Source organism: Bradyrhizobium sp. WSM1743 (assembly GCF_000473065.1).
Classification (GTDB): Bacteria; Pseudomonadota; Alphaproteobacteria; order Rhizobiales; family Xanthobacteraceae; genus Bradyrhizobium.
In genome coordinates this window covers 53,662-111,332 of sequence record NZ_AXAZ01000009.1, presented here as the reverse complement: position 1 = coordinate 111,332, position 57,671 = coordinate 53,662, and the positions used below count along the sequence as shown (strand labels likewise).

The following is a 57,671-nucleotide window of genomic DNA, read 5'->3' as shown; positions in this document are numbered from 1 at the left end:
CCGATCTCGTTGAGGTTCTGGCCGTCGAGTCCGGTCATGCTCAAACTGTCGAGCCAATCGAGTCCCTGGAGGATGCCGCTCTGCGCGGTCGCCTGCGGTGTGGCCTGTGATACCTCCGGGCTCGCAGGCGCGGTCGCGAATGGCGGCGGCGGGACACCGTTACGCGGGAATGTCGGCGGCAGGCCCGCGTCCTTCTTGGACGCGACGCCGGTCGCCAGCGGCTTTGCGGTATCGCCGGCGGACACAGTGACGGTGCCGTCAGGCGCAATGCGGATTGCGAGCTCGGCATCGACGAGATTGAGGCTCTCGGCACGGAGGTGCCCCATCAAGAGGGCCGCGCCTGACAGCTTCACCTCGGCCTTCGGCGCGCTGGCGACGATGGCGTGATCGCGATCGCGAACGATGATGTCCCGGATGCGGACGGCGATGCGGACCCGCCCGGCGCGCTCGATCTGGGTGCCGCCGATCTCAACCGTGTTGCCGTGGCCGATATTGTCCTCGATCGCGGCGGCCAGCCACGGCGTTGCGATGTCCAGATTGATGGGACCGGCGCCGAGCCGCCACCACAGTGCACCAAAGCAGCCGACAAAAATGACGATCAGGGTGCCGACGACCACGCCCATGCGCTTCAGCCAGCGACCGCCACCCACCCAGCGGCGCAACGCGCCGAATCCGTCACCGAACCGATGGAAGCCCGAACCGGAACGCGCCAGCAGCCGGCGTGCGCGATAGCCCGCCGCCGCTTCCTGATCCGGATCCCAGTCGGCGTCGTCCCATTCCTGCGGCTCATATTGGCCGCCGCGCCGATCGAAATCCCGGTTGTAGTCCTGGGGCGACGTATTCCTTGCCATTGCCTCTCGATACAGGCGCCCATCATAGGATTGAGCGCCGCCGGGACCGCAGCCGTTCGCGGGAGGTGAAGCTCCCTGCGCCGGCACTGCCGCCATACCTCGAATATTCCTGCTGTTCGTCATTTCGCCCCGGGAGCGCGTTCAACGAGCAGTGGGGTGGTGCGTGGAATTCCTTGTAACCATACTCCGGCGTCGCCAGACTTGCCCAGCCGAGGGCGCGATTCCGGCACGCCGGACGAGAGCTGCAATACCGCTTCGGTTGACCCGCCGAAAGCGTCGAAAGGAAGGCGTATGTCCAAGAAATCCCGAAAGAAATCGTCCAAAACGTCCTCCGGCAGTCCGACCGCCAAAACGAAGACCGCAAAAACGCGGGCATCAACTCAAGCAAGGTCCGCGAAAACACAGCGGACACCGGCAAGCAAATCAACCGGGACCATAGCAAAAGCAGGATCACATGAGGCCGCATCGAAACAGTTAAAGTCATCCAAATCGGCCTCCCCACCCGCTGCGGCGAAGTCGGGCTTGGCCGAGGGCCAAAAGGCCCCCGCGTTCCGCCTGCCCCGCGACGGCGGCGACGTGGTCACATTGGCGGACTATGCCGGCCGAAAGCTCGTCCTGTTCTTCTACCCCCGGGCCGACACCCCCGGCTGCACAAGGGAGGCGATCGATTTCACCCGCCTGGCCGGCGACTTCGCTGCCGCCGGCACCGCCGTGCTCGGCATCTCCGCCGATCCGTTAAAGGCCCAGGAGAAATTCCGCGACAAGCACAAGCTTGGCGTGCCCCTCATCTCGGATGAGAAACATGAGATGCTGCAGGCCTATGGCGCCTGGGGCCAAAAATCCATGTATGGCAAGAACTTCCTGGGGATTCTTCGTACCACGGTGTTAGTCGAGGCCGACGGCAAAGTGGCCCGGGTCTGGCGCAATGTCCGGGTCGACGGCCATGCCTATGAGGTGCTGGAAGCGGCAAGAAGTCTTTAACCAGTCCTTTAAATTCGAATGCTCCCGTTTCCGGAAAATTAACCATGACCGGCCCAGATTGCTGCGGCAATTAGGCCGCAAGGAACCCATCCGACCGGCGCGGGAGTGCCGATGTCGAAAAGTTCTGCCCAATATTCGCAGTACCCCAAACATCATCCACACGACCACGGACGGGCCTTCCAGCGCCGACCGGCCGCCGCGGCGGCCGCAACCGCGATTCCCCTTCCCGCGACCGACGATGCCTACACCATCGTCCATGCCGGCAAGCAGGTCCGCTTTGGCCCCGTGGTGTTCTGGATCGTGGTCGGCACGATCGTGCTGCTCGGGCTGTGGTCGGCCGCGACGGCCACCTATTTTGCGTTCCGTGATGACGTCCTCACCCGGCTGATCGCCCGCCAGGCCGAGATGCAATACGCCTATGAGGATCGCATCGCCGAGCTGCGCGCCAAGGTCGACCGCACCACCAGCCGCCAGCTGCTCGACCAGGAGCAGTTCGACCAGAAGCTCGACCAGATCATGAAGCGCCAGACGGCGCTGGAGTCCCGGGCGACGGCGCTCGGGGCCATGCCTGACGTGACCGGCTCGATTCCCCGCTCCGCCCCGCAGCGCGGCGATTCGAGCCAGACCACGCCAAAGCCGTCGCCGATCAGCGACACCGTCATCTTCGTGGCGCCGCCGGATCGCGAAGCACGCCTCGAATCGCGCGCGCCGACCGTCGTGGCGGCGCCGACCAGCCAATTCGCCAAGAACCAGGGTTTCGACAACGTCCTGGTCCGGCTCACGACGTCGCTTGATCAGGTCGAGCGGCGCCAGATGGCGGCGCTCAACGCCGTTGAGGAAAGCATGGATTCACGCATGCGCCGGATGCGCGGCGTGGTCAGCGATCTCGGCTTGAACCTTGCCCATCTCGAAGACGCCGTGCCGCGCACCGCGATGGGCGGGCCGTTCGTCCCCGTCAAGCTGACGGCCAATGCCGGCCCGTTCGAGAAGCAGCTCTATCGCATCAACACCACGCGCGCCGAGATGGACCGTCTCAACCGCACGCTGGCGCTGGTGCCCTATCGCAAGCCCGTCATCGGCGAGGTCGAGTTCACCTCCGGCTTCGGCGTGCGCAGCGATCCGTTCCTGGGCCGGCCCGCGATGCACACCGGCCTCGATTTCCGCGCCGCCACGGGTGACCCCGTCCGCGCCACCGCCTACGGCAAGGTGGTTTCCGCCGGCTGGTCCGGCGGCTACGGCCGCATGGTCGAGGTCGACCACGGCAACGGGCTTTCGACCCGCTACGGACATCTCTCCGAGATCAATGTCAGAGTCGGCGAGATCGTGAAGATCGGCCAGGTCGTCGGGCTCGTCGGTTCGACCGGCCGTTCCACCGGTCCGCATCTGCACTATGAGACGCGCATTGAAGGCGAAGCCGTGGACCCGCAGAAATTTCTGCGCGCCGGCGTGCGGCTCAGCGCGGGCTAAGGCTTGCGCTTCTCTCTTTCGGAGCGGGAGAGCCAGACGCAAACCGGCGGCCGGGAGCTCACGCGCCACGGCGCAGCAAGCCGAGTGCACGCCCGTCAATCACCAGCAGCGCGCTGCCAATGACGATCGCGCCCGCGATCTCACGCGTGGATATCGGCTCACCCAGCACCAGCCACCCCAGCAGGATGGCGGTGACGGGAATGAGCAGCGTCACCAGCATGACATTGGTCGCGCCGGAGCGTCGCAGGATCTCGAAGAAGACGATGTAGGCCAGCGCCGTCGACAGCGCGGCGAGGCCAAGCACGGCGAGCCAGGTCGTAAGGCTCGGTACCGATAGCTGCCATGGCCGTTCTATAACGCCGGCGACGGCCGCCATCATCACGGCCGACGCCATCAGTTGAAATGTCGCCGTCCCCAGCGGCGCTGCGTCCTTCAGCAATCGCCGTGCCGCCAGTGCCGCAAAGCCATAGCTCAATGCGCCGCCGAGGCAGAGCAGGATGCCGAGCCCCTGCCCCGGCCTCGTCTCGAAGCCCCATCCGCGCAGAAGGATCACGCCGGCAAGGCCCAACGCTACGCCGGCCACGCGGCGGATCTGCAAGGCCTCCTCGCCCGCTGCAATCATCACCACCACCGTGAACATCGGCGTGGTCGCGTTCAGGATCGACGCCAGCCCGCTCGGAATGAACGTCTGGCCGATCACGATGAGCGAGAACGGGATGACGTTGTTGAGCAGCCCGATCGCGACGAACGGCGTCCAGCCAGTCAGGTCCTTGGGAAAGCCGATCCCCTGCATGCGGAGCAACGGCACGAGGATGGCCGCGCCCAGCGCGACACGCAGGAACACCAGCGTCAGCGGCGGCAATTCCCGCAAGGCCGCGCCGTTGAAGAAGAACGAGCCACCCCAGAGGATGGAGAGCACCGCGAGCAGCGACCAGTCGCGCGCATCGATCCGGTTGTCGTTCACTGTCATGTGCGGCGCATCGAGAAGCTGTGGCAATCAGGACTATACGGCCCCAATCGACCGGCGAGCGAGGTCTATGGCAGCCCACCTCGGGCGCGGTTAGACCCCGTCCCGCGCGGTGAGGATTTCACCGACAGCTGTTTCGGCTTGCTGCCAGTCGGTAGCCGGAACAACCTTCAAGGCAGCATCGAACGATCGTGTGCGTTGTTCGTGCTCCCTTATCAATCCCGGCAAATCGATTTCTATCTCGGACGAAAGACAGCCTGACACGACCTGATCGACCCGGGCCGCCATCTGCTCCATGAGCCGGTCGTGAAACGACTTCATCCCGTCGATGAATTCGGCTCGCGACATTTGATGCGAGCCGAGAATCGCTGACCACGCCGGTTTCCCCTGGAATTGTCGGTCGCGGTTATCCCATTCGATGTGCACACGCTCTTCATCGGACCAAATTGCGATATCGGCAGGCGGAGCTAGGTAGGAACTATCAAGATGACGCTTTCCGCTCCACGCGACCGCCGCGTCAGCGAATTCATAGAGGCGATCGGCATCAGGGGCGCCGTCGTGTCTCTCACACCACACGTCACAAGCATTTCGCAAGATTCTCGCCCGTTCGCCGGAGACGTAGGGTACGAGCGGAGCAGGAACTGTCTCGAGGATGTAGGGGAGCATGTCCATCAAGTCTTCGTAGAGACGAACGACTTGATAGCTACAATAGCGCTCTGCAGCGACGCCCCGCGCGTGATCGCTGTACTCGAACAGCGAGGCTTCGCCGGCTTGTATCCAATATTCGCCGTAGGTTAAGCCGAACCAATGGAGGCGATAGCTACCCGGCTCTCCCCAAGGGACAATCTCTTCGACGGGCGCGAGCGTGAAGTTAATCAGCACGAGGAAGCCTAGCTGTGCGGACGGGGACACATAGACCTATTCTACGGCGATGAGATTTCCCACCCGATTTCCGGCAATAGATCCGCGATCAGTTTATTTCGGCCGCGACACCAACTCGATCATCCGCCCCTCATCATCATTTGGCATCGCCGCCCTCGCCTGCGCGTAGGCCTCGACCGCGGCGCGTGCGACCAGCGGCTTGTCGGCCAAGAGGCTCTCGGCAAGCTTCACCGCATAGGCGGCATCCTTGTGCCGCAGCGCTGCCGTGAAGGTCGCGCCGCTGAAATCGCGGGCGACCATGCGCTTGGAGTGGCGCTGCACCTGGGGGCTTGCGGCCACGCCTGCCTGGATCGACTCCAGCACCAGGTTCATGTCGAGCCCAGCCTGCTCGGCGATCGCGAGCCCCTCGGCGAGACCGGCGATCTGGATCGCGCCCAAGAGATTGTTGACGAGCTTGTAGACCGTGCCGGCGCCGACCGGGCCGAAATGGCGGATGGTCGAGCCGATCGGTTCGAGATAGGGCCGCGCACGCTCGAGATCGGCCGCATCGGCGCCGGCCAGCAGCGTCAGCTTCCCGGCGGCCGCCGCGTCCGGTAATCCCGTCACGGGGCAATCGATATAGATCAGCCCGCGCGCGTTCAGCTCGCGGCCCATCTCGCGGGCGTGGTCATAGGAGACGGTGGAGCACTCGATCGCGATGGTGCCGGCCTTCGCGGTCTTGGCCGCGCCGTTCGGCCCCAGCCAGACCGCGCGCGAGGCCTCGTCGTCGGCGACCATGGTCACGATCGCGTCGGCATCGATCGCAGCGTCCTCAGGCGAGGTCGCCCAGAGCGCACCGCGCGCGATCAGGTCTTCCGCTTTTGTCTTGCTGCGATTCCACAGCATCACCGTGTAGCCGGCATCGAGATAGCGGCCGGCCATGCCATGGCCCATCCGCCCCAATCCGATGAAGGCGACGCGGGCCATGATCAGTCCACGTCCTCGACGTCGCCGGCAGTTGTGCCGAACGCGCGCTGCGCCAGCGTCGCCGCCATGAAGTCGTCGAGCTCGCCATTGAGCACACCCGAGGTGTCGGAGGTCTGCACGCCCGTGCGCAGATCCTTCACCATCTGATAGGGCTGCAGCACGTAGGAGCGGATCTGGTGGCCCCAGCCGATGTCGGTCTTGGCAGCCTGATCGGCAGCGGCCTTCTCCTCGCGCTTCTTCAGCTCGATCTCGTAAAGCCGCGCGCGCAGCATGTCCCAGGCCTGCGCCCGGTTCTTGTGCTGGGAGCGCCCGGCCTGGCAGACCACGGCGACGCCGGTCGGAATGTGCGTCAGGCGCACGGCGGATTCGGTCTTGTTGACGTGCTGGCCGCCGGCGCCGCCCGAACGCATGGTGTCGGTGCGGACGTCGGATTCCTTGATGTCGATCTTGATGCTGTCGTCGATGACGGGGAAGACCTGCACGCTCGAGAACGAGGTGTGCCGCCGCGCGTTGGAATCGAACGGCGAAATGCGCACCAGGCGATGCACGCCCGCTTCGGTCTTCAGCCAACCATAGGCGTTGTGCCCGGAGACCTGGATCGTCGCCGACTTGATGCCGGCCTCTTCGCCCTCGGACTCTTCGAGATATTCGACCTTGAAGCCGTGGGTTTCGGCCCAGCGCGTGTACATGCGCAGCAGCATCTGCGCCCAGTCCTGGCTCTCGGTGCCGCCGGCGCCGGCATGGACTTCGAGATAGGAATCGAAGCGGTCGGCTTCGCCCGACAGCAGCGCCTCGAGCTCGCGCCGCGCCACTTCCTTCTTGAGGTTCTTCAGCGCAGCTTCGGCTTCGGCAACGACACCGTCATCGCCCTCGGCCTCGCCGAGCTCGATCATGCCGATGTCGTCTTCGAGCTCCTGCTCGACCTTGCCGATGCCCGACAGCGCGTCCTCCAGCGAGGTGCGCTCCTGCATCAGCTTCTGGGCTTTCTGGGGATCGTTCCAGAGGTTGGGATCTTCTGCGAGCTTGTTCAGCTCAGCGAGGCGCGCCGTCGATTTCTCGACGTCAAAGATGCCTCCTCAGCAGCCCGACTGACTGCTTGATCTCTTCTACCAACCGTTCGATTTCGGCGCGCATGTTGTTCTCTGGTCTCGCGGAATTAGCCCGCGTGCAATTCGAGATGGGATGTAGCGGCGGCAGCTGCAAAGCGCAACCGCCGCTGCGACAAACGTCTGTCTTGTCCTAGGCGTTAGTACAGCCCGCCGGTGCCCGGCCGCATGAAGAAGCCGGAATCCGGCTGCTGCTGCTGCGACGCCGGCATGCGCCCGTCGGCATCGGCAACGCCGATGACCGCGTAGTTGTCCGGTGGCGCCGTGCCCGGCTTGAAGGCTTCGAGGATGGTTCCGCCGGTCTCGCCGGGGCCGGCGCGCATGCCGGTCTTGGCGACGACGCGCACGAGCTTGATACCGGCCGGCACCTTGAACGGCACGGCGGGCTTGTCGGCAAGCGCCAGCTTGAGGAAATCACGCACGATTGGCGCGGCGAGATGGCCGCCAGTCGCCGCATTGCCTCTGCCGAGCGGACGCGGCTTGTCATAACCCATATAGACCGCGACCGCGATGTCCGGCGAATAGCCGACGAACCAGGCGTCCTTGGCCTCGTTGGTGGTGCCGGTCTTGCCCGCGATGGGCTTGCCCACGTCCTTGAGTACCGTTGCCGTGCCGGCCTGGACCACGCCTTCCAACAGCTCGGTGATCTGGTAGGCGGTCATGGAATCCAGCACCTGCTCGCGGCGGTCGATCAGCTGCGGCTCGGGCTGGTTCTTCCAGCCACCAGGCGCGTCGCAGCCGCGACATTCGCGCTGGTCGTGCTTGAAGATGGTGTGGCCGTAGCGGTCCTGGATGCGGTCGATCAGGGTCGGCTTCACCCGGCGGCCGCCATTGGCGAGCATCGAATAGGCTGTGACCATCCGCATCGCCGTGGTCTCGCCGGCGCCCAGGGAGTACGACAGGTAATTGGGCAACTCGTCATAGACACCGAAGCGCCTCGCATACTCGCCAATCAGCGGCATGCCGATATCCTGCGCGAGGCGCACCGTCACAGTGTTACGCGACAGCCGCAGCGCATTACGCAGCGTCATCGGTCCGTTATATTTGCCGGCATCGAAATTCTCCGGCCGCCACACGCCAGCGCCCTGGCCCTGGTCGATTTCGATCGGAGCATCGAGCACGACGGTCGACGGCGTGTAGCCGTTGTCCAGCGCGGCCGAATAGACGATCGGCTTGAACGACGATCCCGGCTGCCGGTAGGCCTGCGTGGCGCGGTTGAACTGGCTCTGGTCGAACGAGAAGCCGCCGACCATCGCGAGCACGCGGCCGGTCCAGGGATCCATCACCGCCATCGCGCCGGACACTTCGGGAATCTGGCGCAGCCGGTACTGACCTTCGACCGGCTGTCCCTCCTTGGTGTAGAGCGGATCGGCATAGATCACGTCGCCGGGCGCAAGCACCTGCGACACCGCCGTCGGCGTCTTGCCCTTTGCGCCGCCCTGCACCGCCCGCGCCCAGCGCACACCGTCGACCGTGACGATGCCGGTCTCGCGCTGCTTGCTCACCGCGCCGCCAAGCTCGCGGCTGGGCTGAAAGCCGATGCGCGCCGATTGATCGCTGGTCTCCAGCACGACCGCCATGCGCCATGGCGAGATGTCGGAGAGCGATTTGATTTCCGCGAGCTTCACGCCCCAGTCGCCCGAAATATCGAGCTTGCTGATGGCGCCGCGATAGCCCTGCTGCTCGTCATAGTTCACCAGGCCGGCGACCATGGCCTTGCGCGCCATGACCTGGATCTTCGGATCGAGCGTGGTGCGAACCGACAGGCCGCCCTCGTAGAGTTTCTTCTCGCCGTAACGCTCGAAGATGTCGCGGCGGACTTCCTCGGCGAAATATTCGCCAGCGAAAGTGTGGGCGCCGTTGGAACGGCTGGTGACCGCCAGCGGCTCCTTGCGCGCCTTGTCGGCATCGACCTGCTTGATCCAGCCGTTCTCGACGAGACGGTCGATGACGTAATTGCGGCGCTCGATGGCGCGGTCGCGGTTACGGACCGGATGCAACGTCGCCGGCATCTTCGGCAGCGCCGCCAGATAGGACGCTTCCGCCACCGTCAGCTCGTTCACCGACTTGTCGAAATAGACGAGCGAGGCAGCCGCGATGCCGTAGGCGCCGAGGCCGAGATAGATTTCGTTCAGGTATAGCTCGAGGATCTTGTCCTTCGAGTAGGTCTTCTCGATGCGCATCGCCAGCAAGGCTTCCTTGATCTTGCGGGCGAAGGAGACCTCGTTGGTGAGCAGGAAGTTCTTGGCGACCTGCTGGGTGATCGTGGAAGCGCCCTGCGGACGACGGTTGGAGCCGTAGTTCTGCAGGTAGAGCAATCCGGCGCGGGCCATGCCGGTGTAGTCGATGCCGCCATGCTCGTAGAAATTCTTGTCCTCGGCGGCCAGGAACGCGTTGATCACGAGCTTGGGCACCGCCTGGATCGGTAGATACAGCCGCCGCTCCTTGGCATATTCGCCGAGCAGCGAACCGTCGACCGCGTGCACACGCGTCATCACCGGCGGCTCGTAATCCTGGAGCTGAGAGTAGTCTGGCAAGTCCTTGGAGAAATGCCAGATCAGGCCTGCCACGGCCCCGACACCGACAAGGAACACCACCGTTCCCGCGGCGAACAGGAAGCCCATGAACCGCACCAGCAAGCGCATTATCTGTTTATCCGTTCAAACTCTGGATCAGCCCAGTATCAGCCTAGTATCGGTCCCTTGGCACCCCAAACTGGCGCCAACCTCACGTCGCGAACTCGCCGGCTTACGCAATCACATCAATGCCGGACTTAAGACGCTTGCCGAACAGGATTCTCGCCGATTCCGGAACCCCCTGCGGGGTTTTTATAAAGCGTCCGCTGTGGCCAAACTAGGGCCTTTGGGGCGGGAGGGACAAACCCATTCAGTTCGACGTCCCGGCTGTGGCCATCCGCTTGGTCAAAAATCCGTCGATCGCCTGTGCCATCGAGCCCACGGCGCGCGACCGCCACCCTTCGGAGACCAGGTGCTCGAGGTCTCCCTTGTTGGAGACATAGCCCATCTCGACCAGCACGGAGGGCACATCGGGCGCCTTCAGGACCCGGAAGCCGGCGGACTTCAGGGGATGCTTGTGCATCCGCACCGTCTGCTTCATTTCACCCATCAAGAGGCGAGCAAAACGGTTTGAAAAGGTGCGGGTTTCCCGCTGCGTGAGGTCGATCAGGATGTCGGCGACGTCGGTCGGCTCCTCCGCGAGGTTGAAGCCGGCGATCGCATCAGCCCGGTTCTCTGCATCGGCGAGCCGCTGGGCTTCGGCGTCGGACGCCTTGTCGGAGAGCGTGTAGATGGTCGCGCCTTGCGCATCGCCCTCGGCACGCGGCAGCGCATCGGCATGAATCGAGACGAACAAAGCCGCCTTGAGATTGCGAGCCATCTTGGTGCGGTCATTGAGGGGAATGAAGGTGTCGTCGTCCCGCGTCATGACCACGCGGTACTTGCCTGCCTTCTCCAGCTTGTCGCGTAGCGCCAGGCCAAAAGCCAGCACCAGGTTCTTCTCGCTCTCGCCGCCGGATTGCGTCCCGTTGTCGATGCCGCCATGGCCGGGATCGATCACGACCACCGGACGGCCATCGGCCTTCTGCTGCGCGGCTTCCGGAGCCGTCGGGCTGGGAACCGTCGCAGGCGGCGCTGCCGCGATCGCGGGCCGCAGTTCAGGACGGCTTTCGGGGGCAAGCGACGACACGAAGGCGGTGCGATCGACCTCCTCCAGCTCGAGCACGAGCCGAGCCGGTTGGCCGTTGGCCGCCTCCAGCACGTAGGAACTGGCGATCTTCGCCGGCCCGGTCAGATCGAACACGATTCGCGAGCCACCGGGCATGACGAGCCCGTAACGGAAGGCCTTGACCAGCCCCCGCCCCCCGCTTCCGGTACCGGCGGGCAGCTGAAAATTGACTTGCGGCACGTCCACCACCACACGGTAGGGGTCGGCCAGCGTGACGGCGCGGAAGGTGACGGTCTGGTCGAGGTCCAGGATGAAGCGGGTCTGCTTGCCATCGCCGGCCAGCCGGGCGGCCGAGGCGACTGGAAAATTCGCTGCCGCAACAGCGGGTTGCAGCTGGCTTTCCGCAGCAATGAGGCGCGAGGAATCAGCGCACGGCAATGCCGCGATGCACAGCAGCACACTTCCCAGCAAAACCTGTCGATTTGTGCGGCTCGCCACCGATTCCGTGCCTCCGAGCAGCCCTCTTAACGCAATAGAACCACAGGGTTAATCGCTCCTTAATGACGGAGTTGCGAAACTCGCCGACTGTGACCGCCGTGCGACGCTCCCTTGCACGGATGGCTCATTCCTCGTATGTACGGAATGCTGACGGCCGATATTTCCGGTTGTGTCGCATTCAGCCTCCCGGTGCAGCGCCGGAACTCCCAAGGTTTGGGAATTCCAGCGTTTTCCGCTTCCCTCTAAGACCAGCGCGGTGCGCGGCAGCGAGGTGAAGCGGGTCAAGCCCCGGCGGCGGACGGTCTCGGGTTACCACTCACGTTACCGGGACGGTTCTGACAGCGACGTAACCCATTACCCGGTCCCTTGATCCCAAGGGAGCGGTTCGTGATCCCCAAGGCGAGCGCGCTCGCGCCGTGCCTGGCCAGCAGCAACTGATTGAAGGGCGGCCTCGCCGCCCAATGTTTCATACGGGCCGACGCTTGATGCGCCAGACTGTGCCGACGAAATCTGAAAGATCATTCGCGACGCTGCGGAGTGACAATCCCGCGCGTCGCAATGGTCCTGAAGCTTCCGGTTCGGCAAGGCGCGAGAGACGGCGTTTCGGCCTTCCCCTCACCCCCGAATCAGGTGGACCGTCGCGTCACCCGGCGGCGCCATACGCGCCCACGGTTTATCGCGTCCGCCGCCGCCAAGAGTTAAGACATGCCCAACAAGATGTTGATCGATGCCACCCACCCGGAAGAGACCCGGGTCGTCGTGGTCCGCGGCAATCGCGTCGAAGAGTTTGATTTCGAGACCGCGCAACGCAAGCAACTGCGCGGGAATATCTACCTCGCCAAGGTCACAAGGGTCGAACCCTCGCTCCAGGCCGCCTTCGTCGAATATGGCGGCAACCGCCACGGCTTCCTCGCCTTCAGCGAAATCCATCCCGACTACTACCAGATCCCGGTCGCCGATCGGCAGGCGCTGATCGAGGCCGAAGAGCAGGCCCATCGCGAGGCCGAGGAAGAGAGCGAGAATCGCTCGCACGGCCGCCGCCGTTCGCGCCACCGCAACGCCCGCCGCCGCGGTCATGGCGAACGCGTGCGCAGCGATATCGTCGAAGGCCTCGACGCCGGCGCCGATCCCGTCGCCCAGCCGGTCGAGGGCGCGACGCTGCCGGAGCATGCCGAGGGTGCCCTGCACGAGGGCGAGCATCTGCACGCCGACGCGGAGCGTCACGGCGAGCACGAGGGCCACGATCACGATCATGGCGAACATGATCACGATGATCATCATCATGCCCATGATGATGAGCACCATCACGCTCACGATCATGACGCCGACGGCCATGAGGGTGAGCGCGATCATCACGACCATGAGCATGCCGATGAGACGCCCGCGCCTGTCGCTGCGGTCGGCGCCGAGCCCGTGGTCGCAACCGAGACCGAACCGCAGCAGGCCCCAACGTTCGAGACTCCCGCCTCCTTCGAAGCGCACGCAGAACCTCTGGCGGAAGCCGTGACATCCGCCATCGAGCGGGCCGATCCCGTTTACGCAGCCGGTGAGAGCACTGAAGCGCCGCATGCCGATGCCCTGGAAGCGGCCGGCGAGGATGATGAAGACGAGGACGGCGAGGATGCCGAAGAGGAAGTCGTCGAATCCGTCGGCGGCGACGACGTGCTGGAGGAAGTGCCGGAGCGCACCTTCCGCCCGCGCCGTCAGTACAAGATCCAGGAAGTTATCAAGCGCCGCCAGGTGATGCTGGTGCAGGTCGTCAAGGAAGAGCGTGGCAACAAGGGCGCGGCGCTGACGACCTACCTCTCGCTCGCTGGCCGCTATGCCGTCCTGATGCCGAATACGGCGCGCGGCGGCGGCATCAGCCGCAAGATCACCAGCGCGCAGGATCGTTCGCGCCTCAAGGAAGTGGTGCAGGATCTCGACGTGCCCGAGGGCATGGGCATCATCCTGCGCACCGCAGGCGCCTCCCGCACCAAGCCCGAGATCAAGCGCGACTTCGAGTATCTGATCCGGATGTGGGAAACGGTGCGCGACCTCACGCTGAAGTCGCAGGCCCCGACCCTCGTCTATGAGGAAGGCTCGCTGATCAAGCGCTCGCTGCGCGACCTCTACAACAAGGAGATCGACGAGATCCAGGTCGCCGGCGAAGGCGGCTACCGCGAAGCGCGCGACTTCATGAAGATGCTGATGCCCGCCAATGTCAGCGCGGTGAAGCAGTATCGCGACGGCCAGCCGCTGTTCTCGCGCATGGGCGTCGAGAGCCAGCTCGATGCGATGTTCTCGCCGACCGTGCAGCTGCGCTCCGGCGGCTATATCGTGATCAACCAGACCGAGGCGCTGGTCTCGATCGACGTCAACTCGGGACGATCGACCCGCGAGCACCATATCGAGGACACCGCGCTCAAGACCAATCTGGAGGCGGCCGAAGAGGTCGCCCGCCAGCTTCGCCTGCGCGACCTCGCCGGCCTGATCGTCATCGATTTCATCGACATGGACGAGAAGCGCAACAACCGTGCGGTCGAGCGCAAGCTATCCGATTGCCTCAGGCAGGACCGCGCGCGCATCCAGGTCGGCCGCATCTCGCATTTCGGCCTCTTGGAGATGTCGCGCCAGCGCATCCGCGCCAGCGTGCTCGAGAGCTCGACCGATCCGTGCCCGCATTGCGGCGGCACCGGCCATGTCCGTTCGGTCTCCTCCGTGGCGCTGCAGCTCTTGCGCGGCCTCGAAGAGATCCTGATGAAGGGCGCGACCCACAATCTCGTGGTCCGCACCCGCACCGACGTTGCGCTCTATGTGCTGAACCACAAGCGCGGCCATCTGCGCGACCTCGAGAATGGCTTCAAGGTCACCCTGTCGGTGATCGCCGACGCAAGCGTCAGCGGCCCGCAGGCCTATGTGATCGACCGCGGCGAGCAGGTGCATACACTCGAAGCCGCCAAGGCGCTGCTTGCTGCGCAAGCCGCTGCAAGCCCGCCGCCACTGGCCGAAGAAGCCTATGACGACGAGGATGGCTTCGACCTGGAGACTGAATCCGAGGTCGAGACCGACGAGACCGAAGGTCTTGCCGACGAGCAGGCCGCAGGCGAGGCAGCCTCCGAGCAGGACGGCCAGCGCCGCAAGCGCCGTCGCCGCCGGCGCGGCCGCGGTGGCCAGCGCGAGAGTGAGTTGCGCGAGGATGCCGCCCTCGCGCTGCCCGAAGCGGCCGTGGCAGCCGGTGAAGAAGACGAGACCGAGTCCGAGCAGGACGGCGAGGAAGGCGAGGAGCAAGCAGCCCGTGGCGAGCAGCAGGGCAGCGGCGAGCGCCGGCGCCGGCGTGGTCGCCGCGGTGGACGCCGCCGTCGCGGTGGCGGCGAGGAAGGTCTCGCCGGTTCCATCAACGACGAACTCGGCACCAATCCGCCGCCGGAAGCTGCCGACGCGGTTGCCGATTTCGACGGTTTCAGCAACGAGGCTGCGCCCTCGATCGCGCAGACCGAGCACACCACCGAGCCGCAGGTCGCGCAGCCTGAGCCGCACGCCGAGCTGCAGACTGAGGCGCCGGCCCAGCCGGAGCCGGCTCCCGCCACGACCGCGACGCCAGAAGAAGAGCCCGCCGGCGACAAGGCCGCGCGGCGCCGCTCCACCGTCCGGGAAAAGGTGAGCTTCCTGCTGAACAGCCAGCCGGAGCCCGCAACGCCGGTGGCGCAAGCGACCGAACCGGTTGCTGCGCCCGTGCCGGCACCCGAATCCGCGCCGGAGGCCGCAAGCGAAACCCCGGCCGCCCCCCGCCGTGCCGGCTGGTGGTCACGCCGCTTCGGCGGCGGCGAGTAAGGGGAACAATGGAGTTGAAACCGCCCGGCCAAGCCGGGCGGTTTGATTTGGTGAGGTCAGCTTCGATGCAAAGCGCGATCGTTCTCGGCGGCGGCATGGTGGGCGTGGGTGCCGCGCTGCATCTGCAGCAACGCGGCTGGTCGGTCACGCTGGTCGATCGCAGGGAGCCGGGCCGCGAGACCAGCTACGGCAATGCCGGGATGATCCAGGCGGAAGCGGTGCGGCCCTATCCGATGCCGCGCGATCTCGCTTCGCTCTTGAAGATCGCGACCGGGCGCACCAACGACGTGCGCTACAGCCTCTCCTCCCTCCATCTCCACATCGAGCCCCTGCTCCGCTACTGGTGGCATTCGGCGCCGAAGCGGCATCGCGAGGCGATCGAGGCGTGGGCACGGCTGATCGCCTACGCAACGGCCGAGCACGACATCCTGATCCGCGAGGCGCATGCCGACAATCTCGTCCGCCGCGCCGGCTACCGGGCGCTGTACCGCGACCGCGCCTCACTGGATCTCTCGATCAAGGCTGCGGAGGAAGATCAGCGCGAATTCGGCGTGAACTTTAGCGTGCTGTCGGGGAGCGAGCTTGCCAAGGCCGAGCCGATCCTGCGCGATGATCTCCCGGGAGCCATCCATTGGCTCGACACCTGGACCGTGTCCGATCCCGGCGCGCTGGTCACAGCCTATGCCGAGTTGTTCGAGCGTCTCGGCGGCAGGATCGTGCTCGGCGATGCGCAGTCGCTGCAACAGACCGCGACCGGCTGGTTGGTCGACACCGACCAGGGGCGCATCGATGCCCCCCACGCCGTCGTGACGCTCGGGCCGTGGTCGCCCGATCTGTTGTACAAGTTCGGCTATCGCATCCCGCTGGTGCGCAAGCGCGGCTATCACATGCATTATAGCGGCGGCGCGTCGCTCGACCTGCCGCTGGTCGACAAGGCCCGTGGCTACGCCATGGGCCCGATGGCCAAGGGAATCCGCATCACCACCGGCGCGGAATTGACTGGCGCGGACGCCCTCGCGACACCGGTGCAGCTCGCCAGCGCCGAAGCCTCGGCACGCGAGCTGATCGACCTCGGCAAAGGGGTCGAGCCAGATCCGTGGTTCGGCACGAGGCCCTGCACGCCCGACATGCTGCCTGTGCTCGGCCCCGCCCCGCGCCACCCCGGCCTCTGGATGAACTTCGGCCATGGTCACCAGGGCTTTACGCTGGGCCCCGCGACCGGACGCCTGCTCGCGGAGATGATGAGCGGCGAGACGCCGGCGGTCGATCCGACGCCATACCGGCCCGAGCGGTTCTAAAGCGCGATAGCTTTAGGTTGAATCGATTGCCGCGGCTCGTTCACCTCTCCCGCTTGCGAGAGAGGTCGGCGCGAAGCGCCGGGTGAGGGCTGTCTCCTCTAGGGGATTGTCCCATTGCGGAAACACCCTCTCCCGCAAGCGGGAGAGGGTGCGCACCTCCGTCGTTGCAGCGATCAAGCCTCATCGCGCATTAGCCTCAAAGAAAAAGGGCTGATCGAGGATCTCGACCAACCCTGTTGCTTCAAGATCTGACAGCGCGTTGCGCTGTCAGATCTTGATCAGTCCGTGGTGATCGCCGTCTCCATGTCGGTCGGATCGATCTGCTTGGTGAGGTTGGTGTTGAGCTTGTCGCGGTCGAGCTCGCCTTCCCACCAGGCGACGATCACGCAGGCGACGCCGTTGCCGCACAGATTGGTCAGCGCGCGGCACTCGCTCATGAACTTGTCGATGCCGAGCACGATCGCCATGCCCGGCACGAGGCGCGGGTCGACCACCGCGAGCGTCGCCGCGAGCGTGATGAAGCCCGCGCCGGTGATGCCGGAGGCGCCCTTCGAGGTCAGCATCGCCACCACCAGGATGGTCATCTGCTGGCCGAAGGAGAGATCGACGCCGAGCGCCTGCGCGATGAACAACGTCGCCAGCGTCATGTAGATGTTGGTGCCGTCGAGGTTGAACGAGTAGCCCGTGGGCACGACGAGGCCGACCACCGACTTGGAGCAGCCGAGCCGCTCCAGCTTCTCCATCAAGGACGGCAGCGCGCTTTCCGACGACGAGGTGCCGAGCACGATCAGCAGCTCGTCCTTGATATAGGCGAGGAACTTGAAGATCGAGAACCCCGCCATGCGCGCGATGAGGCCGAGCACGACGAACACGAACAGCGCAGCCGTGACGTAGAACGTCGCGATCAAGCCGAGCAGATTGAGGATCGCGCCGGTGCCGAACTTGCCGATCGTATAAGCCATCGCACCGAACGCGCCGATCGGCGCCGCGCGCATCACGATCGAGATGACGCCGAACACCGCGTGCGCGGCGTCGTCGATGAAGCTGCGGATGGTGTGGCCACGCTCACCGAGGCTCATCAAGGCAAAGCCGAACAGCACCGCGAACAGCAACACCTGAAGGATCTCACCTTGCGCGAAGGCGCCGACCACGGTGTCCGGAATGATGTGCAGCACGAAGTCGACGGACTTCTGCGCCTTGGCCTGGTCCGCAAACTTGGAAACCGCCTCCGCACTTGCCGCCGCATTGCCGAAGCCGGAGCCCGGCTTGACGAGATTGCCGACAATGAGGCCGATCACCAGCGCGAAGGTGGAGACGACCTCGAAATAGACCAGCGCCTTGACGCCGATGCGGCCGACCTTCTTGGCGTCCTGGATGTGCGCGATGCCGGAGACGACGGTGCAGAAGATGATCGGGGCGATCACCATCTTGATCAGCTTGATGAAGCCGTCGCCGAGCGCCTTGATCCACTCGTTGGTAGCGAGCGAGGGCCACAGCCAGCCGACGATGGCGCCGAGCACGATGGCGATCAGCACCTGGACGTAGAGGACTTTGTACCACGGCTTGGCGACAGGCGGCGCGACCGGCGCCCCCGCCATCGTTGTCGTCGTCATCGGTTTCACTCCCCCTCAAAACACTGGGCCAGCCAAGATCAACTTGGCCGGCCCTGTCAATTGGAACTGCGCGCGATGGCGCGTTTTACCCGCGACGCTCGACAATCCGGCGGGCCGCCGGCATCAGGGTCGCGCCGAGCGCATTCTTGACCAGTGAGGCCGCAATGAACGGAACGATGCCGACCTGCCAGGCCTTTGCGGCGCCGAGACCAAGGCCGAATGCCAGCCAGCCGAACCCGGTCGCGAGAATGACGATGTGGCCCACAGCCATCGCCGCAAACAGCAGCGTCACGTTGCGATCCCAGCCGCGCTCGGCGAGCCAGCCGGTCATCAATGCGGCCAGCACGAAGCCGAAGAGATAGCCCGCGGTCGGGCCGACCAGCGGTGCGATCCCACCCACGGGACCGGCGAACACCGGCAGCCCGATCGCGCCCTCCGCGAGGTAAGCGATCATGGTTGCGCTGCCAAGGCGCCAGCCATAGGCAGCGCCGATCATCAGCACCACCAGCGTCTGCAGCGTCATCGGCACATAAGGCAGCGGCAAGTTCACCTTGGCTGACAGCGCCATCAACGCTGTGCCGAGCGCGATCAGCACGAAGGCGCGAAAGCCGCCGACGGCTTCGCCCGGCCGGGTCGGCCACATCAACGCGGCGAGAGAAGAATGTGGGGCGGCGGCGGACGGTACGGAACGGTCTGACAAGTTGAACTCCGGAAGGCTATCGAAAACTGGCGGCTATTTAAGCCAGTGAGCGATCCGGTCAACTGCCTCCCGCATCTCATCGAGCGAGCGGGCATAGGAAAACCGTATGAATGAACGGCCATGGATCGGATCGAAATCGAGGCCTGGCGTTGCCGCAACATGCGCCTGCTCCAGCATCTGCTTGGCGAACTCGAAACTGTCGGAGGTGAAGTCCGAGACGTCGGCATAGAGATAAAATGCACCATCGGCCGGCAGAAACTTGGCAAGGCCCGCTTTCGGCAATCCCTCGATCAAGATGCGCCGGTTTTCCTGGTAGCCGTGCTTGATCTCCTCCATCTCGGCCGCGCCGTCGAAGGCAGCCTCTGCCGCGATCTGCGACAGCGACGGCACCGAGATCGAGAGGTTCTGCTGCAGCCGCTCGATCGGCCGCACCAGGATCTCGGGCACGACCATCCAGCCGACGCGCCAGCCCGTCATGCAAAAATACTTCGAGAACGAGTTGATCACGACTGCGTGCTCGGAGAGCGCGGCCGCGGTGACCGCCGGAAACGCATAATCGAGCCCGTGATAGATCTCGTCCGAGATGAAGCGGATGCCTGCGTCTTCCGCGGCTGCAATGAGGCCGGCGAGCGCTTCGCGGGACATCATCGTGCCCGTCGGATTGGCGGGGCTGCCGACCAGCACGCCCTTCAGCGGCCCCTTGCGATGGGCGGCGAGCAGCGCCTCGCCGGTCAGCGCATGGCGCGTGTCATTGGTGGTCTCGATCAGCACCGGCTCGCAACCGAGCGCGGTGAGGATGTGGCGATAAGGCGGATAGCCCGGCACCGTCACGGCGACGCGGTCGCCCGGCTCGAACATCGACAGGAAGGCCAGGATGAATCCGCCGGAGGAGCCGGTCGTCACCACGATCCGCTCAGGGCTGACGTCGCAACCATGGGCATCGCGATAATGGCGCGCGATGCGCGCGCGCAAACTGGGGATGCCAAGCGCGGAGGTATAATCGATACGCCCGGCCTCGAGCGCGGCATGGGCGGCCACAATCGCGGTCTTGGGCGCGCCGGCCGCGGGCTGGCCGACCTCCATGTGGATGACATGACCACCTGCGGCCTCGATTCGGGCCGCCGCGGCCATGACGTCCATCACCATGAACGGGGGAACATCGCTGCGGCGGGAGGGCTCAAGCCACTGCCCCAACCGGTTCCTCAATGTCGCATCGTGCATCGATTTCTGCTATTCGCTGGCGGACCGATCCGTCCGGTCCTCAAGAACGGGGCGCTTGCGCCCCAGACTGGCCGCATTGTACGGCTCATAAAGGGCACGGCTTACAAGGGCATATCGCGTATCCGGTCCGCCGCCAATCGCCAAAACCAATCACGAAACTGCTTGACCAAGACCGTTTGACCCAGACCGCTCGATGTTGCTCCAGATCGCATTGCGCCAGAAGGCCTCCGCCCTCACCGCCCTCGTCACGGCCACGGCGATCGCGCTGACGCCGTTCTCGGCCGCGCGGGCACAGGCCAAGGGGCCGCCGGTCCTGCGCGATACCGAGACCGAGCAGCTGCTGCGCGAATACACGCGCCCGATCCTCCGCGTCGCGGGCCTGGAGAAGCAGAACATCCAGATGGTGATCATCAACGACGGCTCGTTCAACGCATTCGTCGCGGACGGCCGCCGCATCTTCGTCAATTGGGGTGCGATCCTCCAGTCGGAAACGCCGAACCAGATCATCGGCGTGCTCGCGCACGAGACCGGGCATCTGGCAGGCGGCCATCTGTCCAAGCTGCGCGAGCAGCTCGCCACGGCTCAGACTCAGATGATCATCGCGATGCTGCTCGGCGCCGGCGCGATCGCGGCCGGCAGCACCCGCAGCTCGAGCGCCGGCAACAATGGTCTGGCCAATGCCGGCGCGGCCGCGATCGCTGCGCCGCAGGAGATGATCCGCCGTACGCTGTTGTCCTACCAGCGCCAGCAGGAGGAGAACGCCGACCGCGCCGGCGTGAAATTCCTGACTGCGACCCAGCAATCGCCGAAGGGCATGTACGAGACCTTCAAGCGCTTCACCAGCGAGAGCCTGTTCGCTTCGCGCGGCGCCGATCCCTATCTCCAGTCGCATCCGATGCCGGCCGAGCGCGTCGCCGCGCTTCAGGAATTCGCCGGCTCCAGCCCTTATTGGAACAAGAAGGACGATCCCGCGCTTCAGCTCCGGCACGACATGGTCCGCGCCAAGATCTCCGCCTTCATGGAGCGGCCGGAGACGGTGTACCGCCGCTATCCCCAAACCAACGACAGCCTGCCGGCGCGCTATGCCCGCGCGATCAGCACCTATCTGCATGGCGATTTGCGAAGCGCGCTCTCCCAGATCGACGCGCTGATCCAGGTTCAGCCGAACAACCCGTACTTCTACGAGGTGCGCGGTCAGGCGCTCTTGGAAAGCGGCAAGCCGGCCGAAGCGGTCGCTCCCCTGCGCAAGGCCGCCGCACTCTCGAACAACGCCCCCCTCATCGAGATGTTACTTGGGCAGGCTCTGGTTGGAACCGATAATAAAGCCTACACGGACGAAGCCGTTCGGATTCTCCGCGCTGCGGTGGCGCGAGAGCCCGAGGCGGCGCTCGGCTATACCCAGCTCGCGATGGCCTACGGCCGGAAGGGAGACTATGCCGAGGCAGATCTCGCCTCGGCCCAGGCCGCTTACCTGCGCGGCGACAACAAGACCGCCCGCGAGCTTGCTACGCGCGCGAAAACCCGTTTCGCCGTCGGCACACCCGGATGGGTCAAGGCCGACGACATCGTGGCGGCGAAGCCGCCGCGCAACTGACGCAACTCGAACGACGCCCGATACCACGACGTCACGACACCGAGCTCAAGTCCACCGGGACGTTTCTCGAAACCTGCTTTGAATAAGAGGATTTGCTATGCCTTCGCTGCGCCTGCTTGCTCCTGCATTGTTTGCGCTCGCCATGCTCGGCGCAGCCGTGCCCGCCGCGGCCGACGGTTTCTCCGATAGCCAGCGCACCGACATCGAGGCGATCATCAAGAACTATCTCGTCAGCCACCCCGAGGTGCTCGAGGAGGCCATGGCCGAGCTCAGCAAGCGCCAGGCCGCGGCCGAAACGCAGAAGCACGAGGCCAGCATCGCACAGAACGCTGACGCGATCTTCAACTCGCCGCGCCAGGTCGTGCTCGGCAACAAGGACGGCGACGTCACTTTCGTCGAGTTCTTCGACTACAATTGCGGCTACTGCAAACGCGCCATGGGCGACATGCTCGATCTCATGAAGAGCGATCCGAAGCTGAAGGTCGTGCTGAAGGAGTTTCCGGTGCTGAGCCAGGGGTCGGTCGAAGCGGCCCAGGTCGCAGTCGCCGTGCGCATGCAGGACCCCTCCGGCAAGAAATATCTCGACTTCCACCAGAAGCTGCTCGGCGGCCGCGGCGCCGCCGACAAGGCCCGCGCGATTCAGGCGGCGAAGGAGGCCGGCCTCGACACCGCGAGAATCGAGAAGGACATCGCCAGCCCCGAAGTGCGCGCCACCATCGAGGAGAACTTCAAGCTTGCCGAGGCGATGGGCATGAACGGCACGCCGAGCTACGTGATCGGCAAGCAGATCGTGATCGGCGCTGTCGGCGTCGAAAGCCTCAGGGAAAAGATCGGCATTGCCCGCTGCGGCAAGGCGACCTGCTGAGCGACACGACATTACGTTGAAAGAGGCCGGCCCACAGCCGGCTTCTTTTTTGCGCGGTTCGGACCGTCGCGGTTTGTCGCGGTCGGGGCGGGACCGTTCATCCGGCGTTCAACAAACAAAGCTCGTCGGAACCTCCTGGATTTCGGAACGACCGCGCTCTCCTTTCGTTGTCGGCGCGGGCAATGACGCAAAGAAATCACGTGAGGAGAGGTTCAAATGACTAATCGCTTTTTGGTCTCGGTTGCAGCCTTGGCGCTGATCGCCGGCACCGGTTTCGCCAATGCGCAAGGAACCGGAACCAAGGACTACGGGAGTGGCCAGCAGACCCAGCACAGCACGCAGCCTTCTGGCGAGCGCAGCGGCTCCATGGGCAAGCAAGAGTCCATGGACAAGCAAGATAAGCATGACAAGGGAACGGTCGGTCAGGCCGGCGGCATGAAGGATCAGCCGAGCGCTCAGGACAAGTCGACTCAGTCCGACAAGATGAACAAGGACCAGCCGGGTGCGACGCGTGAGAAGTCGACGCAGTCGGAGAAGTCGTCGACGGTCGGCCAGAGCCCGCGGAGCGACGAGAAGACCAAGGGTAGCATGAGCAAGGAAACCGAGACCAAGGGTAGCAAGGACATGAAGGCCCAAGGTCAGCAAGGTCAGGAAGACCGCAGCGGTATGAATGCGCCTGGCCACCAGGGTTCCCAGAGCCAGACCCAGACCCAGACCGGGACCGAGCGGTCGCAGACGACGACCGGCCAGGCTGGCGCGGCCGCCAAGCTCTCGACCGAGCAGCGCACGCAGATCACCTCGGTGATCCGCGAGGAGAAGGTGGCGCCCGTGACCAATGTGAACTTCAACATTTCGGTCGGCACCCGCATCCCGCGTGAGGGCATTACCCTTCACGCCCTGCCGTCCCGGGTCGTGACGATCTATCCGGAATGGCGGAGCTATAAGTACATTCTGGTCAAGGAAGAAATCGTGATCATCAATCCGGACACCTACGAGATCGTGGCGGTCCTGAACGTCTAAGGCCGGATGACGGCAACCTCTTGGGGCGGGCAGCGATGCCCGCCCCTTTTGCATGCGGCCGGCGGCCATGCTTCGGACTGGTTAACAAGCAATTTCCGTAGTTTCCGCACAGGTTTTTGCGCACTGGATGAGGTGCTTGACCCCTCCCCTGAGGCCCTTCAAGGCTTCCCCTCACGCGCTTTGTTACCTATAACCCCCGCCACGCCGAAGCACCTCGTCCGGGATTGGAATGGCCGAACCTGCAACCGACACGATCCTCGTCCTGAACGGGCCGAACCTCAACATGCTGGGGACGCGCGAGCCCGAAAAGTATGGCCACGCGACGCTGGCTGACGTCGAGGCGCTGTGCCGCGAGACGGCGGCGACCTTCGGTCTCAAGGCCGACTGCCGGCAGTCCAACCGCGAAGGCGAGCTGATCGATTTCATCCACGAGGCGCATCGGCGCAAGATGAAGGGCATCATCATCAATGCCGGCGGCTATTCCCACACCTCGATCGCGCTGCACGACGCGCTGCTCGCGGTGCAGATCCCCACGGTCGAGGTGCATGTCACCAACATCCACGCCCGCGAGAGTTTTCGTCACCATTCCTACACCGCGCGCGCGGTCTTCGCCTCGCTCTGCGGTTTCGGCATCGAGGGCTACCGCCTCGCCATCCAGGGCCTTGCCGCCAAGCTCGGCATCAAGCCCAACGCCTGACGCCCCCTTCCAACAGAACATTCGGATCAAACAGCATGGCGCGCCAGCCAGACGACAAAGCAGCCGCAAAGTTTTCCAGCGAGGATTCCGCACTCGTTCGCGAGCTTGCCTTGCTGCTCGATGAGACCAGCCTCACCGAGATCGAGATCGAACGGGCCGGCCTGCGCCTGCGCGTCGCGCGCAACATCAGCGTTGCCGCGACCATGCCGATGCCGGTCGCAGCCGCTCCCGCCGCCCTGCCGGTGGCAGCAAGCGCCGCCGCGCCCGCCGCTGCTGCGGCCGACCTGTCGAAGCATCCGGGCGCCGTGACCTCGCCGATGGTCGGCACCGCCTATTGGGCGCCGGAGCCGGGCGCCAAGCCGTTCATCGACGTCGGCACCAAGGTCTCGGTCGGCCAGACGCTGCTGATCATCGAAGCCATGAAGACGATGAACCAGATCCCCTCGCCGCGCGCCGGCACGGTGACGCAGATCCTCGTCGAGGACGGCCAGCCGGTCGAATACGGCGAGCCGCTGGTCATCATCGAATAACGGCCCGGGGGCGGTGAGCCGCCCTCGCCGCTTCCGCGCGCCAGTCCCTAAAGGACACCATGTTCGACAAGATCCTCATAGCCAATCGCGGCGAGATCGCCCTTCGCATCCTCAGAGCCTGCAAGGAGCTCGGGATCGCGACCGTCGCCGTGCACTCGACTGCCGACGCCGACGCCATGCATGTGCGGCTGTCGGACGAGAGTGTGTGCATCGGACCGCCGGCGTCCAAGGACAGCTATCTCAACGTGCCCGCGCTGCTCGCGGCCTGCGAGATCACCGGCGCCGATGCGGTGCATCCCGGCTACGGCTTTCTCTCCGAGAACGCGCGCTTTGCGGAAATCCTCGCCGAGCACAATCTGCACTTCATCGGTCCCAAAGCCGAGCACATCCGCCTGATGGGCGACAAGATCGAGGCCAAGAAGACCGCCAAGAGGCTCGGGATCCCCGTGGTGCCGGGCTCTGATGGTGCGGTTGGCCCCGATGACGACGCGATGGCGATCGCGAAGAAAATCGGCTTCCCGGTGCTGGTGAAGGCGGCGGCTGGCGGTGGCGGCCGCGGCATGAAGGTCGCGCACAGCGAGGCCGACCTGCAGCTGGCGCTGTCGACGGCGGCCAACGAGGCCAAATCCGCTTTTGGCGATGCTTCCGTCTACCTGGAAAAATACCTCCAGAAGCCGCGTCACATCGAGATCCAGATCCTCGGCGACGGCCGCGGCGGCGCCATTCATCTCGGCGAACGCGACTGCTCGCTGCAACGCCGCCACCAGAAGGTCTGGGAAGAAGGCCCTTCGCCCGTCCTCGCCGCGGCCGCGCGGGCCAAGATCGGCGAGACCTGCGCGAAAGCGATGCGCGAGATGAAATATCTCGGCGTCGGCACCATCGAGTTCCTGTACGAGGACGGCGAGTTCTATTTCATCGAGATGAACACCCGCATCCAGGTGGAGCATCCCGTCACCGAGAGCATCACCGATATCGACCTCGTGCTGGAGCAGATCCGCATCGCCGCCGGCGGCGACCTGCCGGCCAAGCAGGACGAGGTTCAGGTCATCGGCCACGCGATCGAGTGCCGCATCAACGCCGAGAATCCGCAGACCTTCCGCCCCTCGCCCGGCCGGATCCTGCAATATCACCCGCCCGGCGGCCTCGGCGTCCGGATCGATTCCGCCGTCTACCAGGGTTACACGATCCCGCCCTATTACGATTCGCTCGTCGGCAAGCTGATCGTGCACGGCAAGACCCGCGCCGAATGCCTGATGCGGCTGCGCCGGGCGCTGGATGAGATGGTGGTCGAAGGTATCGAGACCACGCTGCCGCTGTTCCGTGCGTTGGTGCGCGAAGACGGCATCATCGACGGCGACTACCACATCCACTGGCTGGAACAATATCTCGCCGGCAAGACGGAACCCAGCCCGAGATAATCTTGCTCCTTATGGAACCCTTTGGCCCCGATCGCGTTCTCGGCGGGACCAGTTCCAAGGGGGCGTTTTGAACTCCACTGAACATCGACAGGTAGATCGTCGTGAGGGCTGAAGCCCACCGACGGCGCGCGTTTTGGCAGATCCTGCTGCTTTCGGCGGGCCTTTTGGTGCTGACCGTAATCAGCGCCGGCTCCGTCTACCTCGTCAACAAGGCCCGGGAAGACAGCAAATGGGTGCTTCACACCATCGAGGTGGAGAGCCAGATCAACGCCCTGCTGCTCGAGGTCCGGCACGCCGAGAGCAGCGCTCGCGGCTTTCTCCTGACGCAGGGGCCGGATTTCCTGTCCGATCATGAGAAGGCCGTCGCGGCAATCATTCCGGCGCTCGACAAGCTCACGCGCCAGATCAGCGACGATCCGGCGCAGCGCGAGAACATTGAAAAGCTGAGAGCAGCAATCGAGACCCGGCTCGACCAGTTCTCGCGCGAGATGACCTTCGTGAAGCAGGGTCAACCCGACAGGGCCGCGGCGCTGATCCGCGAGGCCGCCGCCGGCAACACCACGACCACGATCAGCAACATGGCCAACGCCATGATCCGCGAGGAGGAACGGTTATTCCGGCTCCGAACAGCAAATTCCGACCGCAGCCAGACCCTCTCCGCGTCGATGACCGGCATCGGCTCCGGCCTCGTGGTGTTGCTGGCGATGATCTCGATCTGGCTGGTGCGGCGCTCGGCGCGCGTCCGCGACGAGGCTGAATCCCGCCTGCGCGATGCCAACGTCAATCTGGAAGCCGTCGTCGACGAGCGCACGGCGGACCTGCGCGAAGCCAACGACGAGATCCAGCGCTTTGCCTATATCGTCAGCCACGATCTGCGCTCGCCGCTCGTCAACATCATGGGCTTCACCAGCGAGCTCGAGGAGCTCGGCGACGATATCTTCCGCCGGATCGGCGATCTCACCCACGTCTCCGCCGACGGGGCGCCACTGGCGCCCGGCACTCCCGGCGAGATCGCGCTCGAAGGCGCCGACAAACAGCTCTCAGAGGATTTCTCCGAAGCGCTCGGCTTCATCAAGACGTCGATCGCCAAGATGGACCGGCTGATCTCGGCCATCCTCAACCTCACGCGCGAAGGCCGGCGCGAATTCCAGCCGGTGAAGATCGACACGCGCGAGCTGATCGACGCCATCGTCTCGACGCTGGCGCACCAGGCGGTCGAGGCGCAGGCCGAGATTCACCTCGAGCCTCTGCCGAACCTCGTGAGCGACCGTCTCGCCCTCGAGCAGATCTTCTCCAATCTGATCGACAACGCGATCAAATATCTCAAGCCCGGCGCGCCCGGCGAGATCAGAATCCGCGGGCGGACCAAGCTCGGCTACGCTATCTTCGAGATCAGCGACAACGGCCGCGGGATCGATCCGAAGGACCACCAGCGAATATTCGACCTGTTCCGCCGCGCGGGAACCCAGGACAAGCCCGGCCAGGGCATCGGTCTTGCGCATGTGCGCGCACTTGTGCGTCGCCTCGGCGGCACCATGTCGGTATCATCGGAACTGAATGCGGGCAGTACCTTCACGATCACGCTGCCGATCGCCTGGAACGTGAGCAACCGGAACGCAGATCGATGACGCAGCCTGTCACCATCATCATGATCGAGGACGACGAGGGCCACGCCCGCCTGATCGAGCGCAACATCAGAAGGTCCGGCGTCAACAACGAGATCGTCGCGTTCGCCAACGGCAACGACGCCATGCGGCACTTGTTCGGCGCCGACGGCAGCGGGCTCGTGCAGAAGGGCAATGCGCTCTTGATCCTGCTCGATCTCAACCTGCCCGACATGACCGGGATCGACATCCTGAGGCAGATCAAGGAAAACAAATACCTGAAGGCCTCGCCCGTGGTGGTGCTGACCACCACCGACGATTCCCAGGAAATCAAGCGCTGCTACGAGCTCGGCTGCAACGTCTACATCACCAAGCCCGTCAACTACGAGAATTTCGCCAATGCCATCCGGCAGCTCGGGCTGTTCTTCTCGGTCATCCAGGTCCCGCCCGCCGCCACATGAACCAGCGCACGCCGACACTGCTCTACATCGACGACGACGACGCGCTGGCGCGCCTGGTCGATCGCGGCCTGACGCGGCGCGGCTACAGGGTCGTCCATGCCGCAAGCGGCGAGGAAGGTCTCGAGCGCATCCGCCGCGCCGGCGCCGAAGGCGGCATCGATGTGGTGGCACTCGATCAGTACATGCCGGGCCTCGACGGGCTGGAGACGCTTGAGCAGATCATGGCGATCCCGGACGCGCCGCCGGTCGTGTTCGTCACCGCATCGCAGGATTCCAGCATTGCGGTGACCGCGCTCAAGGCGGGGGCGGCCGACTATCTGGTGAAGGACGTCCAGGGCGACTTCATCCCGCTCCTCCACGTCGCCGCCGAAGGCGCGCTGCGCCAGGCCGAGTTGCAGCGGGCGCGCGATGAAGCCGAAGCCGAGATCCACGCCTCGCGCGACCGCTACGCGGCCCTCGCCGCCGAACGCGAGCTCTTGCTGCGCGAGGTCAACCACCGTGTCGGCAATTCGCTCCAGATCATCGCCTCGCTGCTGCACCTTCAGGCAAGCTCCGCCGCACAGGAGGAGGTCAAGGCAGCGCTGACCAATGCGATGGGCCGCGTCGCTGCGGTCGCGCAGGTGCACCGGCGCCTCTACACCTCGCAGGACCTGAAGAGCGTGGTCCTCAATCAGTATCTGGACTCGCTGCTCGAGGATCTCCGCCGCTCTGCCGAAGGCAACCGGATGTCGCGCCTGACGCTGAAGGCCGAGCCGATCGAGATCGATCCGGACCGTGCGGTCGCCGTCGGCATCATCGTCAACGAGCTGGTCATGAACGCGGTGAAATACGCCTATCCCGACGGCGCCGGCCCGATCCATGTCGAGCTGATCTCGCAAGGCGACGATCTCCTGCTCTCGATCACCGACAATGGCGTCGGCGACAACGTCAAGGCCGATCCGCGCTCCACCGGCATGGGTCAGCGCATTGTCGCGGCCATGGCGTCAAAGCTCGACGCCACGGTCGAGCGCGATCCCGCGCATTCCGGAACCCGGATCGTGCTGAAGTTCGGCCGCATGCCCGCAAGTGTCGGCAAGACCAGCACCGCCGCCGCGAGCTGACATCGCGCCCGGCCGCGCCCCCCATCGCAACCGCAATGCGATCCTGCTATGGTGGCAAGCCATGACTTCGCGCGACTCCGCCCCATCTGAAATCACCCCGGCCGTGCTGCTGCGCGCCTATGCCTGCGGCATCTTCCCGATGGCGGAGAGCGCCGACGATCCGACCCTGTTCTGGGTCGAGCCGGAGCTGCGCGGCGTCATCCCGCTCGACGGCTTCCGCGTCGCCTCGCGACTGGCGCGCACCGTGCGGTCGGACACGTTCCGCGTCACCGTCAACACCGCGTTCAAGGCGACCATCGCCGGCTGCGCGGCGCCGCAAGTAGGACGCGAGGACACCTGGATCAACAAGCGCATCCGCGACCTCTATGGCGGCCTGCACGAGCTCGGCCATTGCCACAGCGTCGAAGCCTGGCAGGGCGACGACCTCGTCGGCGGGCTCTACGGCGTCAGCCTTGGACGGGCCTTCTTCGGCGAGAGCATGTTCCACACCGCGCGCGATGCTTCGAAGGTCGCGCTGGTGCATCTGGTGGCGCGGCTCATCCATGGCGGCTTCGAGCTGCTCGACACCCAATATGTCACCGAGCACCTGAAGAGTTTTGGCGCGGTCGAGATTTCGCGGCGACGCTATACGGCGCTGCTCGACAAGGCGCTCGCCGGCGAGCCCGGCGATTTCCTGAAGCTCTCCGCCGGCGAAGCGATCCCCGGCGCACGCGCGCTCGAGATCATCGCCTCGCGACAGTAGAAGCTAAAACGCGATGAGATGAGGCTCGCTAGCTGCGGTGGCCGAGGTGCGCTCTCCCGCTTGCGCAAGTGGGAGAGGTGAACGAGCCCGCGGCAATCGATTCAACCTGAAGCCATTCCACTCTACCGGCCGAACCCGGGGATGCCGAACAGACCTGGCCGCTGCTCCGGCGGCGGAGGGGGCGGCGGTGCCGGTTGCTGCTGCTGGATCGGCGGCAGAGGCTGCGGCGGCCGCTGCTGCACCTGCTTGGGCGCGGCCTTCTTCTGCGCCGGCGGCGGTGGCGGCGGCTTTGCCGCGGCAGGATCCGGTGCCGCGGTCGCGATGGTCTGCTGCGGCTCTTTGCAGTCGGTCAGCCAGATGTCGTAGATCGGATGCTCGACGCCGTGCAGGCCCGGGCTTGCCGCGTACATCCAGCCCGAGAAGATGCGCTTCACCTCGCCCTGCAAGGTGATCTCGTCGACCTCGACGAAGGCGTCGGTGTTGGCGGCCTCCGTCGCCGGCCGCGTGTAGCAGGCGTCGGTCTTGACCCTGAGCGCGCCGAACTGGACGGTCTCGCCGATCTCCTCGTCGAAATTGATGATGCGTCCGGTGATCTTGTCGAGACCGGAGAAGGTCGCCTTCTTGTTCACGATCTTCTGGGCCGGCGGCTCGGTCACGACCTCGTCGCCCGGCTGGAGGCTCGCCGGCGTCTGCGGCACAGCGCCACCCGGCCCGCCCTTCTGCTGGGGCTGGCGCTGACCGGGCGCACCCGGAGCGCCCTGCGGGCTGGGCGGGGCGATCGCCGCGGAGGGCGGCTGGTTCGGTGGCGCGAGGGTCGAGCCCGGCGGCGGCGCCAGGGGCTGGCTCTCGACCGGTCCCGGCATCACGTTCCCCTGCCGGCCCGGAGGCGGCGGCATCGGGCGCGACGGCAGGACGCGGCCCTGCGGCGGCAGCTCGGGCACCTCTTCGTCGTCCTCGGGGATCTGCTGCGGCTGGGGCTGGCCACGCGGAATATTGCCGGGCGGCCGCAGCGGCGGCGGATCGGAGAAGATCGTGCCGATCTGCGCCTGAGCCGGCGTCGCAGCCGTCAGTGCGGTGGCGGCCAAAAGCGCCGCAAGACCGGTCAGGGAAAAGGTTTTGAGCATCTCGCGCGGCTTCAACAGCGAATCGGGCTTGTTGGACATTCTACAGGGGATACCGCCGCTCGCAGGCCCTCCGGTTAACACGCCGAATACGGCGGGGGTGTGTTGTCGAGCAAAAATGCAGCGTTTTCAAGCGATCTGCGGCCACCTTTGTCCATCCTTGACCATCTTTTCATGGGTTTCCGGGACCAATCCGGGACCGTGCGGTCACTCTTCGTTCTAATCCGCGATCTCTATTTGTCATCCCAAACAATATCGTCGTGCACAGCTTGCGGTTGAAGCTGATGCCAACCATGACCATTATGAACAGGGCGTCCCGCCCGAAGACGGAGAATGTCTACACTCAATGGGCCAAGAACAGCTATCGCAAAATGAAGCCTCAAACCGCGCACTAAGCCGCGTGTTGGACGCAATTGGCAGAATGTACATCAAACTCTTGTTTTTCGCGATGCGACGGCGATCCCGTTACTTCATCCGTCTCTCCGCAAAGTGCCATCTGGCATGCCTAGTCGAGGTTTGGTCCAAAATCTCGGAAGGCCCCTTGAATAGTGAGACACGATTTTACAGGGATGCCGACGCGGCCATAGCATACTATTTGATGCGATCATCCACGTCGCGCGATAGCTTCACATCTTTAGAGCAGAAAATATTAGGCTGGCACCTCGTTGCTTGGTACCGCGCGCAGACAGACGTCCCCGATGCGAGAAGGCATTTCAATTTCGTGCGCAAGCACCGCTTGGCTAAAATCATTCGCTACTACGAGAACTTGCAGAATTACATTGCCTATGTAGCAACATCTGAGATCGCGACACTCCAACAGAGCTTCAAAGAGCCTGTAAGTCGCGACGAGTGGAAGTCGAAGGTCAACTTCGATCGTCTACCACCCGAACTGAAGGACGAGCCGCATCGTGCGCGACGTATTGCGGCGTTCCTTGCGAGGAAGGTGCGGTCCTTAAGACACGAGTACGCGATCAAGAATTACACCAAAATCGATTTCGCGCTTTCAGATGTCACCTCGTTCATTGCCATCTCCGGCGCAATGCTCTTGCTGTTGGGGTTCGGGCGCGTCGCTCTTTTTGGATGGTATTTCGACATCCCATTCGCCAGATACTTCAGCACAACCGACTATATCGCTAGCGGCTTGGGCGAAATCTATGGATACCTGATCGCTGCGGTCCTTGCGGCGATGTTGGCATTTTACCGGGTAGCTACGGCTACGGCATTTTCAGTACAGGCCCCCGACCTTTATCAGCGATCATGGAGCGGCCGTATCGAGAGATGGGTTTGGCACTTTACGGGCGTAAGCGCAATTGTCGCGCTCGTTGTGGTCGCTGTGCAATCCCACTGGGTTGATACGGTGTCACTCGCGGCTGCGCTGTCATACGTGATTTCAATATTACTTTGGAGCGTAAGCCTGCGTTTTTTCAAGGACCCTCTCAAGGCAGGCATATTGTTGACGGTTTTCCTTGTCTCGGCCGGAGCTACGTTCGTGGGAACGGTCAACGAGATACAACGGATCACGCACACATCTCCCAGCGCGCGTCATCGCACAATCCAATTTAGCGACGCGGCTTTTGATGAACCCACGTGGAAAATTCTTGCGATCACGAACAACTTCGTGATCCTACGCCGACAGAACGATGGGGTTGTCGTTGTGAAAGCGAGAACCGATCTCAAATTCATTGAAGATCAATCGCCACTTCCCGATTCAACGCGCAGCTAGGTTGTGTTCGTAGCCAGAACGCCTCCATCGAACATCGGATGATGCTCAGCATTGCACCGGCGGTGTCTTCTTTTTTCAGAAATGCGAAGCCAATCCCGAACCGAGGCGCTCCAAAGATTTCAGATTGCATCGGTTACACACGCCGTCTCGCTCTCGTCGGTTACCGGCGTCAGCATGGGATCGACTATCGCGCCTTGGTTTGCACCGCCACTACACTGCGTATTCGGCGGGGCAGGTTGATCTCAAACTAAGATTGAAATCGTGAACTCAATAAACTATTCCGCTAGTATATCTCGTAAGATACTGAATTAACTTATAAATTTGCGGATACTCTTTTCCGGGACCAATCCGGGACCGTAAGCTCAAAAAGTTCGATTATACCCTATAAAAATAGCGCTTTACGACTAACCCGCCCCTTGCGGCGGGGGAAGGGCGGCATCCCTGCCCTTCCCGGCGCGGTCTGGCCAGGCCAGCTCCCGGATGGGATAGTCGTGAAGCCCCTCCCGGGGCCGAAGGCGGGCGTCGCCCCCAAAAATGACACCAACTGGAAACCCCAAGGTCCCCGTTCATGCCTGTTGTGCTCGATCCCGACGCCGCCGCCGTCTACAAGGCGTTCCAGGAGGCCGGCCGCCCCGCCTACGAGACGCTGACCGCTCCGGAAGCACGCGCCTATTATGCGCAGGCGCGCTTTGCCACCAATCCTGACGCGCCGGAGCTTGCCCGCGTCGCACCGCTGGCGATCCCGGCGCCGCACGGTGCGATTCCCGCCCGCATCTACGTGCCCAAGGAACTGCGCCGGCGCGACGGCATGTCGCCAGTGCTGGTGTTCTTCCATGGCGGCGGCTGGGTGATCGGCGACCTCGACTCCCACGACGTCGTCTGCCGCCAGCTCGCGGCCGAAGGTGCGCTGACCGTGATCTCGGTCGATTACCGCCTCGCGCCCGAGCACAAATTTCCCGCTGCCACCGAGGACGCGATTGCCGCGACCAGATGGGTTGCGGCGAACGCGCGCGAGCTCGGCATCGACGCCGCGCGCCTTGCGATCGGCGGCGACAGCGCCGGCGGCAATCTCACCGCGGTTGTGGCGCTTGCCTCGCGGGACGGCAACGGTCCTGCGCTCGGGGGCCAGGTGTTAATCTATCCGGCGACCGATTTCGCCATGACGCACGGCTCCCATCGCGAGCCCGAGACCAGCGTGCTGCTGACCCACTCGGTGATCCGCTGGTTCCGCGACCACTACCTCAATGGCGCGGCCGACATCTCCGATTGGCGCGCCTCGCCGGCGCGCGCGCAAAACCTTGCCGGCCTGCCGCCGGCCTATGTGCTCACCGCCGGGGCCGATCCGCTGCGCGACGAAGGCGCAGAATATGCCGAGCGTCTGAAGCAGGCCGGCGTGCCCGTGACCTACAAGCATTATCCCGGCCAGTTCCACGGCTTCTTCACGATGGGAAAATTGCTGCCGCAGGCCAATGTCGCCGTGCGTGAGATCGGCGCTTGGTTGAAGGGATTGGGCTGATACGTCGTCCCGCATGCCTTCCATTCTTCATACCGTCTTCGCCCTCCCCCTGCGCGGGCTGACATGGCTCGGTGGCCAGGGCACCCGCGCCGTGGCGGCGATCGCCTTCATCGCGGTCGCGGTGCCGCCGCTCGGCGCGCTGCTGCGCCCCTACGTGACCGAGGCGATCTTTCTTCTGCTCTGCATCTCCTTCATGCGCGTCGATCTCGTGGCGCTGTACGGACATCTGCGCCGGCCGGCGCTGGTCGCGGCCGCCACGGCCTGGACCACGATCGGTGTGCCGCTGATCGTCGCTCTCGCCGCCTACGCGACCGGGCTCACCACGAGTTCCCCGGGCCTTGCTCTCGCGCTGATGCTCCAGGGGATGGCCTCGCCGATGATGGCGGCGCCGGCCCTTGCCGCGCTGATGGGCCTCGATGCCACGCTGGTGCTCGTGACGCTGGTGACCTCGACCGCACTCGTTCCCTTCACCGCTTCGATGTTCGCGGGTCTCTTTCTCGGCGGCATGCTCAGCATCTCGCCGGCCACGCTCGGTCTGAAGCTGCTCGGCATTCTCGCCGCATCGCTGCTTGTTGCGACCGTCATCCGCTGGGTCTTCGGCACGGCTGCGATCCAGCGCCACAAGCAGCCGATCGACGGTCTCAACATCATCATCCTCTTGGTGTTCGCCTCCGCGGTGATGGGCGATGTCGCCAGCGATCTCGTCGCCGATCCCCTGTTCACGATCGCCGTCGCGCTGCTCGCCTTCACGGTCTATTTCACCCTGCTCGCCGCGACGACGCTGATCTTCCGCCGCGTCGGCACTGAGCGCGCCTTCGCCATTGGCCTGATGGTGTCACAGCGCAATCTCGGGCTGATGCTGGCTGCCACCGCGGGCGCGCTGCCGGCCACGACCTGGCTCTATTTCGCGCTGACGCAGTTTCCGATTCATCTTGCGCCGTACATGCTGATGCCGATCGCGCGGCGGGTCATAACCCGCGCGAGTAGCTCCGCGGCTGCGGCTGCAAGCACCAGCTAGCGCGTGTATTTATGGATTCGGGATGTGGCAACGAGAGACGCGAATGTTGATCATCGGCCCTGATCCTGTTTGCGGTGGCGATCTCCGCGATTGCCGCCGCGGTTCCATGCGCGCAATCAAACTCTCTCCCGAATTCCTACAAATCTCTGCCATCTACCAAAGGTAGATTGCTCCCGGTGAAGCGTGGTCAACAACGCGACTTGCAAAAAATCCAGCAGGCGTCAGGCCCGTTTCCGACAATGAAATGGGAGTTACGCCATGCAGCATCTGCCGAACGACACCTTCGACGTCACCCTTGACCAGTTTGGTCAAATCGAGACCGTGTACGGAGACCCCGGCTTTCCCGCAGCCAAGGACGTCTGGGGCGGCAACGACACCGTGACGGCCACCGTCACCGAGCTCAATACCAGGCTCACGATCTTCGGCGACGACCACACGACGTTGCTTGGTCATTCGCAAGGCGGAAACGACACGCTGTTCGCCGACATCGGCGGCGGCTGGAACACCGCCCTCGTGGTGGGCGATGCCCAATCGATGATCGACGACGCCAAGGGCGGCAATGACACCATCGTCGCGGATGCCCATGGCACGGTCTACACCACGGTCTCGGCCTTCGGCGACGCCGCGGGCGACATGTCGGGCAACGCGCAGGGCGGCCATGACGACATCACCGGCTCGATCGGGTGGCGAGGTGGCGCCAACCTGTTCGCCGGCGATGCCGGCGGTGCCATGATCGACACCGCGCACGGCGGCAACGACACGCTCGATGTCAGCGTGCTCACCATCGATGGCGGGGCGACAGTCAGCGGCGACGCCATCGGTGCGCTGCGCGGCCTTGCACAAGGCGGCAATGACAGTCTGACCGTCACCCTGGACGGCGACAGCCCCATATCCGGCGCAACCCTGTCAGGGGATTCGTCGACATCCCTGATGGATCTGACCCAGGGCGGCGACGATGTCCTTACCGTCAAGATCGACGGCCAGTACGCGGATGCGATCTCATCGGTATACGGCGACGCGCCGATCATGGCGGGTCATTCTCATGGTGGCAATGATATCCTCAATGGCGGCACCGGCCGGGACTTCATGTACGGCGATGCGCGGATCTATGAGCCCGCGGTGCCGGGCTCAATCACCGGCGGCAGCGATACGCTGAACGGCGGAGCTGGCGACGACCAGCTGTGGGGCGGCGGAAACAGCGACTTGTTCGTCTTCAACACCGGGTCCGGCAACGACACGATCAACGACTTCGGTCAGGGCAACAAGGCCGTCGGCAGCACCGCAGTGGAACACGATCTGATCGACGTGCACGCCTACGGATTTGCGGACTGGACCGCACTGTCGAGCCTGATCAGCGACAACACAGCCGGCGATGCCGTGGTTCACCTCTCCGCCAACGACACGATCACGCTGGACGGGGTTCAGGCCGCCAACCTGCATCCGACCGACTTCATCATCTGAGGAAGTTGAATCAAAAGCGGCGGTGTCGCCGCGCAACGCGCGGGGCGAGACCGGGATTGCGCCAGCACGGCGTCGAGTTCCGCCGCGCCGCCAATCTTCGTCGCAACCAAACTCTGTCCCGAATTTCAGCAAACCTCCGCCGTCAACCGAAAGTAGATTCCTCAGGGTGAAGCGGTCACAGCACGTCGCGCAAGAATTTGCCGGCGTTCAGGCCCGCTTCCGACAATGAAATGGGAGTTACGCCATGCAACATCTGCCCAACGACACCATCGACGTCCTGCTCGACCAGTTTGGTCAAATCGAAACCATCTACGGCGATCCGGACTTTCCGACCACCACGGATGCCTGGGGCGGCAACGACACCGTGACGGTAACCGTCACCCAGCCCGAAACAGAGGTCACGATCTTTGGTGACGCCAACACGACGTTGCATGGCCAGTCCCACGGCGGCAATGACACCCTGACCGTTAATTTGAGTTTCGGCTGGAACGCCTTCCTCGTGATCGGCGATGCCCAGGCGATGACCGACGACGCCAGCGGCGGCAACGACACGATCAATGTCTTGGCCAATTCGATGTACACCAACGTGCATGCTTTCGGCGACGCTGCCGGCGACATGTCGGGCAATTCGCACGGCGGCAGTGACACCATCACCGGCGCGGTGGGCTGGCGAAACTACGACCAAGTATACGCCGGCGATGCCGGCGGTTCCATGACTGGCACGGCGCAGGGCGGCAATGATACGATCGCCATCACTGTGGACACCCTGCAGGGCTTCGCGACGGCTAGCGGCGATGCCATCGGCTCCATCGGCGGCGATGCGCATGGCGGCAACGACAACATCACCTTCACCTTCGGCACCGACGTCGCCATGACCGGCGGATTTGGCTATGGAGATTCGGTGACCTCGCTGACCGATAATGCCCAAGGGGGAGATGACATTCTCACACTCGAGTTCGATGGCATTGACACCATCCAGTTTGCACACCCAACACTCTACGGCGATGCACCGACCATGTCCGGCAATGCCCAAGGCGGTAACGATATCCTCACCGGCGGAGCAACCTATGATTTCCTTTATGGCGATGCGAAGGTCTATGATCCCGCAACGCCGGGCTCGATCACAGGCGGCAGGGATATCCTCAACGGCGGCGCCGGCAATGACCAGCTTTCGGGCGGCGGAAACAGCGACACCTTCGTCTTCAATACCGGCTCCGGCAATGACCTCATCACCAACTTCGATCAAGGCAACAAGGCGGTCGGCAGCACCGCGACCGAGCACGACCTAATCAATGTGCAAAATTACGGATTTGCGGACTGGACGGCGCTGTCGAGCCTGATCAGCGACAATGCCGCTGGCGATGCCGTGATTCATCTGTCGGCGAGCGACTCCATCACGCTCGACGGCGTCACCGCGGCGAGCCTGCACCCGACCGACTTCGTCATCTGAACGAGTTGCTCCGGGAGCAACTGTCTCGCCCCGCCTCCAGTGGGGCGAGACGCGGGTTACACGCCCGCCCCTATAGCGCGCCACTCGTTCGCTGACACGAGCACAAGCCCTACCCCGCCCGCGCAGCGCGGCGCAGGGCCTGCGGCGGCTGGCCATACGCGCGGATGAAGGCGCGTCGCATCCGCTCGGGGTCGCGGAAGCCGGTCGTTTCCGCAACGCGCTCGATCGCCTCGCGCGAGGACTGCACGCGCTCGCGCGCGACTTCGAGCCTGAGCCGCTCGATCGCCTTGGACGGCGTCGTGCCGGTCTCGGCGGCAAAGGCGCGGGCAAAATGCCGTGCGCTCATGCCGGCGCGATCGGCGAGATCCTCCACCGAGAGCGGCGCGTCGAGATTTTCGCGCGCCCAGGACAATAGCGTGCCGAAGCGTCCGTTCGGCGCCTTCAATTCCAGCAACGAGGAGAATTGCGACTGCCCGCCGCTGCGGCGATGGTACAGCACGAGCTGCCGCGCGGTTGCCTGCGCGATCTCCTCGCCGTGGTCCTCGGTGACCATCGCCAGCGCGAGGTCGATCCCTGCGGTGATACCTGCGGATGTCCACACATTGCCGTCGCGGGTAAAAATCTGGTCCGGCTCGAACTTCACCTTGGGAAAGCGCGCGACGAAGTCGCGCGTCCGCCCCCAATGCGTGGTGGCGCGGCGGCCGTCGAGAAGTCCCGCCTCGGCGAGCACATAGGCGCCTGAGCAGACGCTCGCCACCCGCACGCCGCGCTTTGCGAGCCGCTGCACAAAGGCCCGGGTGACCTCGCAGCGCGCGGCGTCCGCGACGCCCGTGCCGCCGGCCACGACCAGCGTCGTGATCGCGTTCGCCGACTTGAAGTCACGCGCCATCATCTCGACACCGGACGAGCTGCGCACGAGTCCGGGCTTCGCCGCCAGCACGCGAATGAGAGGTGGCTTGGCGATGCAGCGCGCCGCGATCTCGAACGCCGAGATCGGGCCTGCCGCATCGAGCAGCTGGAAATCCGGGAAGATCAGGATGCCGATCATTGGCCAAGCCGCAATGCTATGTCCGAAAGAGAGGGAATTACGCCATTTCGGACAGGATGGCATCATGTCATCCTGCCGCCGTCAAGGTCGCAATTGGAGGATCTGCCGATGTCGTCACCGCTCCAGATTGGTCTGTTGGTGTTTCCGCGTGTCACCCAGCTCGACTTCACCGGCCCCTTGCAGGTGTTCGCCATGGTTCCCGACGCAAAACTGCACCTGATCTGGAAGCGGATCGAACCGGTGCCGAGCGATTCCGTGATGACGCTGACGCCGACGACGACGTTTGCGGACTGCCCTCAACTCGACGTGATCTGCGTGCCCGGCGGCAGCGGCACCAACGACCTGCTCAACGACGAGGGGGTGCTTGACTTCCTGCGCAGACAGGCCGACGGCGCCAAATACGTCACTTCGGTCTGCACGGGGTCGCTGGCGCTCGGCGCCGCCGGCCTGTTGAAGGGTTACCGCACCGCCACCCATTGGAGCGCGATGGAGATGATCGCCCAGTTCGGCGCGATACCGACAAAGTCGCGCGTCTGCATCGATCGCAACCGCATCACCGGCGGCGGTGTCACCGCCGGCATCGATTTCGCCCTGACGCTGGTGTCGATCATGGTCAATCGCACCACGGCGGAAGCGATCCAGCTCCAGATGGAATACAACCCCGCCCCGCCGTTCAATTCGGGCTCACCCGACACCGCATCCGCTGAAGTGCTGGCATTGCTGAGGCAGCGTGGCGCGCAAAACCAGGCGCGGCGCCTCGAGGCGGTGAAGCGGGCGGCCGAGCGCGTGATGTAAAGCATCGGGCTTGCTGTCCGTGACCCGGACGCAGCGCAGCGCTTCCCTGGCGATGCGAAGCATCGTCCAGTAGCGATGCGCTGCAGAGCCGGGGCCAATGCATCAGCGGAGTACGACGCCTGGGTCCCGGCTCAGCGGCGCAGCGTTGAACGCTGCACCGCGTCCGGGACACGCGAGGCCGAACACAACAGAAAAAGGCCGCTCGGTTTCCCAAGCGGCCTTTCCTGTCTCACGGCGGCTGCACATTCACATCGGGCGATTTCGGAGCTTCAGACCGGGGGCCTATCTCCCGATCGAGTCCTTCCTCGGCGGCCGCTGCATTTCGGGACAGTCGCGAGCTGTTGCCCGAACCGAGCGCGATGGTCTCCCATCTCCGTAAGATGGGATCATTGAGCCGCATCGCGCGCGCCGGCGCAACGCCCACGCAAGCGGCATCCCCGCTGTTCCCGTTGTCCACAGCGGCGCGGATTCAAGCGCATCCGCTTCGGACGGTCGCGGTTCGCAGGTGGGCCGAAGGGCTAACCGGGCGTCCAGGGCTGGTAGTCGCCGGTCGCCTTCGGACGCCGGCCGCTGGCAAGCGTCGAGCCGGAGGGACGATAGGCCTCGGCCGTGCCGGTGAGATTCGGCTGATGCGGCTTTTCCCACTCGCGCGGCTGGTAATTGGCCTCGGTCGGCGGCACGTCGACGACGTGATGGATCCAGCCGTGCCAGGACGGGGGAATCCGGCTCGCCTCAGCATAGCCGTTATAGATCACCCAGCGCCGCTCGAAGCCGAGCGTCGGATCGACCGCCCCGCCGCGGGTGCGATAATAGAGGTTGCCCTGCTCGTCCTGGCCGACCAGCTCCCCGTACCGCTTGGTCCAGAGCTGGGTGCCAAAAGTCTGGCCATTCCACCAGGTGAAGAACTTGAGGAAGAATTGTTTCATGCGGCAAGGGCCCTGCTTCGTCGGGTCCTGATGCCATCCGGGCAGCGAAATGTCCAGTTCGGTGGGGGCGCCGGTGCCCTCCACAAATCCGGCCATTATCCAGCCGCTGCCGCAAAGCGGACGCGATTCATTCATGCCCGGTACAGCGGCAGCGCGTGACGCTCCATTTGCGCGCAAACCGGCGTGATCCCAGGAACCCCAGCGCTTTCATAAGGTTTGCTTCCGGGAAAGGAGTTTAACCATGAACAGTCTGAAAGTCTTGAGCGCCGCCGCGGCGGTGGCGCTGGTTCTTCCCTTGGCGACGCCGAGCTTTGCCCAGAATCGTCCCGCCTTGGGCGGAGGCGGTGGCGCCCATATCGGCGGTGGCGGCGGCGGTGCTCACTTCGGTGGTGGCGGCGCGCGCATGGGTGGCGGCGGTGCCGCGTTCCATGGCGGCGGCGGCAATTTCGGCGGCGGAGCCGCGATGCGTCCGAGCGCAGGCAATTTCGCAGCCGGCACTGCGGTCCGTCCGAGTGGCGGCAGCTTCGCAGGCGGCACTGCGGTTCGTCCGAGCGGCGGCAGCTTCGTAGCCGGCGCGGCGCCCCGTCCGGCCCTCTCGCCATCCTTCAGCGGCACCCGCAGCGTCGCAACCGCGGGCAGCTGGCAGGGCGGAAGCAACTGGAGCGGCCGCCATTGGCATCACCGTCACGGCGGCTTCTGGCCGGGCTTCGCAGCTGGCGCCGCGATCGGCGGCCTCGGCTCGTACGCCTATTACGGCGGCGGCTACGGCTACTACGATGATCCATACTACTATGACAGCTACTATGACGAGCCGTCGGTTGCGGTGGTGCCGGATAGCGGCGGCGACTCCGCTGCCTATTGCGCGCAGCGCTACAGATCCTACGACCCGGCTTCGGGCACTTATCTCGGTTACGATGGCCAGCGGCATCCGTGCCCGTAGGCGGATCGCCGAGGCATGAGGCAAAAGGCGTCGCAGCGATGCGGCGCCTTTTTTCGCGCACGCGCGCGGATGCGTACAAGTCGACGCAAATGGATCTTTATGCACTGCGCCGTGCATATCCTTGACCATCCAATCCAAAATTGACCGGACCCACGATTCGCGGATATCACCAATCGCAGTGGAGACTTCGATCACCTGGGAAGTGTCATGCCGCGTATTCTCGTGGTTGACGACGATCCGATGGTCGGCGCGACCATCGAAGTCCTCCTCCAACGTCAGGGCTTCGACGTCACGCTGACCGACGGCGGCGAAACAGGACTGGCTGCGCTGGAATCGCAGACCTTCGACGTGATGCTGGTTGACATCTTCATGCCGCACATGCGCGGCTTCGAATCCATCCGCATCTTTCACGAGCGCGCCCCGACTACTCCGCTGATCGCGATGTCGGGCTACGCCTTCGCCTCATCCGCCTCGCCCTCTCCTGATTTTCTCCGCATGGCGCTGGAACTCGGCGCAACGCGCTGCCTGCGCAAGCCGTTCACGCCGGAAGCGCTGCTGACCACGATCCGGGAATGCCTCGGCGGCGCGGGCGCGAGCGTACAGCCGAAGGACAAGAAAGAAGTCCCTTGATTCCAACGCAGCGCGTCATTCTCGGTGCTGGACTTGCCATCCTCCTGATCATCACCGCGGCTTCGATTGCCCTCGACGTCAAGTCGCGGTCCGACGCGGCATGGGTCAATCATACCGTCCAGGTGCAAAAGAAGATCTCCGACCTCCGCGTGCTGCTGCGCCGTGCCGAGAGCGCCGCGCGCGGCTACGAGCTTTATCGCACCCCGGGCTTCAGCGATGAGTTCCAGGCGGTGCACGCCAGGATCGCGCCGGCCCTCGCCGACCTCAAGCGCGACGTGCGCGACAATCCCGATCATGTCGCGCTGCTGGAGGGCACCGAGCCGCTGGCGCTGCGCCGGATCGAGATCGCCGCCACAGCGATGCGCCTGCGCGCCGAGAACGACCAGGCCGGCATTGCCGCGCTCAACAGCAAGGCCGAGGGCCGCGGCCTCATGGACACGGTGACGCGCAATCTCGACCGTCTGAGCGCCGAGGAAGAACGCCTGCTCAACGCGCGCTCCCAGGATTCGCGCCGCACCGGCATCGTGCTGCTGGGTATCGACGTCGCCGGCGCCGTGCTGATCCTGCTGCTGGTCGCGCTGGTGATGCGCGAAAGCCGGCGCGCCACGGGGAAGCTCCAGAACTCGCTCGAGCAGACCCAAGCCGCCAAGACGGCGCTCGAGGCGGCGGTGGCCGAGCGCACCGAGCATTTGGTCACCGCGCATGACGAGCTGCGCCTGTCGATCAACGTGCTCCAGAGCACGTTCCGCAGCATGGCGGAGGCGGTGCTGGTGATCGACGCCGAGGGCAATGTCCTTCTGTCCAATCCCGCCGCCGAGCGCATCTTGGTGCATCGCACCGGCATGAATTTGAGCAATCTGCGCGCGCTGTCCGCTGTGTTTCACGGCGACGGCGTCACGCCGCTCAGGGCCGACGAGCTGCCATCGACGCGCGTGCTGCGCGGCGAGCAGTTCGAAGAGCTGGAGATGATCGTCCGCCCGCACGGCGGCAATCCTCCGCGCCATCTCATGATCAGCGGCCGGCCGATGCGGGACGGGCAAGGCAACATCTCCGGCGCGGTGCTGGTCTATCACGATGCGACGACCTCGCGCGAGACTGAGCGGCAGCTGTACCAGTCGCAGAAGCTGGATGCGATCGGCAAGCTGACCGGCGGCGTCGCGCACGACTTCAACAACATGCTGACCGTCATCTCCGGCAATACCGAGACGCTGGTGGAGAGCCTGAAGGGCCAACCCGAGCTTCAGCGCACGGCACGGCTGATCGACGATGCCGCCGAGCGCTGCGCCGAGCTGATCCAGCATCTGCTGGCATTTGCGCGCAAGCAGCCGCTCGAGCCGCGCAACGTCGACATCAATGCCGCGATCTCGGACATCGCCAAGCTCCTGCGCCCCACCCTCGGCGAGCAGATCCAGATCGAGACCGTGCTGGAACAGGGACCGATGACGACGCACATCGATCCGTCCAGGCTCACCAACGCCGTGCTCAACATGGCGATCAACGCCCGCGACGCGATGCCGAACGGCGGCAAGCTGCTGCTGGAGACCCGCCGCGTCGTGCTTGATGAGGCCTATGCGCAGGCCAATGCGGAGGTTCGGCCCGGCCCTTACGTGATGCTCGCGGTCAGCGACACCGGCACCGGCATGCCCCCCGACGTCCAGCAGAAGGCGTTCGAGCCCTTCTTCACCACCAAGGAGGTCGGCAAGGGATCTGGCCTCGGCCTCTCCATGGTCTACGGTTTCGTCAAGCAGTCCGGCGGCCACACCAAGATTTACAGCGAGGAGGGCCACGGCACCACGATCAAGCTCTATCTGCCGCCGGGCGAAGGCGCCGCGGACGTGGCAGCCAGTGTCGTGCCCCAGGCCGAAGGCGGCGCCGAGACCGTTTTCGTGGTCGAGGACGACACCTTGGTGCGCAACTTCGTCACCGCGCAGCTCCAGAGCCTCGGCTACAAGACGGTGGCCGCATCCGACGGCAAAGCCGCGCTGCAATTGATCGAGGCCGGCCAGACGTTCGATCTGCTGTTCACCGACGTCGTCATCCCCGGCGGCATGAGCGGGCGCGAGCTCGCTGAAGAGGTGGCGAGGCGCCGGCCGGGTGTGAAAGTGCTCTACACCTCCGGCTACACCGACAACGCCGTCGTCCATCACGGCAAGCTCGACGAAGGCGTGCTGCTGCTGACAAAGCCCTACCGCCGCAACCAGCTCGCCGAGATGATCCGGAAGGCGCTGGGCGGCTAATTCAACGCGTCGCCAGCAGCACGGCGGCGAGTGTGAAGATCAGTGCCGCGATCTGCCCTCCCCCGAGCGGCTCGCCGAGCGCGATCGCCGAGGCGACGACGCCGATCACAGGCACCGCCATGGTGCCGATCGCGGCGACGGAGGCCGGCAGGCGCGAAAGCGCGGCGAACCAGCTGACATAGGCGATGCAGAACTGCACCACGGTCGAATAGACCAGCAGCCACCAGCCGAGCGGCGTCACCAGCGACAGATGCGTGGTCTCGACCAGGAGGCCGACGATCGAGATCGGCAGGCAGCCGATCCCGATCTGCCAGGCCGCAGCCGTGATCGGCGGCAGATGGATCGGGTACTTCTTCGAGAACACCGTGCCGACGGCAAAGCCGAGCGCGCCGGCGAGCGCCATGATGATGCCAGGCAGCTTTTCGACGCTGGCGGCAATGCCGTTGCCGCCCATGATCGTGGCAAGGCCGGCAAAGGCCAGCACCAGCCCCAGCGTGCGCAAGACTGTCGGCCGCTCGCCCAGCACCGGCCAGGCGATGATCGAGGCCCAGACCGGCATGGTGTAGGCGATCAGCGCCGCCTCACTCGCCGGCAGCCAGAGCAGCGCCAGGCCCATCAGCACCATCCAGCCGGTGACGTTGAGCACGGCCGCGGTCAGCAGGCGCGGCCAGATCGCCCCCTCCACGCGCAGGCTTTGCCGGCGCATGACCGCAAGCAGCGCCAGCAGCACCGCGCCTAGCACGCCGGTGACCCCGCGCAGGGTGAGCGGCGGCAGCTCGGCGAGCAGGAATTTCGTCACCGGCCAGTTGAAGCCCCAGCCGATCGAGGTGATCGCGAGGAACATCAGGCCGGCCGGGGCGATGCGCGGCCGCGCATCCCGGCGGGTCGAATCATGCATGGGTAATCCGGCAAAAACTTAAGGCCAGCTTGGCGCGGATTCGCTGGCCCCGCCACCACTTCGGCGGGCATGCCTGCCTCACCTTCCGTAGGGCTACGTGAGTCCCGCTGACGCAATCCCGGTCCTGAAAAATATACCTGCCCTGTGAACAGCGGGATGAAGGCCCGCATCATCACCGGATGCCAAATTTTTTCGGTTGGGAATCCCTGAGGACTCACTGATACTTGGGTCCACAACAGGCGCGGCGAAGACCCCTGTTATCCCCCACAATCCACCATATTTAGTATTTGATTCAGGAACTCGCACTAGTTCTTGACGGGCGCAACGGAGAGTCCTAGCTTTCGGTCCGTTCGGCGCGAGTGAGTTTGCGTCCCGCCGGCACTCCCCCAAAGGGTCTCGCAAATCTCAACTCCGCCAGCCGGTCAAAGGCTGCGGAATGAGGGCTTGTCTGCCCTTGGGAATGCGAACTTTTCGGGCGCCAGAACGGGCCGGCAACAGGCTCGCATGGCATCGGTTGAAGAAGTGACGTTGTGGGGCGTTGAACGCATGTCGCGCACATCCCCTTGGGGGCGGATGGGTGTGGACATGCCGGCGGGTTGATCGATGCACGCATCGACGTCGCGCCGGGAAAAACAGGGCCGGATCCACCGGCTGAACTGCGGTGCCTCAAGGCCGAACGGCCGAAGGCGCCGCGAAATGAAATGACGACCCGGCACGCCCAGAGCGAGGGGCGGGACCGGTCAAAACTAAGGACGGGGCAAGACGATGCGGATTGAGCGGCGCCACACCACTTCGGGACAGTCACCTTATGCGGGAATCGAATTCCGCCTGACCACGTCGGAGATTCGCAATCCCGACGGCTCGGTCGTGTTCAAATTGGACAATGTCGAGGTGCCGACCGAGTGGTCGCAGGTCGCCTCCGACGTGCTGGCCCAGAAGTATTTCCGCAAAGCGGGCGTTGCCGCGCGCCTGAAGAAGGTCGAGGAGGAATCCGTCCCCTCCTTCCTGTGGCGCTCCGTGCCCGATACCGACGCGCTCGCCGCGCTGCCCGAGAACGAGCGCTATGTCAGCGAGCTCAGCGCCAAGCAGGTGTTCGACCGCCTCGCCGGCTGCTGGACCTATTGGGGCTGGAAGGGCGGCTACTTCACCTCGGACGACGACGCCCAGGCCTTCTATGACGAGCTCCGCTACATGCTCGCCATGCAGATGGTCGCGCCGAACTCGCCGCAATGGTTCAACACCGGCCTGCACTGGGCCTATGGCATCGACGGCCCCGGCCAGGGCCATTATTACGTCGACCCCTTCACCGGCAAGCTGACCAAGTCCAAGTCGGCCTACGAGCACCCGCAGCCGCACGCCTGCTTCATCCAGGGCGTCGGTGACGACCTCGTCAATGAGGGCGGCATCATGGACCTCTGGGTCCGCGAGGCGCGCCTGTTCAAATACGGCTCCGGCACCGGCTCCAACTTCTCGCGCCTGCGCGGCGAAGGCGAGAAGCTCTCCGGCGGCGGCCGCTCGAGCGGCCTGATGAGCTTCCTCAAGATCGGCGACCGCGCCGCCGGCGCGATCAAGAGCGGCGGCACGACGCGCAGAGCCGCCAAGATGGTCGTCGTCGACGTCGATCACCCCGACATCGAGACCTATATCGACTGGAAGGTGAAGGAGGAGCAGAAGGTCGCCGCCCTCGTCACTGGCTCGAAGATCAACCAGAAGCACTTGAAGGCGGTGCTGAAGGCCTGCGTGAACTGCGAAGGCTCGGGCGACGATTGCTTCGACCCCGAGAAGAATCCTGCGCTCCGCCGCGAGATCAAGCTCGCCCGCCGCAGCCTGGTGCCTGACAATTACATCAAGCGCGTCATCCAGTTTGCCAAGCAAGGCTACAAGGACCTCCAGTTCGACACCTACGACACCGACTGGGATAGCGAAGCCTACCTCACCGTCTCGGGCCAGAACTCCAACAACTCGGTCTCGCTCAAGGACGACTTCCTGCGCGCGGTCGAGACCGACGGCGACTGGAATCTGACGGCTCGCACCTCCAAGAAGGTGACGAAGACGCTGAAGGCGCGCGACCTCTGGGAGAAGATCGGCTACGCCGCCTGGGCCTCGGCCGATCCGGGCCTGCACTTCAACACCACGATGAACGACTGGCACACCTGCAAGGCGTCCGGCGACATCCGCGCGTCCAATCCGTGCTCGGAATACATGTTCCTGGACGACACGGCATGCAATCTCGCCTCCGCCAATTTGCTGACGTTCTACAACACCACGACCAAGCGCTTCGACGTCGAGGGTTACGAGCACCTCTGCCGGCTCTGGACCATCGTGCTCGAAATCTCCGTGATGATGGCGCAGTTCCCGTCGAAGGCGATCGCCGAGCTCTCCTACGAGTTCCGCACGCTCGGCCTCGGCTACGCCAATATCGGCGGCCTCCTGATGACCATGGGCCTGCCCTATGACAGCAAGGAAGGCCGTGCGCTCTGCGGCGCGCTGACTGCGGTCATGACCGGCATCACCTACAAGACCTCGGCCGAGATCGCCGCCGAGCTCGGCACCTTCCCCGGCTACAAGAAGAACGCGGCGCACATGCTGCGCGTGATCCGCAACCATCGCCGCGCCGCGCACGGCGAGGCGTCCGGCTATGAGGCGCTCAGCGTCAACCCGGTGCCGCTCGACCTCGTCTCCTGCCCGCAAGCCGACCTCGTCAGCCATGCCCAGGCGGCCTGGGATGCGGCGCTCGAGCTCGGCGAGAAGCACGGCTATCGCAACGCCCAGACCACGGTGATCGCGCCGACCGGCACGATCGGTCTCGTCATGGACTGCGACACCACCGGCATCGAACCGGACTTCGCGCTGGTCAAGTTCAAGAAGCTCGCCGGCGGCGGCTACTTCAAGATCATCAACCGCGCGGTCCCCGCAGCGCTGCGCGCGCTCGGCTATCGCGAGAGCGAGATCGCGGAGATCGAGGCCTACGCCGTCGGCCACGGCTCGCTGGCCAACGCCCCCGGCATCAACGTCACCACGCTGAAGGCCAAGGGCTTCACTGATGAGGCGATCGCCAAGGTCGAAAAGGCCCTGCCGACCGCCTTCGACATCAAGTTCGCCTTCACCAAGTGGACGTTTGGCGAGGATTTTATTCGCGACCAGCTTGGCATTGGCGCCGAGGCGATCGCAGCCCCCGGCTTCGACTTGCTCCAGGCCGTCGGTTTCACCAAGCGTGAGATCGAAGCCGCCAACGTCCACATCTGCGGCGCAATGACGGTCGAGGGGGCCCCGCATCTGAAGGCGGAACATTACCCCGTGTTCGATTGCGCCAACCCCTGCGGCAAAATTGGAAAACGCTACCTGTCGGTCGAGAGCCACATCCGCATGATGGCAGCGGCGCAGCCCTTCATCTCGGGCGCGATCTCCAAGACCATCAACATGCCGAACGACGCCACGGTGGAGGACTGCAAGTCCGCCTACATGCTGTCGTGGAAGCTGGCGCTCAAGGCCAACGCGCTCTATCGCGACGGCTCCAAGCTCAGCCAGCCGCTCAACTCGCAGCTCATCAGCGACGACGAGGACGAGGACGATGCGGTCGAGCAGCTCTACGAGAAGCCGATGGCCGCGCGCGCGACCCAGGTCTCGGAGAAGATCGTCGAAAAGCTGGTCGAGCGCATCATCGTGATGCGCGAGCGCGAGAAGATGCCTGACCGCCGTAAGGGTTACACCCAGAAAGCGGTCGTCGGCGGCCACAAGGTGTACCTGCGCACCGGCGAGTATGACGACGGCCGTCTCGGCGAGATCTTCATCGACATGCACAAGGAAGGCGCGGCGCTCCGCTCCTTCATCAACAACTTCGCCATCGCGGTGTCGCTGGGCCTGCAATACGGCGTGCCGCTGGACGAATATGTCGACGCCTTCACCTTCACCCGCTTCGAGCCGGCGGGCCCCGTGCAGGGCAACGACAGCATCAAGTACGCGACCTCGATCCTCGACTATGTCTTCCGCGAGCTCGCGGTGAGCTATCTCTCGCGCTTCGATCTCGCCCACGTCGATCCCAACGAGACGGGCTTTGACGCGCTCGGCAAGGGCGTCGAGGAAGGCAAGGAGCCGGACGAGGACGGCGGCCACCACGCCACAAAACTGGTCTCGCGCGGCCTCACCCGCTCGCGGACCGACAACCTCGTAGTGATGCGCGGCGGCTCGACCGCGGTCTCGCAAGGCAACGACAGCGCGCCTTCCGGCGGCAGCAAGGTCACGGCGATGGCGGCGCATAGCACGAGCGCCCGTGTCGGCGATGCACTCGAAGGCGCCGTGGCCCTGAAGCAGGAGGTCCAGCACGATCTCTCTCCGACGGAGAAGCTCGAGCAGCTCCAGTGGAGCAAGGCCGGCACCGCCGCGACCGCCGCCCCCAGCAAGGCCGAGCGCCGCGCAGAGGCGAAGGCCAAGGGCTACGAGGGCGAGATGTGCTCGGAGTGCGGCAACTTCACGCTGGTGCGAAATGGGACGTGCATGAAGTGCGATACGTGTGGGTCGACCACTGGCTGCTCATAAGAAATGAAATGCCCGGGCTCGCCCGGGCATTTTTCTATGCGCTCAAAGAAGCGATGCTGATGGGGGATGAACTAGGATCGAAACAGCGGAACATCACAATGTCGGATGACTACAAGGTTGATGGTCTCAGCAATGCACAGGTTCGGGCACTGGCGAAACGGTCTCGAGCCTACTTGAATCTTTCTGACGCCGATTTCATCGACGTCTTGGCCTTAGAGAAGATTGATCAGATATGGACGGTGCTCGGCCCCAAGCCATTCCGTCTCGAGGTTGTTTCAGACTCTGAACTTCCAGACGACTCTGGTCTCACTACCTTTGACGGAGTTCATGTTCTAACCCGCGTTAGGCGGGGCCTCCGCCACGACGCATTGCTTGGCCATGGATACCCGCGATTTACCTATGCGCACGAACTGGGACACGCCACGCTGCATCCTAAACACTTGCTACAGGGCGCTTCGATGCCTCGCCGGCGTCAGGGCAACACAAGGTACAATTGGATTCCGAGCTTTCAATCGGCGGAGCATCAGGCAATGGTGTTCGCTGCGGCCTTCCTAATCAACGACGATACTGCACGCAATCTAGCGACAGCAGACGAAGTCGCCATCCGATTTGGATTGAGTCTTGAAGCTGCTCGGATCTATTTCGAGCAACTGTTGGAAGAAATCGAGAGACCTCTCTCAGCGGAAAGAGTTCGTCGAATGGCCGACGAATTCAAGGCGATTGTGGCAGATAAAGACTCCCCCACCCGGACGATCTCGTTTCTTGACGACCCTTGCTTGGCGTGCAGTCAAAAGCAACTTTTTCCCGTCAATGGTTCAAGGTACATGTGCCGAGCTTGCGATCGAGTTTACGATCGATATCAAGACGGCGATCAAGCTGGTTAGCACCTAGACAGGATCCAAGGGCCATTGCCTACGATTTCGATCGCACTCTCGCGCCCGGCAATATCCAAGACCCGCCATGCAAAGGCCGTACGGCCCCCGTTGCAGGAAACCGCCTGATCCTCGAATAGAACCGCCATGGCACGTAAGAAAGACCATACTCCAGAACAGATTGAGGCCGTACTTCGGGAGATAAACGATCAAAGCGACCGAGGCGCTGCCATAGTATCTGCGGCCGTTCTTGAGGGAGATACTGGAGATCACTCTTCAAAAGCGCATGGTCGATCTAAACCGGGAGAAGTACGATGCCATATTCAAGGTTGATGGGCCGGCTGGTAGCTTACGCAATAAGATAGACTTATTCTTCGCCTTGGGCTTGTGCAACGAGAGCCACCATAAGGTTCTCCATCAGATCAGGGAAATTCGGAACAAGTTTGCGCATCGAATCGAGTCGCTTACGTTTGACGATGAGACAATCGGTCCGCTGGTCGATAAGCTAGGCCCGGAAACGCAAACTTCCACATCCAGGCGCCTTCGCTTCACCAACACTATCGGCACTATCATGATGCTCATGTATGCCGTCTCTACCGCCGACATAAAGCTAAAGGGATTAGGGGAAACCCATCCGCGAATTTATATCGAACTGCTCAAGATGACTCTTCCCGGATCGGCAGACGAAATTGAGAAAATCTGGCAGGAACACATGGGCGACCAATAGCCGGTAGGGAGAGTGCAGCCCGCGAGATGGGGAAGCTATTGATGCGCCACCTGCTGCTTACGAGCCACGCTCCTCGGCGACGCTGTCGAATGAGTTCCTGCATGGCGACAGCCTCCGCACCGCCCCGCTGCGCATTCGAGGAAGGGGACCGCTTTCCTTACGGTGACAGTGCACTAAATTCACTCGCTCCGTCCTACCGATGTGCACTGTCACCGTAAGCGCAGATTGGTTCCGGCTTCGCTGGTCATCATACCCACCGCCGAAATTGCCTTTGCGGTCGACCGCTTCCCCCTAAACTCCCAACCCCACCGGCATGGGTTCCGACGGGCCCGGTAGAAGCGGAGTTAAGTTATGCCCAAACCGGAAAGCTTCCCGATCGAGAAGATCTTCGTTCCCACGAAGCAGAAGAAAGCCATCAAGCCCGACATCGTCGGGGAGATCGCGGAAAGTATTCTGGAGATTGGACAACAGGCTCCGATTTCCGTTCGGCTCGATGGAGACCGCCTGGTTCTGGTAGAGGGACTGCATCGGCTCGAAGCCTGCAAGGCGCTCGGCGAGACGACCATTATCGGTGTCCTGGTCCCGGCGGAGCTTGCTCAGCACAAGCCGCTGCTGTCCGAACGACCCGAGGTCGAGGCTGAGCGCATCAAGATGGCGCGATTGAAACAGTTGCGCTTGGAAAAGGAAGCCGCAGAGGCATCGACGGCTGCGTTGAGGAGCGCCAACGCAACGGAAGCGCCGCGCACCCGTCCGACGAAAGGCGGGCGCGACAATCCGAAGGCATCGCCGGGCCGGACTGCGAAATCGACACCGAAAACATTGTCGGACTGGATCACGCAGCAAAAGAGCAGCGGCGGCCGCTATTGATTTCCAGCAATTAGCTCATCGAGCGCGTAACCCGTAGGATGGGTGGAGCGAAGCGATACCCATGCCCGAGCCAAGTGATGGGTTTCGCAAGGGCTCAACCCATCCTACGCGCTGGATCCGCGACTCCTTGCCGGATGCGTCGAAGGTGATCGGCAAAATCTCACCACATGGCCGCCACGCAAGCGACAGCCCACAATCGCGATTTCAGCGCAAACGCGGCGGAGGCTCGCGGCTTCATCGATATTCAGGAGCCATTTGCAATGTTGAGTGCGGTGGGAAACAAGCCAACGGGAAAATCCGGCCGGCGCGGCGGGAAGAAGAAGTCGGGACAACGGACCGGGGCCGGCGAGCAACGCGCAACTGCAGCGCATCAATTGCCGGATGCCTCGGCGGAGAACAGGCAAGAGACTGAGCAAGAGACGAGCCGACAGATCAGCGCGGAGGTACCTTCGGCTGCAGCCTTGCCGGATGAGGCTTCCGGGATGGAGATCGCTGCAAGCCCGCCCGTCGCACCGGTCGAACCCTTCCAAGCCAGCACGCAGGCGATTGCCGACGCCTATAGCGGCTACATCAGGACGTCGCTTGAGCAAGCATGGAGCTTCCTGGGAAAGCTGGCGATGGCGCGTTCACCCGTCGAGGCCTTTGAGCTTCAGGTGGCGTACGCGAAACAGGCGTCCGATTCGTTTGTCGCCGAATCCCAGAAGATCACCGAGCTGCATGAACAATTGACCAGACAAAGGGTCATGCATCTTGAGGGGTTCGTGGCCAGGCTCACCCAGACGACGCTCGAAATCCGCGCGATACGTCACTGACGGCAGCTGCGTATTCCGGCACCGCGGGGCCGGAAGCCCTAGGATAAGCATTCCTTGCGAAACCCATCTTCGTTGATGGGCTTCGCTCCGCTCGACTATCCCAAGAACTGCGCGTTGCGCAGTCGCGGCGCCAACCCACCCTACGCGCTCACTCCGCCCCGCTGCCGAGCCCACCATGATTTTTCCTTTGCACGCGCGTTGTGTCGGACAGCGGCGAGACCTATCCTTCCAACGATCGGACTGCCTCCCATTGACGCCCGACCGGATGGAGAGCGCATCGGTGCCTGACACGAACGATCCCAAACCTGATGCCAACAAGACTGATGCCGTCACGCCCGATACCGTCAAGCCGGACGAGGCGCGCGCCGACGGTGGGCTGGCGCGGGCCTACGACCGGATCAAGAGCGCAGAGGAAGACCTTGCGCGGCTGGACCGGCTGGTTTCCGGAATGGAACGCGACAGCGAAGGCCCGCGGGGCTCGCACGCAAGTGCAAGTGCGACGGCAGGCAGGACTTCCGGAAACAAGGCGCCGATACCGGATGCCAAGGTTGCGAATACCAAGCTTCGCGATCAGGGCTTGATGGGAGATCGGACCATGGTGCGCGCCTTGGCCATTCTCGTGCTGGCGATCGGTCTTCTCGGTGCCGCCTTCGCCTCGCAATATCGCGATGAGGCCAAGTCGATCAGCAAGTCGATCAGCAAATCGATCCTGGCACGATGGGTTCCGCCGGCCGCGATCGCGCCACCGCAGGCGTCCGCGGTGGAAAGTCCGGCGCAGCCGCCGTCCGTGTTGCTGGCTGCTGCGGATGAGCAGAGCCCGGTGCCCGCGTCGCCGGGGCCTAAGGAAACGGAAAGCGCCCCGAAGCCGGGCGCCACGGCGCCTGACCAATCATCGTCCGAGCTCGCGCAATCGCTCAGGGCCATCACGAGCGAGCTTGCGAACATCAACGGCAAGCTCGAGCAACTGAAAAGCCGCAACGAGCAGACCCTGCGTGAGCAGGCCGACACCATTCAACAGCTCAAGGCGGCGCAGGAAAAGGATGCGGCGGACAATGCCCGCCTCGCCGCGCAGGTCCAGGCGCTGCAAACGCAACTGACCGCTTCATCGGCGTCTCCAGCCGCGAAGCCTGTCGCGCGGAGCGTGATGAACAACGATGCGGCTGCGCATGTCCGGCCGCACGTACCAGCGGCCGAACCCCGGCGGCCCAGATCGCCGCGCGGCCCCTGGATGCCTCCGCCGTATATGGCCGACCCTTATTACGGCTATCCGGATTGGTGAGCCGCAGGGCGGGCTTATTTCCCGAAGGCGCGATTCCCTGATCGAGCTTGATGGGTTTCGCTCCGCTCTACCCATCCTACGAACTTCCGCAGATAGCAAAAATCCCGCCGGACAGGCCGGTTTTTTCTTTGCTCACCGGCTTTGGCTTTTAAGGGCTTCGGCTACCGGCTGCTGACGAACCAAGTTCATCGCCAACGCCGTCGAATGCATTCTGGCTGGCGACCGCCCCAACCCCGCCCTGCTCCGCATCTGCCGCTGCGACCCGCCCCCGCGCACCGGCCGCGAAGATATCGTGCACCAACCCCAGCTTCCCGAGCCCCAGAATAATCAACCCATTGATATCGACCTCGTACCAGGCGTGCGACAGATACGCATCCCGCGGAAACCGGTGATGGTTGTTGTGCAGCCCTTCGCCGAACGTGAGGAACGTCGTCACCAGCTCGTTCGTCGTGCCGTCATTGGTGTCGAAGCGGCGGTAGCCGTAGCGGCCGTCGCTGTGGCAGACCGAGTTGACCAGCGAGGTGGCCATGGTCATGAGATAGCTGCGGAACAGGCCGGAGAACAGGATGCAGCCGACCATCGTGTGCACGCCACTGAGGGCGTAGCCGATGGCGCCCGGAATGATCAGCGCCGACAGCGCGTACCAGTACCAGCGCGTCCTCGTGAAGAACATGGCGATCGGGTCGGCCAGGATGTCCTTGGCGTAGTAGGTGGCATCGGTGGTCTCGCGGTCCCACACCCAGCCGCCTTGCGCATGCGACATGCCCTTGGCGAAGCTGGTATAGGGGTTGCCGCCGCCGTCGTAATAGGGGCTGTGCACGTCGCCGGGCCGGTCGGAGTGAAGATGGTGCCGCCGGTGGTTGCTCACCCATTTCAGGATCGAGCCCTGCACCGCCATCGTGGCGAGCGCGGCGAAGATCGTCCGCATCACCGGACCGCAGCGAAAGCTCCGGTGCACGAAGTAGCGGTGCATGAAGCCGATCCCGATCGTGGACAGCACGAACGTGCCAGCGAAGACCGAAAGCTCGACCCGGCCGATGCCTTGCCAGAAGGCCCAGACCAGCGCCGCGATCGACCCTCCGATCATGATGGCGAACGAGATGTAGGAATCGCGAAACTTGGCGTCGACCACCGGACCTTCGGTCAGCACGCCCGGCGGCATCTTCGGCTCCGCAGCTTGCTCGGGCGCCACGCTCTCAACCACGGTCATTTCAGCCGATCCATTCCCGCAAATGCATTCTTCTGCGGTGCAGCGTACAGCCGAGGGTTGTTTTGAGCAAGGACCCGGTTGGCCGTGGGAGCACGGAGCTGTGGCCTGCAGGCTATAGGGTGGGTTAGCTCTGCAGGTGCACGAAGTGCATCTGCAGGGCGTAACCACCTCTTTCGCTTCTCCGGTGATAAGCAGTGGTGGGTTACGCTGGCGGACTGCGCTTCGCGCAGCCGCGAGCTAACCCACCCTGCTGGGTGCGAACTACAACTCTACTGGGTGCGAACTACAACTCTACGCCCTCCTCACGGTATCTCGCTCATCGTCACCTTGGCGGCGATCCCGGTCAGCTCGGGCTCTTGCGGCGCAAACTCCTCATCGGACGATGGACCGACCGAGACTTCGGTCATTCTGCGCTTGACCTGTTCGCAGGTCTTGCGGACGTCTTCGGTGAACAGCGCGCATTCTTCGATGCGCTTGAAGATCTTGCGTCCCTCTTCACGATACCCCGCCGCCGTTTCTCGCATGAAGGCGATCGCATCATGAACCTGGGCTGTCAGCGCCTCGCATTTTTGCGCGGCGTCGATCAACTCGGTGCCCATGGCCTCGATCTCTTTTGCGGCGGACTCATAGTCGCGAATGACCGCCTCTGCACTGAGCGCGCCGACACGCGACACGCCCGCGGTGTGCTCGACGTAATCAGGTAGAGCAATTGAAGTAATGGAGCTTCCCGAGCGGACAGACGCGATGTCCGCTTCGAGTTGGACCAAATTCACTCCTTCCCGTCTGCGCAATTGTTCAACACTTGCCATGACTAATCCTCCCAATAAGCGCCCAGAACCCCAAGCAGCATTGGGTTTATTACGGGGATAAGTGCCGTTCTACCCCGATGTATTGTTGACAGTCTCAGCTTTGCCATTTTTTCCCAACCGCTGACTGCGCACGCAGAGATAATGGTTCATCGGAATTCAACTTCTCCGCGTCGCGGTTGGCGAAGATGGTAGATGTCGCAAGAACCCGACCTATCCAACGACAAATGGGCCCGTTGGTTGAATCGATTGCCGCAGCAGATTCACCTCTCCCCGCCGGCGGGAGAGGTCGGCGCGCTCCAGGCGATGCGAAGCATCGTCCCGCGCGCCGGGTGAGGGCTCTCTCCTCTTGGGGATTGTCCCATCGCGGAAACACCCTCTCCCCGCCCCTCTCCCGCAAGCGGCAGAGGGAGTGCATCCGGGCTACGGCTCACTATTGGCCGATCGTCACATGCTTGGAATGTGATCGTTACTCACCACCAATACGGCCACCGCCATCCCTCATAGCGAACGTATGACGGCACCAGCGGCGGGCCGTAGGGATCGACCCGGTCGTCTTCAGGGCGATAACGATAGCGTGGAACAACATTGTAATCCCACGGCGTCGGCCGCAGCACGGGCGCCGTGACGATCAGTCTCTGCTGCGGCCCACGAACGAGATGCGCCTTCCGCGTCCGGGCCTCAGCACCTGATATCCCAAGGCTGCACAGCACCAGCGCCG

The 57,671-nt window shown here is 64.1% G+C and carries 46 protein-coding genes (2 of these 46 only partly in view); 29 read left to right on the top strand and 17 right to left on the bottom strand.

Features of this window, described 5'->3' with window-relative positions; all coding sequences use genetic code 11:
• Positions 1 to 947, bottom strand: the 5' portion of a protein-coding gene (locus YU9_RS0107580) for a DUF3971 domain-containing protein (protein ID WP_027572259.1). 2,863 nt of this gene lie to the left of the window's left edge; the window shows 947 of its 3,810 coding nt (coding positions 1–947); the start codon lies at positions 945 to 947; its stop codon lies off the left edge, out of view.
• 195 nt (positions 948 to 1,142) lie between these two features.
• Here YU9_RS0107580 and YU9_RS0107575 point away from each other — a divergent pair, with 195 nt between their 5' ends.
• Together YU9_RS0107575 and YU9_RS0107570 are read left to right on the top strand one after the other, a co-directional pair.
• Positions 1,143 to 1,832, top strand: a complete 690-nt coding sequence (locus YU9_RS0107575) for a peroxiredoxin (RefSeq protein WP_084298920.1) — start codon at positions 1,143 to 1,145, stop codon at positions 1,830 to 1,832.
• A 111-nt stretch (positions 1,833 to 1,943) separates the two neighbouring features.
• Entirely contained in the window at positions 1,944 to 3,299 is a 1,356-nt protein-coding gene (locus YU9_RS0107570; RefSeq protein ID WP_027572257.1) for a M23 family metallopeptidase, read from the top strand.
• A 58-nt stretch (positions 3,300 to 3,357) separates the two neighbouring features.
• Here YU9_RS0107570 and YU9_RS0107565 read toward each other — a convergent pair whose 3' ends face one another.
• The 6 genes from YU9_RS0107565 to YU9_RS0107540 form a co-directional block, all read right to left on the bottom strand.
• Positions 3,358 to 4,269: a DMT family transporter gene (locus YU9_RS0107565; protein ID WP_027572256.1), complete on the bottom strand. Its 912-nt coding sequence runs from the start codon at positions 4,267 to 4,269 to the stop codon at positions 3,358 to 3,360.
• A 90-nt stretch (positions 4,270 to 4,359) separates the two neighbouring features.
• A complete protein-coding gene (locus YU9_RS0107560) occupies positions 4,360 to 5,178 on the bottom strand; it encodes a DUF5984 family protein (protein ID WP_027572255.1) in 819 nt (272 codons plus the stop codon).
• Between the two features lie 63 nt (positions 5,179 to 5,241).
• A complete protein-coding gene (locus YU9_RS0107555) occupies positions 5,242 to 6,114 on the bottom strand; it encodes an NAD(P)-dependent oxidoreductase (RefSeq protein WP_027572254.1) in 873 nt (290 codons plus the stop codon).
• 2 nt (positions 6,115 to 6,116) lie between these two features.
• Positions 6,117 to 7,248, bottom strand: a protein-coding gene (gene prfB / locus YU9_RS0107550; protein WP_156951744.1) for a peptide chain release factor 2 whose coding sequence is annotated in 2 segments (ribosomal slippage) — positions 6,117 to 7,178 and positions 7,180 to 7,248 — 1,131 coding nt in all. Because the reading frame shifts where the segments join, the coding sequence is not laid out codon by codon here.
• A 112-nt stretch (positions 7,249 to 7,360) separates the two neighbouring features.
• Positions 7,361 to 9,865: a penicillin-binding protein 1A gene (locus tag YU9_RS0107545; protein ID WP_027572252.1), complete on the bottom strand. Its 2,505-nt coding sequence runs from the start codon at positions 9,863 to 9,865 to the stop codon at positions 7,361 to 7,363.
• A gap of 241 nt (positions 9,866 to 10,106) precedes the next feature.
• Entirely contained in the window at positions 10,107 to 11,402 is a 1,296-nt protein-coding gene (locus YU9_RS0107540; protein ID WP_027572251.1) for an N-acetylmuramoyl-L-alanine amidase, read from the bottom strand.
• 705 nt (positions 11,403 to 12,107) lie between these two features.
• Between YU9_RS0107540 and YU9_RS0107535 the strand changes: the two genes are divergently transcribed.
• A complete protein-coding gene (locus YU9_RS0107535; RefSeq protein ID WP_027572250.1) occupies positions 12,108 to 15,215 on the top strand; it encodes an Rne/Rng family ribonuclease in 3,108 nt (1,035 codons plus the stop codon).
• 65 nt (positions 15,216 to 15,280) lie between these two features.
• Positions 15,281 to 16,513: an FAD-binding oxidoreductase gene (locus YU9_RS0107530; protein ID WP_027572249.1), complete on the top strand. Its 1,233-nt coding sequence runs from the start codon at positions 15,281 to 15,283 to the stop codon at positions 16,511 to 16,513.
• Positions 16,514 to 16,791: 278 nt separating this feature from the next.
• On the opposite strand, the gene YU9_RS0107525 is transcribed toward YU9_RS0107530, so the two are convergent.
• From YU9_RS0107525 to YU9_RS0107515, 3 genes are all read right to left on the bottom strand, one after another.
• Positions 16,792 to 18,126, bottom strand: a complete 1,335-nt coding sequence (locus YU9_RS0107525) for a dicarboxylate/amino acid:cation symporter (RefSeq protein WP_027572248.1) — start codon at positions 18,124 to 18,126, stop codon at positions 16,792 to 16,794.
• A gap of 85 nt (positions 18,127 to 18,211) precedes the next feature.
• On the bottom strand, positions 18,212 to 18,769 hold the full coding sequence (locus YU9_RS0107520) for a biotin transporter BioY (RefSeq protein ID WP_027572247.1): 558 nt from the start codon (positions 18,767 to 18,769) through the stop codon (positions 18,212 to 18,214).
• A gap of 90 nt (positions 18,770 to 18,859) precedes the next feature.
• Positions 18,860 to 20,047, bottom strand: coding sequence for a pyridoxal phosphate-dependent aminotransferase (locus YU9_RS0107515; protein WP_027572246.1), 1,188 nt, complete (start codon positions 20,045 to 20,047; stop codon positions 18,860 to 18,862).
• Between the two features lie 193 nt (positions 20,048 to 20,240).
• On the opposite strand from YU9_RS0107515, the gene YU9_RS0107510 reads away from it, so the two are divergent.
• From YU9_RS0107510 to aat, 10 genes are all read left to right on the top strand, one after another.
• Positions 20,241 to 21,641 (top strand): M48 family metalloprotease, encoded by a 1,401-nt coding sequence (locus YU9_RS0107510; RefSeq protein WP_027572245.1) that lies wholly within the window; start codon positions 20,241 to 20,243, stop codon positions 21,639 to 21,641.
• Positions 21,642 to 21,738: 97 nt separating this feature from the next.
• Positions 21,739 to 22,506: a DsbA family protein gene (locus YU9_RS0107505; protein WP_027572244.1), complete on the top strand. Its 768-nt coding sequence runs from the start codon at positions 21,739 to 21,741 to the stop codon at positions 22,504 to 22,506.
• 216 nt (positions 22,507 to 22,722) lie between these two features.
• Positions 22,723 to 23,526 (top strand): DUF1236 domain-containing protein, encoded by an 804-nt coding sequence (locus YU9_RS0107500; protein ID WP_027572243.1) that lies wholly within the window; start codon positions 22,723 to 22,725, stop codon positions 23,524 to 23,526.
• Positions 23,527 to 23,755: 229 nt separating this feature from the next.
• Complete coding sequence (aroQ, locus tag YU9_RS0107495) at positions 23,756 to 24,223, top strand: type II 3-dehydroquinate dehydratase (protein WP_027572242.1); 468 nt, start codon at positions 23,756 to 23,758, stop codon at positions 24,221 to 24,223.
• Between the two features lie 35 nt (positions 24,224 to 24,258).
• The gene (gene accB / locus YU9_RS0107490) at positions 24,259 to 24,753 is read left to right on the top strand and encodes an acetyl-CoA carboxylase biotin carboxyl carrier protein (protein ID WP_027572241.1); all 495 of its coding nucleotides are present in this window, start codon (positions 24,259 to 24,261) and stop codon (positions 24,751 to 24,753) included.
• 59 nt (positions 24,754 to 24,812) lie between these two features.
• Complete coding sequence (accC, locus tag YU9_RS0107485) at positions 24,813 to 26,171, top strand: acetyl-CoA carboxylase biotin carboxylase subunit (protein WP_027572240.1); 1,359 nt, start codon at positions 24,813 to 24,815, stop codon at positions 26,169 to 26,171.
• 101 nt (positions 26,172 to 26,272) lie between these two features.
• Complete coding sequence (locus YU9_RS0107480) at positions 26,273 to 27,799, top strand: CHASE3 domain-containing protein (protein ID WP_027572239.1); 1,527 nt, start codon at positions 26,273 to 26,275, stop codon at positions 27,797 to 27,799.
• Positions 27,796 to 28,236, top strand: a complete 441-nt coding sequence (locus tag YU9_RS0107475; RefSeq protein ID WP_027572238.1) for a response regulator — start codon at positions 27,796 to 27,798, stop codon at positions 28,234 to 28,236. The genes YU9_RS0107480 and YU9_RS0107475 overlap by 4 nt, the downstream gene beginning before the upstream one ends.
• Positions 28,233 to 29,336 carry a sensor histidine kinase gene (locus YU9_RS0107470; RefSeq protein ID WP_027572237.1) on the top strand — a complete coding sequence of 368 codons (1,104 nt, stop codon included), beginning with the start codon at positions 28,233 to 28,235 and terminating at the stop codon, positions 29,334 to 29,336. Before YU9_RS0107475 ends, YU9_RS0107470 begins: the two co-directional genes overlap by 4 nt.
• Before the next feature lie 61 nt (positions 29,337 to 29,397).
• Complete coding sequence (aat, locus tag YU9_RS0107465) at positions 29,398 to 30,078, top strand: leucyl/phenylalanyl-tRNA--protein transferase (protein ID WP_027572236.1); 681 nt, start codon at positions 29,398 to 29,400, stop codon at positions 30,076 to 30,078.
• A gap of 122 nt (positions 30,079 to 30,200) precedes the next feature.
• Here aat and YU9_RS0107460 read toward each other — a convergent pair whose 3' ends face one another.
• Positions 30,201 to 31,241, bottom strand: coding sequence for a DUF2155 domain-containing protein (locus YU9_RS0107460; RefSeq protein ID WP_027572235.1), 1,041 nt, complete (start codon positions 31,239 to 31,241; stop codon positions 30,201 to 30,203).
• 499 nt (positions 31,242 to 31,740) lie between these two features.
• Here YU9_RS0107460 and YU9_RS0107450 point away from each other — a divergent pair, with 499 nt between their 5' ends.
• The 5 genes from YU9_RS0107450 to YU9_RS0107430 all read left to right on the top strand — a co-directional run bounded on the left by YU9_RS0107450 (position 31,741) and on the right by YU9_RS0107430 (position 38,367).
• Complete coding sequence (locus YU9_RS0107450; protein WP_156951742.1) at positions 31,741 to 32,922, top strand: hypothetical protein; 1,182 nt, start codon at positions 31,741 to 31,743, stop codon at positions 32,920 to 32,922.
• 568 nt (positions 32,923 to 33,490) lie between these two features.
• Positions 33,491 to 34,438 (top strand): alpha/beta hydrolase, encoded by a 948-nt coding sequence (locus YU9_RS0107445; protein WP_027572233.1) that lies wholly within the window; start codon positions 33,491 to 33,493, stop codon positions 34,436 to 34,438.
• A 13-nt stretch (positions 34,439 to 34,451) separates the two neighbouring features.
• On the top strand, positions 34,452 to 35,456 hold the full coding sequence (locus tag YU9_RS0107440) for a Na+-dependent transporter (RefSeq protein WP_027572232.1): 1,005 nt from the start codon (positions 34,452 to 34,454) through the stop codon (positions 35,454 to 35,456).
• 258 nt (positions 35,457 to 35,714) lie between these two features.
• Positions 35,715 to 36,917, top strand: a complete 1,203-nt coding sequence (locus tag YU9_RS0107435) for a calcium-binding protein (protein ID WP_027572231.1) — start codon at positions 35,715 to 35,717, stop codon at positions 36,915 to 36,917.
• A 244-nt stretch (positions 36,918 to 37,161) separates the two neighbouring features.
• Positions 37,162 to 38,367 (top strand): calcium-binding protein, encoded by a 1,206-nt coding sequence (locus YU9_RS0107430; protein WP_027572230.1) that lies wholly within the window; start codon positions 37,162 to 37,164, stop codon positions 38,365 to 38,367.
• A gap of 109 nt (positions 38,368 to 38,476) precedes the next feature.
• Here the strand turns inward: YU9_RS0107430 and YU9_RS0107425 are convergent, their stop codons facing one another.
• Entirely contained in the window at positions 38,477 to 39,415 is a 939-nt protein-coding gene (locus YU9_RS0107425) for a GlxA family transcriptional regulator (protein WP_027572229.1), read from the bottom strand.
• Between the two features lie 108 nt (positions 39,416 to 39,523).
• Here YU9_RS0107425 and YU9_RS0107420 point away from each other — a divergent pair, with 108 nt between their 5' ends.
• Positions 39,524 to 40,210, top strand: coding sequence for a DJ-1/PfpI family protein (locus tag YU9_RS0107420; RefSeq protein ID WP_027572228.1), 687 nt, complete (start codon positions 39,524 to 39,526; stop codon positions 40,208 to 40,210).
• A 518-nt stretch (positions 40,211 to 40,728) separates the two neighbouring features.
• On the opposite strand, the gene YU9_RS0107415 is transcribed toward YU9_RS0107420, so the two are convergent.
• Positions 40,729 to 41,136: an NADH:ubiquinone oxidoreductase subunit NDUFA12 gene (locus YU9_RS0107415; protein WP_027572227.1), complete on the bottom strand. Its 408-nt coding sequence runs from the start codon at positions 41,134 to 41,136 to the stop codon at positions 40,729 to 40,731.
• A gap of 241 nt (positions 41,137 to 41,377) precedes the next feature.
• Here YU9_RS0107415 and YU9_RS0107410 point away from each other — a divergent pair, with 241 nt between their 5' ends.
• The 3 genes from YU9_RS0107410 (at position 41,378) to YU9_RS0107400 (ending at position 44,943) form a co-directional block, all read left to right on the top strand.
• Complete coding sequence (locus YU9_RS0107410; protein ID WP_027572226.1) at positions 41,378 to 42,076, top strand: BA14K family protein; 699 nt, start codon at positions 41,378 to 41,380, stop codon at positions 42,074 to 42,076.
• A 207-nt stretch (positions 42,077 to 42,283) separates the two neighbouring features.
• A complete protein-coding gene (locus YU9_RS0107405) occupies positions 42,284 to 42,706 on the top strand; it encodes a response regulator (protein ID WP_027572225.1) in 423 nt (140 codons plus the stop codon).
• Complete coding sequence (locus tag YU9_RS0107400; protein ID WP_027572224.1) at positions 42,703 to 44,943, top strand: CHASE3 domain-containing protein; 2,241 nt, start codon at positions 42,703 to 42,705, stop codon at positions 44,941 to 44,943. Before YU9_RS0107405 ends, YU9_RS0107400 begins: the two co-directional genes overlap by 4 nt.
• Before the next feature lies 1 nt (position 44,944).
• Here YU9_RS0107400 and YU9_RS0107395 read toward each other — a convergent pair whose 3' ends face one another.
• Complete coding sequence (locus tag YU9_RS0107395; protein ID WP_027572223.1) at positions 44,945 to 45,841, bottom strand: DMT family transporter; 897 nt, start codon at positions 45,839 to 45,841, stop codon at positions 44,945 to 44,947.
• A 765-nt stretch (positions 45,842 to 46,606) separates the two neighbouring features.
• On the opposite strand from YU9_RS0107395, the gene YU9_RS0107390 reads away from it, so the two are divergent.
• From YU9_RS0107390 to YU9_RS0107365, 6 genes are all read left to right on the top strand, one after another.
• Positions 46,607 to 50,377: a vitamin B12-dependent ribonucleotide reductase gene (locus YU9_RS0107390; protein ID WP_027572222.1), complete on the top strand. Its 3,771-nt coding sequence runs from the start codon at positions 46,607 to 46,609 to the stop codon at positions 50,375 to 50,377.
• An 8-nt stretch (positions 50,378 to 50,385) separates the two neighbouring features.
• Entirely contained in the window at positions 50,386 to 51,261 is an 876-nt protein-coding gene (locus YU9_RS0107385) for an ImmA/IrrE family metallo-endopeptidase (RefSeq protein WP_027572221.1), read from the top strand.
• Positions 51,262 to 51,535: 274 nt separating this feature from the next.
• Complete coding sequence (locus YU9_RS0107380; RefSeq protein WP_027572220.1) at positions 51,536 to 51,976, top strand: DUF4145 domain-containing protein; 441 nt, start codon at positions 51,536 to 51,538, stop codon at positions 51,974 to 51,976.
• Between the two features lie 351 nt (positions 51,977 to 52,327).
• Complete coding sequence (locus YU9_RS0107375; RefSeq protein WP_027572219.1) at positions 52,328 to 52,843, top strand: ParB N-terminal domain-containing protein; 516 nt, start codon at positions 52,328 to 52,330, stop codon at positions 52,841 to 52,843.
• A gap of 167 nt (positions 52,844 to 53,010) precedes the next feature.
• Positions 53,011 to 53,655 carry a phasin family protein gene (locus tag YU9_RS0107370; protein ID WP_027572218.1) on the top strand — a complete coding sequence of 215 codons (645 nt, stop codon included), beginning with the start codon at positions 53,011 to 53,013 and terminating at the stop codon, positions 53,653 to 53,655.
• Positions 53,656 to 53,920: 265 nt separating this feature from the next.
• The gene (locus YU9_RS0107365; RefSeq protein WP_027572217.1) at positions 53,921 to 54,934 is read left to right on the top strand and encodes a hypothetical protein; all 1,014 of its coding nucleotides are present in this window, start codon (positions 53,921 to 53,923) and stop codon (positions 54,932 to 54,934) included.
• 148 nt (positions 54,935 to 55,082) lie between these two features.
• Here the strand turns inward: YU9_RS0107365 and YU9_RS41105 are convergent, their stop codons facing one another.
• From YU9_RS41105 to YU9_RS45510, 3 genes are all read right to left on the bottom strand, one after another.
• Entirely contained in the window at positions 55,083 to 56,144 is a 1,062-nt protein-coding gene (locus YU9_RS41105; RefSeq protein ID WP_084298918.1) for an acyl-CoA desaturase, read from the bottom strand.
• A 302-nt stretch (positions 56,145 to 56,446) separates the two neighbouring features.
• Positions 56,447 to 56,953: a hypothetical protein gene (locus tag YU9_RS0107355; protein WP_027572216.1), complete on the bottom strand. Its 507-nt coding sequence runs from the start codon at positions 56,951 to 56,953 to the stop codon at positions 56,447 to 56,449.
• Between the two features lie 470 nt (positions 56,954 to 57,423).
• Positions 57,424 to 57,671, bottom strand: the 3' portion of a protein-coding gene (locus YU9_RS45510) for a hypothetical protein (RefSeq protein ID WP_084298917.1). Its footprint extends 34 nt past the window's final position; 248 of the gene's 282 nt are visible here — the last part of the coding sequence; its start codon lies beyond the right edge, outside the window; the stop codon is at positions 57,424 to 57,426.

Bases quoted from the DNA above. Each gene is read 5' to 3' on its own strand.
- YU9_RS0107575 (WP_084298920.1), top strand. From the start codon at position 1,143: ATGTCCAAGAAATCCCGAAAGAAATCGTCCAAAACGTCCTCCGGCAGT.
- YU9_RS0107570 (WP_027572257.1), top strand. From the start codon at position 1,944: ATGTCGAAAAGTTCTGCCCAATATTCGCAGTACCCCAAACATCATCCA.
- YU9_RS0107565 (WP_027572256.1), bottom strand. From the start codon at position 4,269: ATGACAGTGAACGACAACCGGATCGATGCGCGCGACTGGTCGCTGCTC.
- YU9_RS0107555 (WP_027572254.1), bottom strand. From the start codon at position 6,114: ATGGCCCGCGTCGCCTTCATCGGATTGGGGCGGATGGGCCATGGCATG.
- YU9_RS0107545 (WP_027572252.1), bottom strand. From the start codon at position 9,865: ATGCGCTTGCTGGTGCGGTTCATGGGCTTCCTGTTCGCCGCGGGAACG.
- YU9_RS0107535 (WP_027572250.1), top strand. From the start codon at position 12,108: ATGCCCAACAAGATGTTGATCGATGCCACCCACCCGGAAGAGACCCGG.
- YU9_RS0107530 (WP_027572249.1), top strand. From the start codon at position 15,281: ATGCAAAGCGCGATCGTTCTCGGCGGCGGCATGGTGGGCGTGGGTGCC.
- YU9_RS0107525 (WP_027572248.1), bottom strand. From the start codon at position 18,126: ATGACGACGACAACGATGGCGGGGGCGCCGGTCGCGCCGCCTGTCGCC.
- YU9_RS0107520 (WP_027572247.1), bottom strand. From the start codon at position 18,769: ATGTGGCCGACCCGGCCGGGCGAAGCCGTCGGCGGCTTTCGCGCCTTC.
- YU9_RS0107515 (WP_027572246.1), bottom strand. From the start codon at position 20,047: ATGCACGATGCGACATTGAGGAACCGGTTGGGGCAGTGGCTTGAGCCC.
- YU9_RS0107510 (WP_027572245.1), top strand. From the start codon at position 20,241: ATGTTGCTCCAGATCGCATTGCGCCAGAAGGCCTCCGCCCTCACCGCC.
- YU9_RS0107505 (WP_027572244.1), top strand. From the start codon at position 21,739: ATGCCTTCGCTGCGCCTGCTTGCTCCTGCATTGTTTGCGCTCGCCATG.
- YU9_RS0107500 (WP_027572243.1), top strand. From the start codon at position 22,723: ATGACTAATCGCTTTTTGGTCTCGGTTGCAGCCTTGGCGCTGATCGCC.
- aroQ (WP_027572242.1), top strand. From the start codon at position 23,756: ATGGCCGAACCTGCAACCGACACGATCCTCGTCCTGAACGGGCCGAAC.
- accB (WP_027572241.1), top strand. From the start codon at position 24,259: ATGGCGCGCCAGCCAGACGACAAAGCAGCCGCAAAGTTTTCCAGCGAG.
- accC (WP_027572240.1), top strand. From the start codon at position 24,813: ATGTTCGACAAGATCCTCATAGCCAATCGCGGCGAGATCGCCCTTCGC.
- YU9_RS0107475 (WP_027572238.1), top strand. From the start codon at position 27,796: ATGACGCAGCCTGTCACCATCATCATGATCGAGGACGACGAGGGCCAC.
- YU9_RS0107470 (WP_027572237.1), top strand. From the start codon at position 28,233: ATGAACCAGCGCACGCCGACACTGCTCTACATCGACGACGACGACGCG.
- aat (WP_027572236.1), top strand. From the start codon at position 29,398: ATGACTTCGCGCGACTCCGCCCCATCTGAAATCACCCCGGCCGTGCTG.
- YU9_RS0107460 (WP_027572235.1), bottom strand. From the start codon at position 31,241: ATGTCCAACAAGCCCGATTCGCTGTTGAAGCCGCGCGAGATGCTCAAA.
- YU9_RS0107445 (WP_027572233.1), top strand. From the start codon at position 33,491: ATGCCTGTTGTGCTCGATCCCGACGCCGCCGCCGTCTACAAGGCGTTC.
- YU9_RS0107440 (WP_027572232.1), top strand. From the start codon at position 34,452: ATGCCTTCCATTCTTCATACCGTCTTCGCCCTCCCCCTGCGCGGGCTG.
- YU9_RS0107435 (WP_027572231.1), top strand. From the start codon at position 35,715: ATGCAGCATCTGCCGAACGACACCTTCGACGTCACCCTTGACCAGTTT.
- YU9_RS0107430 (WP_027572230.1), top strand. From the start codon at position 37,162: ATGCAACATCTGCCCAACGACACCATCGACGTCCTGCTCGACCAGTTT.
- YU9_RS0107425 (WP_027572229.1), bottom strand. From the start codon at position 39,415: ATGATCGGCATCCTGATCTTCCCGGATTTCCAGCTGCTCGATGCGGCA.
- YU9_RS0107420 (WP_027572228.1), top strand. From the start codon at position 39,524: ATGTCGTCACCGCTCCAGATTGGTCTGTTGGTGTTTCCGCGTGTCACC.
- YU9_RS0107415 (WP_027572227.1), bottom strand. From the start codon at position 41,136: ATGAAACAATTCTTCCTCAAGTTCTTCACCTGGTGGAATGGCCAGACT.
- YU9_RS0107410 (WP_027572226.1), top strand. From the start codon at position 41,378: ATGAACAGTCTGAAAGTCTTGAGCGCCGCCGCGGCGGTGGCGCTGGTT.
- YU9_RS0107405 (WP_027572225.1), top strand. From the start codon at position 42,284: ATGCCGCGTATTCTCGTGGTTGACGACGATCCGATGGTCGGCGCGACC.
- YU9_RS0107395 (WP_027572223.1), bottom strand. From the start codon at position 45,841: ATGCATGATTCGACCCGCCGGGATGCGCGGCCGCGCATCGCCCCGGCC.
- YU9_RS0107390 (WP_027572222.1), top strand. From the start codon at position 46,607: ATGCGGATTGAGCGGCGCCACACCACTTCGGGACAGTCACCTTATGCG.
- YU9_RS0107385 (WP_027572221.1), top strand. From the start codon at position 50,386: ATGCCCGGGCTCGCCCGGGCATTTTTCTATGCGCTCAAAGAAGCGATG.
- YU9_RS0107380 (WP_027572220.1), top strand. From the start codon at position 51,536: ATGGTCGATCTAAACCGGGAGAAGTACGATGCCATATTCAAGGTTGAT.
- YU9_RS0107375 (WP_027572219.1), top strand. From the start codon at position 52,328: ATGCCCAAACCGGAAAGCTTCCCGATCGAGAAGATCTTCGTTCCCACG.
- YU9_RS0107370 (WP_027572218.1), top strand. From the start codon at position 53,011: ATGGCCGCCACGCAAGCGACAGCCCACAATCGCGATTTCAGCGCAAAC.
- YU9_RS0107365 (WP_027572217.1), top strand. From the start codon at position 53,921: ATGGAGAGCGCATCGGTGCCTGACACGAACGATCCCAAACCTGATGCC.
- YU9_RS41105 (WP_084298918.1), bottom strand. From the start codon at position 56,144: ATGACCGTGGTTGAGAGCGTGGCGCCCGAGCAAGCTGCGGAGCCGAAG.
- YU9_RS0107355 (WP_027572216.1), bottom strand. From the start codon at position 56,953: ATGGCAAGTGTTGAACAATTGCGCAGACGGGAAGGAGTGAATTTGGTC.